Origin of the sequence: Bradyrhizobium sp. WSM1417 (assembly GCF_000515415.1) — a bacterium.
Classification (GTDB): domain Bacteria; phylum Pseudomonadota; class Alphaproteobacteria; order Rhizobiales; family Xanthobacteraceae; genus Bradyrhizobium.
Genome location: NZ_KI911783.1, coordinates 1,617,994 through 1,672,833 on the forward strand (window position 1 = coordinate 1,617,994; position 54,840 = coordinate 1,672,833).

Sequence of the window (54,840 nt, forward strand, 5' to 3'; positions counted from 1 at the left end):
TGGCGCTGCTCGCCGAGGCCTTCGATGCCGAGCGTGATGACGTCGCCGACATTGAGGAAGGTCGGCGGCTTCATGCCGAGGCCGACGCCGGGCGGGGTGCCCGTCGTGATGATGTCGCCGGGCAGCAGCGTCATGAACTGCGAGACATAGGAGATGCACTTGGCCATCGAGAAGATCATGGTCTTGGTCGAGCCGGTCTGGCGGCGCTGGCCGTTGACGTCGAGCCACATCGGCAGGTTCTGCACGTCCTTGATCTCGTCCTTGGTGGCGAGCCAGGGACCGAGCGGGCCGAACGTGTCGTGCGACTTGCCCTTGGTCCACTGACCCAGGCGCTCGATCTGGAAGGCGCGCTCGGAGACGTCGTTACAGACGCAGTAACCGGCGACGTGGTTGAGCGCGTCGGCTTCCGAGACGTATTTTGCACGCGTGCCGATGATCGCGGCGATCTCGACTTCCCAGTCGAGCTTGGTCGAGCCGCGCGGCTTCTCGACGGCGTCGTTCGGGCCGGACAGCGAGGTGTTGGCCTTCATGAAAATGATCGGCTCGCTCGGGATCTCCGCGCCGGTCTCCTTGGCGTGGTCGCTGTAGTTGAGGCCGATCGCGACGAATTTCGACATGCCGGTGACGGGGGCGCCGAACCGCGGCTTGCCGGAGACGGCGGGCAGCGAGGCGGGATCGAGCGCCGCCAGCTTCTTCAGGCTGTCGGGCGAATAGGCCTCGCCGGTCAGGTCCTTCACATGCGCCGACAGGTCCCGCAACTGGCCGGATTTGTCGATCAGGCCGGGCTTTTCCGCACCCCTCTCGCCATAACGAACAAGCTTCATTCTCGTTTCTCCCTGAATGGACCGATCGGTTGAACAGCTTCATGGAACAGGGCGACGGGAAATTCAACCGCTCAAAGAGAGCGCATTGCAGCCCCCTCGATTCGGGAGGTTCGTCCGGGGCACGAGACCTAGGCCAGTGCTTCGAACCTGAATGCGTCCCCGTCCCGCCTGATGTGCCCGGCCGAAAAATGCCCGCCGATCACCAGCGTCGGGGTGTCGGCAAACCGGCCGAACAATTCGCGCCGCGTCGCGGCAGATCGGCTCTGATCGGAATCCGCGGTCGAGGACCAGCCGAGATGCGCCATCTGGCAGGGATGATGGGCGACGTCGCCCGTCAGCAGTCCCTGCTCGCCGTCCGACCGGATCAGGATGCTCATATGCCCGGGGCTGTGGCCGGGGGTCGGAATCATGCTGATCTCGTCGCTGAGCCGGTGGTCGCTCGGGATCAACTCGGCCCGGCCGGCATCGACGATCGGCTTCACGGAATCGCCAAACACGGCGTGCTTGTCCGGCTCGGTGGAATGGTCGCGCCAATGCTCATACTCGGTCTTGCCGAAGACATAGCGCGCGTTGGGGAAGGTCGGCACCCATTGGCCGTCGACCCATTTCGTGTTCCAGCCGACATGGTCGACGTGAAGATGCGTGCACAGCACGGTATCGATGCTGTCAGGGGGAAAGCCCGCCGCAATCATCGTCTTCAGGAACGGCGTGGTGCGATTGTTCCAGGTCGGGACGTTGCGGCCCTGCTTGTCATTGCCAAGCCCGGTATCGACCACGATGCGGCGCGAAGGCGTCTCCACCACCAGCGAATGGATCGACATCTTCAGCCGGCCTTCTTCGGTGGCGAAATGCGGGATCAGCCAAGGCAGCTTCTGGATTTCTGCATTGCTCGCCAAGGGCAGAATGAAGCGGGTCGAGCCGACCGTCTCCAATTCCACGACTTTGGTGATGTTGACCCTGCCGACCTTCCACTGCATCCGGCGCATCCTCATGTTCTTGCTTTGGCGGGGAACATGCGCAGTTTCGCCGTCAGGCGCAATGGATCATCTGACGCGGTGCGGCGTTATCGCGGGAACCCAGGGAAAGACAAAGGGCCAGCCATGCCAGAGCTTGCGATTTCCGCGGAGAAGGTCGCCTTCATCATCGAAAAGGCGCGTGAATTCGACGTCAAGCAGGCGGATTCCGATCCGGATTCCGGCTCGAATGCGACGGATGACGATGCGGTCGACGTCCTCGAGGATGACGGCTCCGATCCGGTCGTCAACGAACTCGGAAGTTTCATCGTGGCCATGAACGAGGACGAGCAGATCGATCTCGTCGCGCTGACCTGGCTCGGCCGCGGCGACGGCACGATCGACGATTGGGACGATTTGCGCGCACGCGCGGTGGAGGCGCGCGCCGAGTATCGCAGTCCCCGGCGCGAGACGGCACACTATCTGCTCGGTGAGCCGATGCTGGGCGACCTGCTCGCCGACGGGCTCGACGAATTCGGCGTCGACTGGACCGACGGAAACCCTGTCGCCGATTCATCCAGTCCGAGCCAGCGGGACGAAGACGAGCCCACCAAGCAACAGCGGTGATCCTGGCCGATATCAGCGCGCGCAGTCAACGACCACGGTGCCGAGCTTGTCGCCTCTCTCGACCGCGACATGGGCCTGCGCCGTCTCCGACAGCGCAAACTGCGCCGCGACATTGTGGATTCGCGGCCCCGCTGCCAGCCATTTCGAGATGTCGGCCTGCGCCGCCGCCAGCAGCGCCGGAGGCAGCGCGAACAAGACGAGCGAGCGGAGCGTGATGCACTTTTCCATCAGCTCGCGCATTGGCACGGTCGGCGTCCGGTTGCCGTTCGTGGCGTAGACCGCGATGGTCGAATTCATGGCCATCAACTTCAGGGTCGTCGCAATGTTGCCGCCGAAATCGACATCGACCATGTGGTCGACCCCGCGTCCGCCGGTGAAGGCCATAACCTTGGCAACGACATCTTCGTCCCTGTAATTGACCACGAGATCGGCACCAGCTTGTCGCGCCTGCTCGCCTTTCATCGCCGAGCTGACGGTCGCGATCACCTGTGCGCCGCCCCATTTCGCGAGCTGCACGGCGTAATGCCCGACTGCACCCGCGCCGCCGGTGACCAGCACCGACTTGCCGACGACCGGTCCGTCCGCGAACAGCGAGCACCACGCCGTCATGGCGGGAATGCCCAGCGTCGCGCCTTCCGCAAAAGAGAGATTGTCCGGCAGCGGCGTCACCAGATGCTCGGCGAGCGCGATATGTTCGGCCGCGGTGCCAAAGGCGCGGCCGTTGCGCTGGCCGTTGAACAGCCAGACCCTGTCGCCGATCTTGAACCGCGTCGCGCCATCGCCGGTCTGGTCGATCAACCCCGCGCCATCGCTGTTCGGAATGACGCGCGAAAATTCCTTGGCGCCATAGCTGCCCCCGCGCCGGCCGACATCGGCCGGATTGACGCCGGAGGCTTCCAGGCGAACACGAACTTCGCCTGGGCCTGCGACCGGCGTCGTCATCTCACCATAGGTGAGGACGTCCGCCGCCGGTCCTGTCTCCTCGTACCAGACCGCCCTCACAGCGTTCCCGGGAAGGCACCGCCATCGAGCAGAAGGTTCTGACCGGTGATGAAGCCAGCTCTGCTGCCGCACAGGAAGGCGCAGGCGTAGCCGAACTCGTCGGGGTCGCCGAAGCGGCCCGCGGGATTGAGCTTGGCGCGCTCGGCCAGAACCTGGTCCGGCGTGATGCCGCGCTTCTCGGATTCCCCCTTCGCGGTGCTGCGCAGTCGGTCGGTCTCGAACGGGCCCGGCAGCAGGCCGTTGATGGTGACGTTGTTGATCACGGTCTTGCGCGACAGGCCGGCGATGAAGCCGGTGAGGCCGGCGCGCGCGCCGTTGGAGAGACCGAGGATGTCGATCGGCGCCTTCACCGCGGCCGAGGTGATGTTGACGATGCGGCCGAACTTGCGCGCCATCATGCCGTCCACGGTCGATTTGATCAGCTCGATCGGGGTCAGCATGTTGGCGTCGATCGCCTTGATCCAGTCGTCGCGGGTCCAGTTGCGGAAATCGCCGGGCGGAGGTCCGCCGGCATTGTTGATCAGGATATCGGGCTCGGGGCAGGCCTTCAGCACCGCCTCGCGGCCCGCCGGCGTCGTGATGTCGCCGACGATCGCGGTGACGGTCACATCAGGATAGGCCTTGCGGATGTCGTCGGCCGTCTTCTTCAGGGCCTCGGCGCCGCGCGCGGTCAGCGTGACGTGAACGCCGGCCTCGGCCAGCGAGATGGCGCAGGCGCGTCCGAGGCCTTTGCTGGATGCGCAGACGATGGCGCGGCGACCTTTGATCCCAAGATCCACTGTTTCACTCCCGTAATGTCATGCAGGTTTTTAAGAAGCCGCTAGTCTAGCCAACCTTGGCGCCGCTGATAAGGGATTGGCTCGCATCAAAATGCATGCGCGCTTGCCCGGCGATGCAAATGCGCCTCATCAGATGCGCCGCTCCTGCTTGAGGCGGTCGATCGCGGAGGCCGCCTCCGGCGGCAGCGACTTGAAGCCCATCCGGCCGGCCGTCGAGAACAGCGGCCGCAGATGCGAGCCGGCGAGGAACGGCGGCTGGCGGTTGGCCGGCACGATCTGGTCGAACACCAGCACCAGCGTCGTGGCGACGAGGCCGACCCTGATGGCGCCGAGCGCTGCGCCGCCGAGCCGGTCGCCGATGCCGGCCTGCCGTATCGTGTCGCTCAGCGCCAACCGGCCGAGATATCCAAACAGCATGCCGACCACCACGAAGATGCCGAAGAACCAGATCCAGTTCTGCAGCAGCGGCGCGTTCGGATTGCTCGCGACCTGCGGGACGATCAGCGGCATCAGCGCGACGGCGATGGGGGCGGCGAGGAGATAGGCCAGGATCGTCATGGCGCTGCCGAGCAGGCCGGTCCTGAAACCGAAACCGATCGCGATGGCGAACGCCGCATAGACGGCGAGATCGAAACTGTTCATGCGTGGGAGCCTGCCATGGAACGAGTGAACGCAGAACCGATCATTCCGGTTTCAGATCGTTAAAATCGTCTGTATTGATGGCCGCAAAGCTGAAGGATCGCCCGCAGGAAAGCGTCAAGGAAAGCGTCATGTCAGACCTGTTCGACGTCAGTCAGGAAACCGTCCTCGTCACCGGTGCAAGTCAGGGGCTGGGGCGGCAATTTGCCCGGGTGTTGGCGGCGCATGGCGCGGCCGTCGGGCTCGCGGCGCGGCAGACCGACAAGCTGAAGAGCCTGGAAGACGAGATCCGCGGCAAAGGCGGCCGTGCCGCCGCCGTCGCACTCGATGTCACCGACACCGCATCGATCGCCAGGGCGATCGATGCCGCGGAGGCCGCGCTCGGCCCGGTCACGGTGCTGATCAACAATGCCGGCATCGCGATCGAAAAGCTCGCGACCGAGCAGACCGAGGCCGATTGGGACGCGGTGATCGGCGCCAATCTCAAGGGCGCCTATTTCCTCGCGACCGAGATCGCGCGCCGCATGATCGCGCGCAAGCAGGAAGGCAACATCGTCAACATCGCCTCCGTGCTCGGCACCGGCGTGCTGAAGGCGTTGTCGCCCTACGCGATCTCCAAGGCCGGCATCATCCAGGCGACCAAAGCGATGGCGCTGGAGCTTGCGGGGCAGAATATCCGTGTCAACGCGCTGGCGCCCGGCTACATCGACACCGAGATGAACCACGCGTTCTGGTCGACGCCATCAGGCGAGCGCCTGACCAAGCGCATCCCGCAACGCCGCATCGGCGCCGAGTCCGATCTCGACGGCGCGATCCTGCTGCTGGCCTCGAAGGCCTCGCGGTACATGACGGGCAGCGTGGTGACGGTGGACGGCGGGTTCTTGTTGAATTGATTTTTCTTCACCTCGCCCCGCTTGCGGGGAGAGGTCGCGTCGCATCGAAGATGCGATGCGGGTGAGGGGGAGTCTCGGCATATTCGACTGCTTCCGTCCTCGCGGAGGCTCCCCCTCACCCCAACCCTCTCCCCGCAAGCGGGGAGAGGGAGAAGAGCTACCGCATCTCGCCCCGGATCATATCCGCTGCCTTCTCCCCGATCATGATGGTCGGTGCATTGGTGTTGCCCCCGATCAGCGTCGGCATGATCGAGGCGTCGACGACGCGCAGGCCTTCCATGCCGTGCACCTTCAGCGCCGGATCGACCACGGCCATCGCGTCCGTGCCCATCTTGCAGGTGCCGACGGGGTGATAGACGGTGTCGACACGCGCGCGCAGGATGGCGCGGATGTCGTCGTCCGTTCTCACGTCGGACGTGAACATGTCCTTCTTCTGCAACGCGCGCATCGCGGGCGTCTCCATCAGCCGTCGCGTGGTCTTGAAGCCCGCGACCATCGTCTCGAGATCCTCCGCCTCGCCCAGAAAATTCGGATCGATCATCGGCGCTGCCAGCGGATCGGCGCTTTTCAGCCAGACGCTGCCACGGCTCTTCGGCCGCAACAGGCAGACATGGCACGAGAAGCCCGCCTCCTTGTGCTTCTTGCGGCCGTGATCGTCGAGCATCGCGATGATGAAGTGCAGCTGGATGTCGGGCACATCGAGGTCGGCTCGGGTCTTCAGGAAGCCGCCACACTCGGCGAAATTGGTGGTCATCAGTCCGCGCCGGTCCCGGCGATATCGCTGGATGGCGCGGAGCAGGGATGGCAGCCGGCCGAGCGATGAGTGGACGAAGTGCGGGTAGTCGGAGGCGTAGACGAACACGAAATCCGGATGATCCTGCAGATTGCGTCCGACGCCCGGCAAATGACGCACGACGCCGATACCGTGCGCGGCAATCGCCTCGCCGTCGCCTATGCCCGACAGCATCAGCAATTGCGGTGACTGGAAGGCGCCGGCGGCGAGGATCACCTCGCGGCGGGCGCGCAGCCGCTTTGTCTGCTTGCCCTGGACATATTCGATGCCGACCGCGCGCCCGCCTTCGAACAGGATGCGCGTGGCATGCGCCTGCGTCTCGACACGCAGATTGGCGCGCTTGCCCATGTGCGGATTCACATAGGCGCGCGCCGCGCTCCAGCGCTCGCCATTGTGCTGCGTCACCTGATAGCTGCCGAGCCCTTCGTGGTCGTCTCCATTGAAGTCCTCGCGGATGCGGAACTGCGCCTCGCGGGCGGCCTGATGGAAGACGTCGTGGATCGGATTGTCCGCGCGCAGCCGGTTGACATGCAGCGGGCCGCCCTTGCCATGATACGCGCCGTCGAAATCGGCGTTGTTCTCCGAGCGCTTGAAATAGGGCAGCACGTCCGCATACGACCAGCCGGCATTGCCGAGCGAGGCCCAGTGGTCGTAGTCCCATTTGTTGCCGCGAATGTAGACCATGGCATTGATCGCCGAGGAGCCACCGAGCCCCTTGCCACGCGGTTGATAGCCGATACGGCCGTTCAATCCCTTCTGCGGCACGGTATCGAAGCCCCAGTTCGCGACCTTGTATGGCAAAGCGAGTCCGAACGGCGTGGTGATCCGCCAATTGTCGTTCCGTCCGCCGGCATCGAGCAGCGCCACGGATGTCCCCGCATCCTCCGACAGCCGCCCCGCCACCGCGCAGCCGCCGGAGCCCGCGCCCACGACGACGAAATCGAATGTGTCCGTCACTGATGTTCCCCCCTTGCATTCTTCTTCTCGTCATTGCGAGCGCAGCGAAGCAATCCAGACTGTCACCGCGGAGGGATTCTGGATTGCTTCGCTGCGCTCGCAATGACGGGTGTTGAAACCTACGACATGAACCGCATCATCTTCTCCAGGCGCGCGATCTTGCCGCCGTAGGGCGGATAGAGGTCGGCGAGGCGGTTGAATTTCGAACGATAGAACACCGGCTTCAGCTTGCTGAACGTGCGAAAGCCCCATTCGCCGTGATAGGTGCCGGTGCCGGATGCGCCGACGCCGCCCATCGGCTGGTTGATTTGCGCGAAGTGGAACAGACAGTCGTTGATGGTGACGCCGCCGGAGATTGTGCGCGCCAGCACCTCGTCGCGCGCAATGCGGTCCTTACCGAACCAGTACAGCGCCAGCGGCCGGTCGCGGGCGTTGACGAAGGCGATGGCGTCGGCCGGTTCGCGATAGCCGAGCACCGGCAGCACCGGTCCGAAAATCTCCTCCTGCATCACCGTCATCGCCTCGGTCGCGCCCACGATCAGCGTCGGCGGGAATTTGCGGTGCGCCTTCCAGTTCGGATCGTCCGCCTTCGCCGGCTGCAGGATCTTGGCGCCGTGACGTGCCGCATCCGCGACGAGATTTTCCAGCCGCGCATAATGCCGGTCGGAGATCACGGAGGTGTAGTCCTTGTTGGCGGGATCGGTGCCGAACATGCGCCGCATCTGCGCGCGCACTTTTTCGGCGAAGGCCTGCAACGCGCGCTCGGGCACCAGCACATAATCGGGCGCGATGCAGGTCTGCCCGGCATTGAGCAGCTTGCCGTAGGCGATGCGTTCGGCGGCCTCTTCGAGGTCGGCCGAGGCGTCGATGATAACAGGCGACTTGCCGCCGAGCTCGAGCGTGACCGGCGTCAGATTACGCCCCGCGGCCTCCGCCACCAGCCGCCCCACCCGGGTCGAGCCGGTGAACACCAGATGATCGAACGGCAGCGATGCGAAGGCCTTCGCGACCTCATCCTCGATGCCGGTGACGAGCACTTCCGCAGCGTCGAACCGCGCGGCGACCGTCTCCTTCAGCAGCGCTGAGAAATGGGCGACGTGTTCGCTCGGCTTGATGATGACACGGTTGCCGGCCGCGAGCGCACCGATCGCGGGCGCGAGCGTCAGCTGCAGCGGATAATTCCAGGGCGCGATGATGCCGACGACGCCGAGCGGCTGAGGCATCAGCCGGTTGCGCGCGGGCAGGAATTGCAGCGCCGTCGAAACGCGCTGCGGCGCCATCCAGCTCTTGAGGTGTTTCGTGGCATGACGGATCTCGGAGAACACCATCATGGTCTCGGCGACATTGGTCTCGACCGCGCAGCGGTGGCCGAAATCGGCCGAGATCGCCTGCCCGAAGCGCACCTCGTTGTCGGCGACGACGGCGCGCAGCCGCGCCAGCCGGTCGAGCCGCTCGGCAAGGCCAGGCGCCGGCTCGGCCCGCGACCGCGCGATCATGGCATGGAAGGCGTCTTCGAGGGCCCGAAGCGGGGCGCTCGGCGGGGGGCGGTCCGAGGGGCCGTCCAAGGGACGTTCCAAGGCGTGGTCCATGGCGTTCTCCCCTTTGAAGTGGCGTTTCCGCCTGGTTTTGTGGCCGCAAGCTGGCCCCTTGTGGAACTTCTGGCAAGGGCGGGCCAAACAGGCCGCAAATTCGTCCACCGCGCCGTCATAAAGTCGAAAAAAACGTCCCCGCAGCCCTTTCCAAAGGCAGCCCGGGTTGGTACATACCGCCCGCACCCAACGGGCATTGCCCGGGGTTGCCTTCCAAGGAAGCCTTCGGGACGGACGAAGCAAGCCACGCGAACAGCGCCGGCCCTTCATTCACCGTCCCCGGCACTTTCACGAAGGCAAAGCAACGGTTAACGCGGGGTGGAGCAGCCCGGTAGCTCGTCAGGCTCATAACCTGAAGGTCATAGGTTCAAATCCTATCCCCGCAACCAAGTTCGGACCTTACCGGTCCCGATCCGAAAATGGCCCGCATCGCGCGGGCCATTTTTGTTTTGGGGGAGCCGTGCGTGAGTGTCACGGGCTCCGACGAATCCCTCGCGGCTGCCTCAGGTGGGTGAGCGTTGCGCCGACAGCGCCGAACTCGGACGTGGCAGCCATTGCGATTTCGACAACCGCTATCGAGCGCACTGTCCCCGTAGTCGCCGGCAGGCGAGCGTCGTTTCGCTGGCACTGCCGAGGAAATCATGCCGCGCCTTGCTCGACGTCGCGCCGAGCATCTGTTGGTGGGGAGGCGTGGTCTCGTGATTCAGCGTCCTTCGAAAGCACGCACGAAAAAAGGCGGGCCGGCAAAGTGCCGGCCCGCGCCAGATCAAATGGTATTGCCGCCAGACGCGCCTTACTTTTCGGAGAGCTCCTGCCGGGCCTCGACTGAGGTATCCGCCTGTCGCGGCTTGGCTGCATGGGGGCAGACCATGGTCAGATTGAGCAATGTCGGCGCGTGATCCTCGCCATTGCCGTACTCCCAGACCAGACGAATCTCGTGTTGATCGGAATTGGCGTCGTCCTTCTGGTGTTGCCGGATGTCGGCCTTCATCGGAATCGGCGGTTCGGAGTTGAAGCACTTGCGGATGGATGCATCCAGCAGCGCGCATTTCGTCGGCGGCACCACGACACGTTCGTCATTCGAAAGCGGCGTGACGTTCGGCTGTGCGGCGAGCGCGAGACGCGCACGCCCCAGTGCCTTGAACCACACCTTGCCGCTGCCGTTCGGCCAAGTGTCAAGCGGCGACAGTATCGGCTGATACTGCCCGTATTCCATGGTCTCGATGTCGATTTGTTTCGATGCCTTGAGTCTGGCAACGCTTATCTTCATGTTTTCAAGAGGATAGTAATTGCCGTTCATCAGATCCTTGTAGTCCTGATTGTCGTAGACCATGCCCATGGATCACCCCTCATCTTGCCTGATAGCGCCGGGCACCGGTGCCGGCGGACACTCCATCGCGCGAGCGACAGTGTAGTCAGTGCTTGTGCCCTCTAGTTTGCGTTGTGAACGCTATCATTCCTCGAGATGTGACGTCAACGAAAGCAACCTATAGTGTTTCCTTGGGCGTGCCTTGCGCGCTTACTTGTCGGCAGCGCTCGCAAGATTCAGTTGCCCCTTAACGTCGGTCTTGCGCGGCCCCCAGCGCGTAAACGCAACTGCTGCGCAGGAGAGAACACCCAGCAACATCATTGAAGCGGCCGTGAGCGAGAAAAAGCTCTCGGCCGTTGCCGCCTGCGAGATCAGATACCAGCCGCCAAGCATGATGAAGAGCAGCCGTGCCGTCTGCGCCAGCACTGGGCCGAGCACGTTGCCGGCGCCCTGCGACGAGAAATACATCGCCGAGGCAAGCCCGACGAAGGCGTAGAACGGAGCGACGGTCCGAAGGAACTGCCGGCTGGCGGCGTGGGCTCCAGCGTCTTCGGTAAACAGGTTGATCCAGGGGTCCGGGAAGGTCGCGACCGCGCCCGCGAGCGCTCCAACCACGAAGAGCGCGACGAGGCCGGCCGTCCAGGAGATCCGGCGGGCGCGAGCGATGCGTCCTGCACCAATCGCAACGCCGATCATGGGCACCGACCCGATGCCGACGGAAAAGGCAATCGTCGCCAGGACATATTCGAGCCGCGCGCCAATGCCGGAAGCTGCAAGGATAGCGGTGCCGAAGACTGCCAGCATATGGGTGAAGATGAGACTAGTCAGCATCGACTGCAGCGGGGAGAAGCAGGCGACCGCGCCCACCTTGAGGATGTCCAGGAACATCCGCGATTGCAGGCGCAACCCGCGCACCTTGGGCACGATACGATCGCGGCCGGAAAAAAGGTACCAGCCCATCACCACAATATTGACCGAGCAGGCAATCAATGTGCCTGTTGCCACGCCCCGCATCCCGAATTGCGGTACCGGTCCAAAACCCAGGCCCAAGGTGCGGCCGAGGATGATTTGGATCACGGCGGAATTGACGATCATCAGCGACGGCAGTTTCATGTTGCCGGTGCCGCGCAGGATGCCGGCCATAATATTTACGAGCCAGATCAGGACTGCCCCGCCGAAGTAAACTTGGCTATAGGCAATCGCCTGCGCCAGTACGTTGTCGCGACCGCCCAACAATTCCAGGAGAGGGGGACCGCCGGCCAACATGCCTAGCATGAAGACCAAGCCGAAGAAGACGGCAATCAGAAGTGCGTGGGTGGCGAGGGTTGCAGCGCGGTCGCGGTCGCCTGCACCGAGCGCGCGGGCGATCGCTGACGAAACGCCGCTCCCCATTGCGGCGCCGGACATGCTCATGGTCAGCATGACGCAGGGGAACACCAGCGCCATAGCTGCCAGCGATTCGACCCCAAGCTGTCCGATGTAGGACGTCTCAGCGATGGCAACTAACGTTCCGGCCGAGAATGCGATTGCATTTGGCCAAGCGAGTGAGAGCAACGTATGGAGGATCGGTCCGTCGAGCAGCTTGTTCGCAGCTGATTGAGCGGGCGGCGACAACGGACCGGCTCCTATCATCTAGGCGGCGGGGGCGTCTGTATCGGCAGTATCCGTTCCCCGGGGACTAGAATGGTGTTCAGGATCTGTGCGGGCAGACCATCGTCAGATTGAGCAGCACCGGCTTGTCCGAGCCCTTCTTGTAGTCCCACTCCAGACGGATCTCGTGCCGGTGCGCGAAAGCGTCGCTGGCTTCGTGCGTGATGATCTTCGTCTTCATCGGGATCGGCGGCTCGGAGTTGAAGCATTTCCGCACGCAGGCATCGAGCAGATCGCATCGCGTCAGGGGAATGACGCCCGGCTCGTCTTTGGACAAGGGGATCGTGTTGGGCTGGGTGCTGAGGTCGACGCGAGCCCGGCCCTTTTCCTTATGCCAGTACGCCGCGCTCCCATCTGGCCATTTGTCTGCCGGCGTCAGGATCAGGTGATACTGCCCGTATTCTAGGGTCGGCAGGTGGATGTCCGGGGACGCCTTGAGGATGTCCACGCTCCGCTGCATGTTTTCCAGCGGGAAATAATTGTCGTTCATCAAATCTTTGAATGAAGCCCCGGTATAAGTTCTTGAGCCCATCGCCTTTTCCTTCAATATGTTCTTGGCTTCGCGAAAATACGTACAACTCCAGCGACGCCGGTCAGCTTGGCCAATCCTCGCGCCGTCGAATATGTGCCCCATCTTTGTTGGGATTTGCTTACGCTACCACTCAGGACTGTGTTTCGTCCAGATCGCCAACCCGCACCCGTGCCCCGCTAAGGGTGAGGGCGCGAGCGCGATTGCTAAGAGGCTTTCGACAGGTATTCTAATCGAGAGGTGCTTGCGGTTCTGGTCGACAGAATGGCCGCTGCCTTTGAGGCGCAGGAATGAATTGCTTCACGTGTCAGTCTGGGATCGGTCCGGACGATAGCTGGTGCTCCAAATGCGGGGCGGCGGTCCGCCAGCGCGTTGATCCCGACAGCGAACGAAGGTTTGTGACGATTCTGCGCGCTGACGTCGTCGACTCCACGGGTCTTGTTGCCGAGCTGGAGCCGGAGGCGGCGGTCTCGCGCCTCGAACCGGCACTTGCGGCGATGAGAGGCGCGGTGCGCCAGTTCGGCGGCATCGTCAGCAAGGAGTTGGGTGACGGCTTGGCCGCCGTCTTCGGCGCCCCGATCGCGGACGACAACCACGCCCCCCTGGCCTGCCACGCGGCCATCGAGCTGGTCCGGCGCGTCGGCAGTCTGGGCGATCCAGGACTGCAAGTCCGGGTCGGCCTCCACTCGGGTCATGTGGTGGCCTACATGGTCGCGAGCGAATTTTCCAAGGTCTACGAGATCGGCGGCGCCGCCCAGCATCTGGCCGCGCGGCTGGAGACGGCAGCCGAGGCGAACCAGATCTACGTGTCCGAAGCCTGCCAGAAGCTTGCGGACGGACATGTCCGCTTTGATTTTCTTGGGCGCAAGACTCTGCGCGGTTTCAACGAAGCTCTGCCGGTCTATCGGATCACTGGAGCGAGCGATCTTTCGAGCTGGCGGGTGCGACGCGCTCGTAGCGTCTCCCGGTTTGTCGACCGAACGACGGAGCGGGCGCTGCTATGGCGCGCTGCGGAGAAGGTTGCCACTAGCGGGCAGACTGTTCTGCTGATGGGGGATGCCGGCATTGGAAAGTCGCGGCTTGCGCACGAATTTGCGCAGGGCCTCAGGGCTGACGGCTGGCGGTTGCTCGATGTCGAATGCAGCCCAAATCTTCAGGGCGCGCCATTTAGCACCCTGAAGCGGCTGGTGCTTTCCCTCCTGGAGGCAGTCTCCAAGGACTCAGATCGCCTGGCAGACCCTCGAAAGCAATTGTCGGCCGTCCATCAGTTTGCAATCGACGCGGTGCTGGATTTGCCCATTTCCGATCCGCGTTGGAGCGAATTGGAGCCCTACGCCCGGGGGCGGGCGATTTCTGAGGCAAGCTGCGCAATCCTGGAAGGCGTAGCCCGTCACAAGGGCACCGTTCTTCTCATCGAGGATCTGCACTGGGTTGATCGAGCCAGCGACACAGTCATTGCCGCCATAGCGTCGCTAAAGGTGCCGAATCTGTTCGTTTTTCTCACGAGCAGGCCGAACGGAATGCCGGAATGGATCGCGCGTTGTCATGCAGAAGTGATCGCGATGCGGTCATTGGATGATGAGTCCGGATTGGCCATGTTGGCCGACATGCTCGGCACGTCCGTGACAAATGCAGGCTTGAAGGACCGGATCATCTCTCACACGGCCAACGTTCCGCTGTTCATCGAGGAGGTCTGCCGTGGTCTGAAGGATAACGGCACACTTCGCGGCCAGTGGGGTGATCTGGCCCTGGTGCGTCCCATAGAAGAGCTAGGTATTCCCACAAGTATCCAAGGCGTGATTGCAGCGCGACTCGATCGGGTGTCGAGGCAGGAGCGCCTGGTTTTGCAGGTCGCTGCCGCATTGGGGCCGCGATCGAGCGAAGCCGTGGTGCGGAGAGTCTCGGAATTGCCCGAAGACGCCCTGCGGGACAGCCTTGCAGCGCTCGATCGGGCCGAGCTGCTGGTCAGGATCGATAGCGACATCGCGGACTCGCTTGAGTTTCGACACGAGATGGTTCGCCAGGTGACCTATGAGTCGATGGTCGAAAAGGTCCGCGAGAGCGTACATGCGCGGGTTCTTGCGACATTCGAGAACGACGACATATTGAGAGATGATCCTGACGCCCTCTGTTACCACGCAATGCGTGCCAACGATTGGCCCAAGGCGTTCAACTACGGGAGAATCGCCGCACAGAAGTGTCTTTTGCGCTCGGCATATGCAGACGCGGTCGACTACTTCCGGACAGCGATGAGTTCGCTCGACAAGACGCCAATAACCAGTTCGAGGGAGACGAATGCCATTGATCTCCGGATGGAGGCGCGCATGGCGTTCATCTGGTCCGGTCGGGTTGCCGAGTGGGTCGATCTGGGAAAGGAAGCTGACCAACGGGCCAGCGAGATCAATGATGTCGGCAGAAGGGTTGCCGCCAAGACGGTCATGGCGGGTGGGCAGAACTTCTATGGGACACCTGCGGAGGCCGTTACCCTTGGCGAGGAGGTCGTTGGTCTTGCCGAAGAGTCCGGCAATCCGGGTTGGCGCAACCTTGCGCAATACAATCTCGGGCAGGCCTATTTTCTTGCCGGGCGCTATCGCGAGGCGGAGCAGACTATCGCACGAGCCCGTGCCCATCTGATGGGCCCGGACGCGAGTGCGCCGTTCGGCACGCCCCCGAAATACACCTTGCTCCTCTGCTGTATGATGAAGAGCTTCACACACACCGTGATGGGTGAGTTCGATGCCGCCGAGCAGCTCCAGCAACAGGCTGCCGCGATCGCGGAGGAGACCGGCCGCCCCTACGACCGCGTCGCCGCCGCCTATAGCGGCGGCTGGCTGATGCTCGGCCGCGGCGAGCCGGCGGCGGCCGCGGCCATTCTCGAGGACGGTTTTGTCCTGGCGCAGAAGCACGGCATCCGGCTGTTCGTGCCGGTGCTCGCCTGCCACCTCGGCATGGCCTATCTGGAGCAGGGGCTGTTCGACCGCGCGCGCGGCATGCTGACGGAAGCGCGTGAGGAGGCGAAGGCGGTCGGCTATACCTCGGCCGTGCTGCGCAGCTCGATCTACCTGGCGCTCGCCACCCACCGTCTCGGCGACGTCCAGGCGGCGCAGAACATGCTGCGCGAGGCGCGCAACACCGCGCGACAACAGGGGTTCTCTGGGCTGGAGGCAGAGGCCCTGTTCGGCGAGGCCGTGGTGACGCCGCCGTCGGATGCGGAGGCCAAGGCGGCCATCCTCGCCGCCCTGCGCGCGACCATCGCGATCGCCGCCGAGAGCGGCGCGCTGCCGCTGCGGCACAAAGCCGAAGCGATGCTCAACGAGATGCAGGCGACGGGTGACGAGCTCAGCTGACGGCAGCGGCGGCCGGGCCGCCGTCGCGGCCGAAATCTGCCCGACGCGTCAAATAAATTCAGCAGGCGTCGCAAGGAGTTAGCTACTGTGCATGGGGTTGTTTTTGCCCTTTTATCTTGAAGAGGCCCCCATGGTGCAGCGCGTAGGACGGCACGCTTGTGCGGCCCCGCTCCGATGACTATGCCCTTGCACGCGCAGCAAGGTCGGCTACCGTCGGCCCTGGCCACACGGCCAGGCGACTTTTGATTTCAATTTTTTAGCATCCGATTTTTCGGCGCCGCGACGGCGCGACGCCCACCGAACGAGGCGGGGCCATGATCACACGGGACCAGTCAGCGCTGCTCGCGCCGGTCGAGCGCGACCTGCGGCTCGATCTCTTCCGCGGCATCGGTCTGTGGATGATCTTCCTCGACCACATTCCGCACGACGTCGTGGCCTGGCTGACCTTGCGCAATTACGGCTTCAGCGACGCCGCCGAATTCTTCGTCTTCATCTCCGGTTATCTGGTCGGCTGGATCTACGGGCCGATCGTCGCCGGCGGCTGGTTTCTCGCCGCGCTGAAGCGGCTGTGGCGGCGCGCGGTCGAGATGTATGTCGCCCACATCATGCTGTTCCTGCTGTTCACGGCGCAGATCGCCCGCACCGCGCGCCGCTTCGACAATCCGATGTACGAGCACGAGTTCAACGTGTTCAATTTCCTGTCGCATCCGGACGAGCTGATCGGGCAGGCGATCCTCTTGAAGTACAAACCGGTCAATCTCGACGTGCTGCCGCTCTACATCACGCTGGTGTTCGCATCGCCTTTCATCGTGTGGTGCCTGGTGCGCCGGCCGAACCTGACGCTCGCCGCGTCCGCGGTGCTGTACTTGCTGGCGCGCTGGTTCGACTGGAACGTCGCCTCCTACCCGCCCGGCACGCACTGGTACTTCAACCCGTTCTGCTGGCAGCTGATGTTCGTGTTCGCGGCCTGGTGCGGCATCGGCCAGATCGACAAGATCGCGACATGGGTGCGGTCGAAGGCGGCGATGGCGCTGGCCGCGGCCTGGCTCGCCTTCGCACTGCTGATCGTGATGACCTGGCACGTCCCTGCGCTCGAAGCCATGATCCCGAAATGGATGATCAAGGCGATCTACCCGATCGACAAGACCGACCTCGACATACTGCGCTTCACGCATTTCCTGGCGCTGGCGATCTGGGTGACGCACCTCATCTCGCGCAAATGGCGGACCCTGCACGGGGCCTGGCTGCGCCCTGTGATCCTCTGCGGTCAGCATTCGCTGCCGATCTTCTGCCTCGGCGTCTTCCTGTCGTTCTCGGCGCACTGGATCCTGACGCAATACACCAAGGGCGTCTGGGAGCAGCTCGCGGTCTCCGTCGCCGGCATCGCCATCATGATCGCAGCCGCCTGGCTGCTCGACCGGGCCGAACGGGTGCCGAACCTGTTCGTGAAGGTGACGGAGGTCGAGGAGGCCGACACCGTCCTGGAAAGCGCGCCTGCGGGCAGGTCTGCCGTGGCGCCCGCGGGTCATTGAGGTTCGCCGGCCTGTATTTTTCGCGGAGAGGTCCAACGGAGAGGTTCATGTCCAGACTTGTGTTGACGATCGCCGCCGCCCTCCTGCTCCTGATCTCGGGTGCATCGGCGCAAGCACCCTCGCCGGAGGCGATGAGCGCGGCGCGCAAGCTCGTGGTCACCTTGAAGATCGCGGATCAGTATCGCGCGCTGTTGCCGCAGCTCCTGCTCAAACTGAGGCCCGTGGTCGCGCAGGACAGGCCGGAGATCGAGCGCGACTATGACGCGGTGACGGCACCCGGCTCAGAGATCTACACCCCGGCCCTTACCTCGATGATCGACCAGGTCGCCGCTCTCTATGCCCAGAGCTTCAGCATCGACGAGCTGCGCCAGATCAAGGCCTTCTATGTCCAGCCGGCCGGGAAGAAGCTTCTGGAGAAGTCGGATGCGCTGGCGCAGGCAAGCGCGCAGATCGGCCAGGACGTCAGCCAGAAGACGGCCGACGAGCTGAAGCTGCGCCTCATCGAAGCGTTGCGCCAGAAGGGGCACAAGCTTTGAGCTCAATTCTTGCGTAACGGCGCCGCGCTCGCTGGCTGATTTGACGCGGCCGGTTGCCCCGACTACGCTTTTGCAAGCCAAGAAGTGCGTGAATGGCGTGGCCTGACCTGTGCTCAGGGCGGCCCTTACGCAAAGAGAAAAATTCAGGGGAACGGAAATGACGTGCGACATCGCAGCGACCATCTCGAAGGCCCGCGAGCATTCCATCGGCGACCTCCTGCGCCGTGCGGCGGGCCGCGATCCGGGCAAGCTCGCGGTGAGCTGCGGCGATGTGAGCTGGACCTTTGCCGAGATGGACGCGATCTGCAATCGGCTCGGCCGCGGCCTGCTTGGCCTCGGCGTGAAGAAGGGTGACCGCGTAGCCGTGCTCTCGCGCAATTCGCACGCCTTTGCGGCGCTCCGGTTCGCATTGGCCCGGATCGGCGCGGTGCTGGTGCCGATCAACTTCATGCTCAATCCGGACGAGATAAACTTCATCCTGAAGAGCTCCGGCGCAAAGCTGCTCGCGGCCGGTCCTGATTTCGTCGAGCCGGCGCGCGCGGCCAGCGCCAGGGATTGCGCGGTCGAGAAGATGATCTGGCTGCCGGGTGAGGATCCCGCCACGGCGCCCGCGGGCCTCACCAGCTTCGACGATCTCCTCAGCCTCGATGGCTCGTACCTCGATGCCTCCGTCGACAGTCGCGATCTCGCGCAGATCGTCTACACCAGCGGCACGGAATCGCTGCCCAAGGGCGCGATGCTGACCCATGAAGCGGTGATGTGGCAGTATGTCAGCTGCATCATCGACGGCGGCATGAGCGTGGACGACAAATTCCTGCACGCGCTTCCGCTCTATCATTGCGCGCAGCTCGACGTGTTCCTAGGGCCGCAAATCTATCTCGGCGCCTCCGGCGTGATCACGGGCAAGCCGGCGGCCGACAACATTCTGTCGTTGATCCAGACGCACAGGATCACGTCGTTCTTCGCGCCGCCGACGATCTGGATCGCGATGCTGCGCTCGCCCAATTTCGACAAGACGGATTTGTCGACCTTGCAGAAGGGTTATTACGGCGCCTCGATCATGCCGGTGGAGGTGCTGCTCGAGCTCCAGCGCCGCCTGCCCGGTGTGAAGTTCTGGAATTTCTACGGCCAGACCGAGATCGCGCCCCTCGCAACCGTGCTGGGTCCTGCGGACCAGCTGCGCAAGGCCGGCTCCGCCGGCAAGCCCGTGCTCAATGTCGAGACCCGCGTGGTCAACACTTCTATGGAGGATGTGAAGGTCGGCGAAGTCGGCGAGATCGTGCACCGCTCGCCGCATCTGCTCTCCGGCTATTACAACGATCCGGTCAAGACGGCGGCGGCGTTCTCCGGCGGCTGGTTTCACTCCGGCGATCTCGCCACCGTCGATGAAGAGGGCCACATCACCGTGGTCGATCGCGTCAAGGACATGATCAAGACCGGTGGTGAAAACGTCGCGAGCCGCGAGGTCGAGGAGATGGTCTACCGCATCCCCGCAGTGTCCGAGGTTGCGGTGGTCGGCCTGCCCGATCCGCGCTGGATCGAGGCGGTGACTGCAATCGTCGTGGTCAAGAGCGGCGAGAAGCTCGACGAGGACACGGTCATCAAGCATTGCGCCGGCCAGATGGCGCATTTCAAGGTGCCCAAGCGCGTCATCTTCGTCGATGCCCTGCCCAAGAACCCGAGCGGCAAGCTGCTCAAGCGCGAGCTGCGCCAGCGCTTCGTCGGCGGCGAAACACTCGACAAGGCGATCCAGAAGAACTTTGGGACCTGACGCGGAGCGCCCGACCATGAAAGTCTGGCAAATCGCGCGGGACTGGTCGATCGAGGGAATGGAGCTCGCCGATCTACCCGAGCCCAAGCCCGGTCCGGGGCAGGTCGCGGTGCGCATGCGGGCGGCATCGCTGAATTATCGCGATCTGCTCACGGTGCAGGGCAAGGGCGGCGTCACGAGATTGCCGCTGATCCCGTTCTCCGATGGCGCCGGCGAGGTGATCGCCGCCGGCGACGGCGTTTCCCGCGTAGCAGTCGGGGACCGCGTCTGCCCGATGTTCTTCCAATCGTGGATCGACGGAGCGGTTTCAGCCGCGAGCCGGCGCTACGCGCTCGGTGGCACGCGTCCGGGCGTGTTGCAGGAAGTCATGTTGCTCGACGCGGAGGGTGTCAGCCGCCTTCCGTCGCATCTCTCTTTCCAGGAAGCGGCGACGCTGCCTTGCGCCGGTCTCACGGCGTGGCGCGCCCTGTTTGAGGAAGCCAAGATGCAGCCCGGCGACACCGTGCTAGTGCAGGGTACCGGCGGTGTGTCGATTTTTGCGCTGCAATTCGCAAAGCTCGCTGGCGCGAGCGTGATCGTGACCTCTTCGAGCGATGAGAAGCTCGAACGCGCTCGTGCGCTCGGCGCCGATCACACCATCAACTATCGCTCAATTCCTGAGTGGGGCAAGGCCGCGGCAGCGTGGACCGGTGGCGGCGTCGACCACGTCGTCGAGGTCGGCGGTAAGGATACGTTCTCGCAGTCACTGGAGGCGGCGCGGATCGGTGGTACCATTCTGGTGATTGGCGTGCTCTCCGGCTTCTCGCAGCAGATCGCGATTCCAAGCCTGTTCTCCAAGAATTTGCAAGTCATCGGCCTCTCTGTCGGCAGCCGCCGTATGTTCGAGGTATGACGGCAGCGATGAGCCGCAATGGCAAGAAGCCGGTGATCGACCGCAGTTTTGCCTTCGATGCCGTGCGCGACGCGTTGCGGTTGATGCAGCAAGGCGGCCATTTCGGCAAGATCGTGGTGGAGTTTGGTTGAGCGGAATTCGGCGAGAGCTGCAGCGCGCAACTCGCCCTACATCGTCATTGCGAGCGCAGCGAAGCAATCCAGAATCTTTCCGCAGAGACAGCCTGGATTGCTTCGTCGGTTCTCTCCTCGCAATGACGGCTGAGAAGGCGCGCCTCAATACTTCTTTACAGCCGCGCCGAACGCGAACCACAGCGCCATGGACGCGAGGCCAAAACCGCCGAGCAGCAGGAAGGTCGGGCCGTAGCCGATCCATTGCGCGATCCAGCCGCCCAGCGCGGGGCTGAGGCTCGCGCCGATGCCCTGCACGGTGATGACGGCACCCTGGCCGAGATTGATGCGGCCGGTGCCATTGAGCGAGCGCGCGACCATGCCTGGGACGGCAACCGTCTGGAGCCCGGTGCCGATGCCGTCGAGCACCTGCATCGGCACGACGCCCCACCATCCCGTGACGAAGAAGGCGAGCACGCCGCGGATGGGCAGGAACATGAAGGAGACGAGGATGATGGGCCAGTAGTTGCGCTTGCTCGCCGCCTTCATTGCGATCAGCGACGTGATGACCATGACGCCTTGCGCGATCACCACGGTGGTCGCGACGAAGCTCGGGCCGTTGGCCTGGCCTTCCGCGACCGCCGCCAGGCCGTAGAGCGGTACGATGGCGGCATTGCCGAGATGAAACAGCGCGAGCGCCAGTGCCAGCACCAGCAGCGCGCGGTGCTTGAGCAGCATCGTGAGCGCGTCCGGCGCGCTGTCCGGATCGTCCTCCTTGCTGCCGCGCGCGGCGCGATCGTCGATCGCCTTGGCCGGGATCATCATCACGCAGGCGATCGCGATGGCGCCGAACACAGCCGCCAGCACGAACACCGAGACATAGCCGAACTTGTAACCGAGATAGCCCGACAGCGCGGCGCCGACCATATTGCCGGCATGGTTGAACGCCTGGTTGCGGCCGTTGAGCGCGTTGAAGCCCTTCTGCTTGGCGATGCCGAGCGTGATGCCGGTGACCGCCGGCACGATCGCGGCGCTCGCCAGCGATTGTGCGACCTGCGAGAATGTCACCGCCCAGAAATTCTGCGAGATCAGGATGATCGCGGACGCGAGCACCACGCAAATACCGGGAATGACGACCCACATGCGCTTGTTGCGGCTGGCGTCGATGAAGCCTCCGATCGGCGTCGTGATCAGCATGCCCGCGACATTGCCGATCGTCATCGCGGTGCCGATCAACCCGCTCGCCCAGCCGCGCTCCTGAAGAAAAACGCCGACGAAAGGGCCGATGCCCGACTGCATGTCGGCCATGAAGAAGTTGAGAGCGAACAGGGGCCAGATACGAGACGAGGAGGGGGACCGCGATGTCATCGATACCAAAACGTGGTCTCAGCCGGGATACGGCGGGTGGGACATGATCCTTTCAGCCAATCGATCTGGCGCGGACGAGAGTTTAACGAGGGCTGATCGGGTTGGTTCCAGGTTTCGCCCGGTCGTTGGGGCTTGCGGTCACGGCCAGCAATTCCTTATTGACGTTGGATCGTCTCTGTCGGGAGTACGGCATGCCTCTCTGGACCTGCGAAACCTGCGGCGCGCAATTTCCGGGCGAAAATCCGCCAACGTCCTGTGAAATTTGCGAGGACGAACGGCAATACGTCGGGTGGAAGGGTCAGACTTTCCTCACGCGCGAGGCGCTCTCGGAACGCCACCGCCTGGTCTGGCGCGACGATCTCGGCCTGACCGGCCTCGCGCTCGAGCCAAGCTTTGCCATCGGACAGCGCGCGCTGTTGGTGCCGCTCGCGGACGGCTGGCTGATGTGGGATTGCGTACCGCTGGCGACGCCGGAGGCGATCGCGCATGTGCGGTCACTCGGCGGATTGAAGGCGATCGCGATCTCGCATCCGCATTACTATGGTGCACTCGCCGACTGGAGCGAGGCGTTCGGCCGGGTGCCGGTCTATCTGCACGCCGATGATCGCCAGTGGGTGACGCGTCCGCATGCGTCGATCGAGCACTGGACCGGCGACAGCCATCGTATCTCCGACGATGTGCTGCTGCTGCGCACCGGCGGTCATTTCGCCGGGGCCACCATGCTGCACCATGCGAGCGGTGCGGAGGGCAGGGGCGCGCTGCTCACCGGCGATATCGCGCAGGTGACGATGGATCGCCGCTTCGTCAGCTTCATGTACTCCTATCCGAACTACACGCCGCTCAATGCCGCTGCGGTGCGACGGATTGCGGCTGCCGTCGAGCCGCTGGCGTTCGATCGCATCTACGGCGCCTGGTGGGACCGCAACATCGCCGCAGGCGCCAAGGCCGCATTCACGGCGTCTGTCGCGCGATACATCGCGGCCATCGCCTGAGCCGGCTCGCGACTGGATTTATCTTGCTGGTCCATAATAAATGGACTATAAGTACAGTTATTAAGCGTGACGCGACGATGCGTCTGCGGGACCGGCATGATCGATGCATCGCCGTTTCCGCGGCGCGCTTGCCGCGTGAGCGGGAGTTCGGTCGATGACGGCAGGGCGGGACTACGAGATTTTCGAGGCCGGCGACGTCGCGCTCCGGTCCGCGATCGTCGTCCCCTCGCTCAAGCTCGCCTACAAGACCTACGGCACGCTCAGTCCGGACAAGGACAATGTGATTCTCTATCCGACCTCGTTCAGCGCGCAGCACACCGACACCGAGTGGCTGATCGGCACCGACGGGGTGCTCGACCCCACGCGCTACTTCATCGTGATCCCGAACCTGTTCGGTAACGGCCTGTCGTCCTCGCCTTCGAATACCGCCGCGCCATTCCCGATCGTGACCTATCACGATGCCATCGCGGTCCAGCACCGGCTGCTCACCGAACGGTTCGGTATCTCGAAGCTTGCCCTGGTCTATGGCTGGTCGATGGGCGGCATGCAGGCCTATCACTGGGCGGCGCAGCATCCCGATATGGTCGAGCGGGCGGCGGTCGTCTGCGGCAGTGCCCGCTGCGCGCCCTATAATCATGTCTTCCTGGAAAGCGTGAAGGCCGCGCTGACCGCCGATCCCGCCTTCCGCGACGGCCGCTTCGTCGAAAAGCCCGTCGCAGGCTATCGCGCCATGGGGCGCGTCTACGCGGGTTGGGCGATGTCGCACGGTTTCTATCGCGACGAGATCTGGCGCGAAGCAGGCTTCACCTCGCTGGACGACTATCTCGTCCGTGCATGGGACGCGGCGTTTGCCCGGCGCGATGCCAACGATCTCTTGGCTCAGATCGGGATGTGGCAGAACGGCGATATCAGTCGCTGCGCCACATTCAACGGCGATTTCAATCGCGCGCTCGGTGCGATCACGGCCCACATGCTGCTGATGCCCGGTGCGACCGACCGCTATTTCGATGTCCGCGACAACGAGGACGAACTCGGCCGGCTGGTCAATGCACGCTCTGCGGTGCTGCATCCGATCCCGTCGCTGCACGGCCATCGCGCCGGCAACCCCGTCAACAATTTGCGCGATCGGGCCTTCATCAAGGCCGAGATCGCAGAGCTCCTCGGCAAGTAGGGCAGGCATCCGATCATGAGCGACGCAACCGTTTCAGAGTCCGGCCATCGGCTGAAGCCGCTGGCGCCGGCGATGCTGCGCGAACTCTCGGTGCGGTCCAACCTCAAGGGCGCCGTGCAGAGCCTCGGTCATTACGGCGTGATCCTGCTGGTCGGCGCGCTGATCTGGACGGTCGCCGCACGCCATGGCGTGCTCTGGGCGCTGCCGCTGATGGCGGTGCAGGGCTATCTCGTCGCCTTCCTGTTCATGGCCGTGCATGAGACCGCGCACAAGACTGCGTTCAAAAGTCGCGGACTCAACCTCGTGGTCGGCTATCTCTCGGGCTTCATCATCGGATTGCCTTACGAATATTATTGCCTGTTCCACTGGGACCATCACCGCTACACCCAGGATCCGGACAAGGACCCCGAACTGATCGTCGGCGTGAAGCCGACATCGGACACGCAGCTCGCGATCGCCTATAGCGGCCTGCTTCAGGTCGCCGGACGCCTGCGGCTGATGCTCGGCCATGCCGTCACCGGCGAGGTCGTCGTGCCCTGGATTCCCGAGAACAGGCGCGCGATCATCGTCACCGAGGCGCGCGCCTATGCCGCGCTTTATGCGCTGCTGCTCGTGTTGTCCTTGTGGTTCTCGTCTGCGCTGCTGCTCTGGGTCTGGATCGTGCCGCTGATCGTCGGGCAGTTCTTCCTGCGGCCCTATCTCTACGCCGAGCACACCGGCTGCGAGCGCACCCGCAGCGCATTCCAGAACACCCGCACCACCTACACCGGCGCAATCGTCAAATGGATTGCGTGGAACATGCCTTACCATGTCGAGCACCACGCTTATCCCACGATCCCATTCCACGCGCTGCCGAAGCTGAACGGGATCGTCGATGGCGAGATCGTCCATCGCGGCCGCGGCTACATCAGGACGACACGCGAGACCTGGGCCTGGTTTCGCCGACATAGACAGACCGGCTAGCCTTAGAAATTTGACGCGCAAAGGCCCCGATCGCGGTGCGATCGGGGCTTTGTCGTGAATGCGGGATATCAGTAGATCCCGTACGCGCAGACGTTCACGACGCGGACGCGCAGGCCGTGGCGGGTCTGGACGACGCGCTCCTGATAGCAATTGTTGACGCCGCTGTTGACGTAGACGCCGCCAAAGGCCCAGCCGGGACCCCAGTGATGGTGGAAGCCGTGGGCCGACGCGGCGGTGGGGGCGAGAGCGGCAACGCCGAGCGAGCCGGCGGCGATCAGACCAAGTGCAAACTTACGAAACATCTTCATTCTCCGGTATGGCGCAGGGGCCGTTGTTGTGTCCCTGCATCTCGGTCGAGCCGAAACGCGGATGCGTTCATGCTGGATGAGGAGAATCGTGTTTCAGGCGTGTTTCGTCGGTCGCGGCGGATTGCGCCGCCGTCCTGTTTTCTGCGCCGCGCGATAGCGCACAGCCATCGCCTCTGTCAGCTCGGCCATCTTCTCGCGCAGATCGGCCGGTTCCAGCACTTCGGCCTCGGGCCCGAGCCGCAACAATTCGGCGGCGGCATGCCATGACGTCTTGCCGGTCGGCACTCTGGCAATGCGCCAGCCGTCCGCATCCGCGGTCTCTTCGAGTTGCGTACGCGCCCTGACGTAAGGCTGGCTCAGTGCATCGAGCAGTTTCACGCCGAAGGGCGACAGCCTAACGATCGCGACATTGGGATGCATCTCGGCCTCGAGACGCAGCGTTGCGTCCCGCCAATAGGCGGCGAGATCGAAACCGGCGGGCCGCTCACAGCGATCGTCAAGCGCCGTGCAGTCGAGCACGCGCGCGACGCGATAGGTCCGTACGCTTCCGTCGACCAGACCTGCGAGATACCAGCTGCCACCTTTCAGCACGAGACCGAGCGGCGCGACGCGGCGCTGCTTCTCGGCGCGCCAGCTCTGGTAGCGAATCTTGATCAGTGTCCCGCGCAAAGTCGCCGCGGCGATGGTGCGCAAATGCCTTGGTTCTTCCGCTTCGCCGAACCAGCCCGGCGCGTCGAGGTGAAAACGCTCCTGCATCCGTCCGGCGTCTTCGCGCAAATTGGCGGGCAGGGCGGCCATCAGCTTGTTCTGTGCGGCGATCATCGCCGCATCCAGCCCGAACGCCGCCGCCGGGCCCGGCAATCCCGCCAGGAACAGCGCTTCCGCCTCGCTTTGCGACAGACCGTTCAGCCGCACGCGATAGCCGTCGAGCAGGCGATAGCCGCCCTCCGCACCGCGGTCGGCATAGACGGGGACGCCGGACGCCGCGAGCGCGTCGACGTCGCGGTAGATCGTGCGCACCGAGACTTCGCAGGCCTCCGCGAGTTCAGGTGCGGTGACCTGCCCCTTGGCCTGGAGAGTGGTGAGGATCGACAGCATCCGGCTCGCGCGCATGATCCCTTAAACCATACCTGACACAGGATGTCAGGTATGGTCCGCTATAACGCCATCGCCAGCCGGCCAAATGGAGACCTGCCATGACCGATCCGAACCGCATCACGCTGTATTATTCGCCGCAAAGCCGCGCCACCGGCACGCGGGTGCTGCTGGAGGAACTGGGGGCGCCCTATGATCTTCATGTCCTCAACATGAAGGCCGGCGAGCAGCGCCAGCCGGCCTACCTCGCCATCAACCCGCTCGGCAAGGTGCCGGCGATCCACCACAGCGGGCAGCTTGTGACCGAGCAGGTCGCGATCACCATCTACCTCGCCGATTTGTTTCCGCAGGCCGGGCTGGCGCCCGCGCTGAACGATCCGCTGCGCGGCCCCTATCTGCGCTGGATCGCCTATTACGGCGCCTCGTTCGAGCCGGCCCTGATCGACAAGTTCATGCAGCGCGAGCCGGCACCGATCACGCAATCGCCTTATGCCGACTATGACACCATGCTCGGCGCGCTCGAGGCGCAGCTGTCGAAGGGACCGTATCTGCTCGGCGAGCGTATGACGGCCGCGGATGTGCTGTGGGGCGTCGCGTTCAGCTGGACCATGATGTTCGGTATTGTGCCGAAAAAGGACGTGTTCGTCCGCTATGCCGAACGCATGACTTCGCGGCCGGCGTTCCAGCGCATCAACGCGGCGGATGCTGAGATGGCGGCGCAGCATGCTGCGGCGCTTCAGGGCTGAGTGATCCAAGGTTGAAGATGACGAAGCCGATGCACACGACCAACTGCTTCAACACCTTCATCCAGGTTGCTGAAGATTGTCCTGCGCGCACAGGCGAAGAGCCGCCGCTGCGCGCGGGAAAGCCGACGGTGGCGTGCCTGCAATACGGGATGATCGCCAAGGCGCCTTACAAATACACGTCCGACGACGTGATCTTCACAACGTCTGCGCCAGGACGCGAACTCGCCGTGAAGGCGACGGAAACGGAGAAGCAGGCGGCCCGTGAAGCGTTCTTCTCCCGAGGGCAGGCGTGCATGAGGGCGTCGAGCCTGGGCAAGCGCTTCGGCTGGGGCGTTCATGCCGATAGCAAGGGCCGGATCGCGCTCTATCCCATCGAGAGCAAACGCTACCAGGCGCTTGCCCGCGATCCCAAGCTTACGCAGGTGAGGGCGATGCGGTCGAAGCGGGCGTGATCAGAATTTTGGCGGCCGCTTCTCCGCGAACGCCTTGATGCCTTCCTTGATCTCGTCGCCGCGCATGCTGTCGCGGTGACGCTGGTCGGCGGCTTGCTGGTCGAGTTCGCCGCGGGCGAATTCGTTGATGGCGCGCTTCATGCCGCGCATTGCCTGCGGCGCGTTGCCGGCGAGGATGTTGGCGAGCCTGTCGACCTCCTCGTCCAGAAACTCGACCGCCACCATATCGGTGAGATAGCCGATCCGCAGCATCTCCGGCGCGCTGATCTTCTGCGCGGTCAGGAACAGCTTCTTCGCATTGTCGACGCCGAGCCGCGTCACATAGCGTTTGATGCCGCTGCTGTAGTAATGCAGGCCGAGCCGGGCCGCGGGCATGAACATCTCCGCGGTGTCGACGCCGATGCGGAAATCGCAAGCGAGCGCGAGGTCGGTCGCGCCGCCATAGACGCCGCCGTTGAGGCGGCAGATCGTGGGCACGCCGAGATCCTCCAGCCGGTTGACGACTACCTCAAAGGCGGAGCCCGCGCTCTGCTGCTCGTTCGCACTGACCGCGCGCTCGGCAACCGAGTTGAGATCATAGCCCGCGGAGAAGGCGCGCCCCGTGCCGGTCAACACCAGCACGCGGATAGCAGGATCAGCCTCGACCCGGTCGAACAGTTTGACCAGCTCGCCGAGATCCTCGGCCTGGAGCCGGTTGAGGTGTTTGGGACGATTGAGGCGGATGGTGGCACGTGCACCAACGAGTTCGAGCACCGGGCCAGTGGCCGCGTCGGTGATATCCGACATTCTTGTCTCCATTATTTGCTTGTCGGCATTTATTTGTTTTCGAGCGTGCGCCGCTTCGCCTCGGCATCGATGGTTTCGGCAAGATCGGGATGCCGCGCCATCAGCACGCGGAAGTCGACAAGGTCGAGCACGAGAAGCCGCGACACCTTGGTGGTCGAGACATTGGCGCCGCGCAAATTGTTGCCGAGCAAGGCCATCTCGCCGAAGAAGGCGCCATCGCCGAGCTGCACCTTCTTGCCGGGCAGGTCGACCTCGACCTCGCCGGCGGCGATGAAATACATGCAGTCGCCCTGTGTACCCTTGCGGATGATCATGGTGCGGGCCGGCAGCTCCATGGTTCGCAGCATGTGGGTGACGTCGGCGATGGCGGCCGGTCCAAGTGCTGCAAAGAACGGCACCTTGCTGACGGATTCCCAAGTCTTGAGGAAATTGTCGCGCCGGGTCTCCGCGGCAAAGCCGGTCGCCAGAATACCGGTCCAGAGGCCGAACACACCGAGGCCGGAGATCATCACCAGCGCCGCCACCATGCGGCCCAGCGGCGTCACCGGCACGACGTCGCCATAACCCGTCGTCGTCAGGGTTGCCACGGCCCACCACAGCGCGGCCGGGACGCTGCCGAAGGTCTGCGGCTGCACGTCCCGCTCCAGGAAATATTCGGCGACCGAGGCCAGGAAGACCACCATCAGGAAGATCACGAGCACGCTGAGCAGCGGCCCCGATTCGAGCACCAGCACGCGGCGGAGCTGCCGCAGGCCGGGAATGCCCGGTACCACCTTCAGCACCCAGAGCACGCTGAGCAGCCACGCCGTCCTGGGCTCGATCCCGAGAATCAGCGCGGCTGGCACCGCCAACGCACCGACCGCGTCGACCAGCCCGGCGGAGGAGGACATGTAGAGTGCGAGGCGCCCCTGTCGCGCCATATGGCGTAGCCGGACCACCCATTCGAACACGAAGTAGACGAGGCAGGTCCAAAGCAGGGCATCGACCCAGCGATGTGCCGCCTCATAGGCCGGGTTGACCGTCAGCAGCACCATGGCGAGCACGCCGACGGCGACGGCCACATAGGCCGCCCTGGTCATGTTGCGGCCGGCCGTGGCGGCCGCGAACTGGGCCAGAGCGGAGATCAGCGGCTTGGACATGCGGGAAGGCGGCTCGGTTGGTCGTTGCGGTCCCCGGCTGGAACCTCGGTGCCAAAGTGCCTGCCCGGGTCGAGGCCGTCAACGACGGGCGCGGCCGCGGACCACGTGCCGCTACTTGAAATGCGGCGGTTCGTCGTAGCCGCGACGGCTGCTGAAGAACAGCAGCACCATCAAGCCGATGCCGACAAGAACGGAAAACCCGGCCCCCAGCGCCAGCGCCACATAGCCTTCCGTCGGAATCGGCTCGCCTTCGACCGCCATCGCGGAATAAGCGAAATAGCCAACCGCGGCCAACATTCCCAGCAGGAAGATGATGAGGAGTGCACGCATGGCGCGGTCTCCGGTTGATCCGAGAACAAACGGTTGTGGACGGGGACGGTTCCCGGACGAGGGTCCCCCGGTCGTTCGCGGACGTGCCGGCAAGGCGTCGCCGCAGATCCTCAAATCGATAGGTCAGGCACTCTGAGCTGTCTTCACCACCACGACATTGCTCTCGTCGTGGTGGGGAGGGGCCGCATCCTGAGCGGCCTTCTCGCCCTCGCCCGCATGGCGCTTGAGGTAGTCGCGGCGCATGCCGATCTCGTCGCGGACGAATTCGTAGCCGAGCTTGAAGGTGTCGAGCCCGTCGGTACTGATCGTGCCGTCGCGCAAGCCGATGACGGCGCCGCGCAAGATGCCTTCCAGCTCGTCCTGGAGACATTCGAGCTGGTCGAGCGAATGCGCGTGTTCGATCCGCTCGCCGATATCGAGAATGGCGGTGGAGAGCTCGCTGGCCTTTTCCGGCGCGATCCGGGTGATCTTGGCGTAGATCGCGGCGAAGATCGAACCGATGACGCTGAGCGCGGCAGCGCCCAGATACATCAGGTCGCTGTACTTATCCATGAACGACTTGGTGTCGTCGTTGATGTAGTCGGCCGCCCCTTGATGCGCCATCACAAAGGCGTCCTTCTCGACGGAGGCGGGTTCGATTCTGCTGGCAAAGCCGCTGTCGAGCCCGAGCGCGGACTTGTTCTCGTAGACGGTGCGCGCGAGCTCCCCGGCCGCCGTCGGCGACATCCGGGACTGGGCGACCAGCAACCATTCGAGCCCGATCGTGTCGAGATCGTCGTCGGGAATTTCCGGTGATGCGGACAATGTGCCCGCCGTCAGTGTCTCACTGGAAATGCCGGGGATCCTGCGCGCCAGCGCCTTCGCCTCGTCAATTGCGTTCAGTGTGAAGCCGCCGCGCTTGGCGACCTGCTCATACGCCTTGTCCCGCACTGCCCGGGAGGCGTGGACGATGGCGACGACCGCGCCAAAGCCGCTTGTCGGTGCGAACAGCTTGTCGAGCGTTGTGCCCTGCGGCGCCATCTGGATCTTCGCCGCATCCGCGCCGTCGGGAATGTCGAGGATGCCGCGGACAAAGGCGAGCGAGGATTCGTTGTCGGCGAGGACGGCGACCTTCTTCTTCTTCAGCTCGGCCAGCGACTTGATCTTCTTGTTTCCGGGCCCGAGCAGCAGCACGAGATCGTGCTCGAGGATCGCGAGCGTGCGCGCCCGCAGCGGCACCTTGGCGTCGGTGCGCAGCACCGCGAGATCCGCCTGCTTGCGATCGAACTGGGCGATCGCCTTGGCGTTGTCGGGGTTGTTGACGATCTTGATCCGGAAGCGCGAGGCGTTGCTCTTCAGGACGGCGGCGAGCTTGGCTGCGAACAGCGCTTCGTCGCTATTGGGAGCGCCGACCGCAAAGGTCAGCGTCTCCGAATTGTGCACCAGCATGCGGCCGCCCCAGACCGTGGCAAGCGACAACAGCAGGGTCAGCACGACGTAGAGGAAGACCTGCTGCTGGTTGGTCTTGATCACCTTGGGTCGCCGGGGCGGTGGCTCGATCGGCGATGAGGTCGGGCCCTCAGTACTCATGGCAGCACTCTGGCCTTATGCTTCCGGTGGCGGGCGGCTCGCGGATGCGATCGCCGCGGTCGCCCTGCAATTCGTAAACGTCTGAAAAAAGAACGATATTCTCTGCCGGCAATGATAGCGCGCAGGCCGCGGAATGCAAATTCCGAGCCGAAGGTAACCTTACTCACCCGCGGCGATTGGTCAGCCTATCACCGGTTAGCCACAGTTGGCGATTTTCCGGTTCCCCCGGCTGCATTCCGTCCCGGGAGATGCCATAAATCGCAGGTCCCGGCGATTTGACCGGTCCAGGAAGAGATTGCGCTGAACGCTCCAATTCTTCTTGTCACGTCAACGAGGGCGCCTTGTCGTTTCCACCCCTGTCATCGGCGGTTCCGGTCGAAGCCCTCATTGGTTGGATGTTGCTGCTGACGTTCAAGCACATCATCGCCGATTTCGTCCTCCAGACCGCGTGGATGGCGCACGGCAAGGACCAGAAGCACGGCTGGGCCCTGCCGCTCCTGGTGCACTGCCTGGTTCACCTTGCGGTTGCGCTGCCCCTGATCCTGATCGTGGCGCCAAAATTCTGGTTTGTGGCGTTGATCGACTTCGTGATCCACATCACGATCGACCGCGCCAAGGGGCTCGTCTCGGCCAATTTCGGTGTCGATCTTGCGCATCCCTGGTTCTGGACCCTGATCGGTGTCGACCAGGCCCTGCACCATCTGACCGGCTTCGGCCTCTCCATCTTCATGGCGGCGAACTGAGCGCTGGCGGTCTCGGCGTAGCTAGTCGTCCATCGGCATCCACAAGAGGTCGTCATGCCGGACAAGCCCGGCCATGACGCTGTGGAGGCATTTCCAGCCCATTGATTCGCGGCCCACGCGCAAGGACCCCGGGTGACTACCGGGCAGCGTGGTTAACCTTTCATTAGAGAATTGCACTGCATCTTCCCAGACGAGGGAGAACCGCAATGTTTTCAAGCCGCGATACCTTTGAAGGCGATTCGTGCCCGGTCCGCGACGAACTCCTTGGCGAGATGTACCGCGCCAGCGAGAGTGGCCTGCCGAGGCTGGTTGAAAGTGTTTCCCCTGACGCGCGCGCCAGGCTGGCGCTGTTCTGCTATCGCCGCAGCCATCTGCATTCGCTGGCGGTCGCGATCGCAGGCAGCTGCAATGAGCGCGACCTGATCGAGAACGGCGGCCGTGTTGGTTCGACGCTCTACGCGCTTGCGCGCGAAGGCGCGGCGAAATCCTCGCCGTCGCTGTCCGGTGGGCGCAAGCCGATCACGCTGTCGACCAAGCCGCTCTCGGTGCTCGCGCCGCTGGACGACGAGATCGACGACGAGATCAGCGAAGCCGTCCCGGCCTAAACGCTCGCGATCATTGGCAGCCCGAATTTCCGTCGCGCCATCGCGCATTCGGCGTCGCCCGGCATGCACGTGCGGCACACGTCCGGCCGCACTGCGTAGATGCCGCACGCGGTCGCTTGTCCGATCTCTCCCTGCAACGCCGAACAGCGATCGCCTTCGCAGCGCATGCCGGATTGACGCGCGTTGACGAGCGCTTCGGGAATCGCGGCAAGCTCCTCGTCGCTCTCGATCGAGAAGCGCGGCCAGTTCGCCGAATAGCCGCAGCAGGCGCCGCAACTCTGGCAACAGCTCGACAGGTCGATCGGGGCGTTCTCGTCCATCGTCACGTATCCTTCACGTATCCTTGGGCGGGCCCCAGACCAGGCTCTGCCGCCATTTTGCGCGCAGCACGTCGCGCCTTTCCGGATATCTCTCGTCGGGATAGCTCGCATCCACGACGCGGTCGGTGCGGAAGCTGCGGAAGTCGCCGCGCAGTTCGCACCAGGCCGCGAGCAGGCGCACGGCTTCGAGATACCCGATCGAAATCGGCCAGATCATGCGCTCGCTGGCGCGGCCCTGCTCGTCGCGATAGCGCAGCATGATCTTCTTGCCTTCGTGGATCTGGGTGCGCGTGCGCGCCATGTCCAGGCGGTCCGGCTCCCTGTTCCAGCTCGGCCGGGCCCGGCTTGCCGGCTCCAGCACGAAGGGACGCAGGCGCTCGGGGACAGTGTCGGCGATCTTGGCCATCAGGTCTTCAGCCGCACGCGCCAGCGCGGGATCGGCATGGCCGGCGACCCATTGCGCGCCCAGCACCGCCGCCTCGATCTCGTCGGGTGTCAGCATCAAAGGCGGCAGGTCAAATCCCTTTTCCAGGATGTAGCCCATGCCGGCTTCACCGCGGATCGGCACGCGCTGGCCGATCAGCGTGGCGATGTCGCGATAGATCGTGCGCTTCGAGGTCTCGAGCTCGGCCGCGATGGCGTCCGCCGTCAGCGGCTTACGCGTACGCCTCAGCACCTGGATGATTTGAAACAGCCGGTCGGCGCGTCTCATGACGGGTCTCTTGTCGGTGGGTTTTCAGATGGTGGCGCGCGGCTGCTGACAGGATGTTGGCAGCAGGGGAGTTCTATACCGGGTCAACACGTCGACTGAAGAGGATTTGTCCATGATCATTCCAACTCATTTCGGCCCGGCCGCTGCGCTGTGGCGGACCCAGCCTCTACAGGTCCAGCCTTTGCAAGTCCTGCGCTTGCAAGCCCGAGCTTGGTACGCATGGGCGTTCGGCCGCCTCGTATCCCTTGATCTCATGGTCGTCGACCTCCGCCTTGCGCTCGCGACAATGGTGGCTCGCTTCCTGGTCCAGGCCGGGGACGCGCTGGTCCGTCATGTCATGGCCCGCGCCTGGCGAGGGGCCCGCTTCGCAGAAGATATCACGGCTGCTGCCACCATGGTGGCAGCAGCCCGCGGTTAAGTTCCCTCAACTCTTTCGGTGGTTTCAGGAGAGCCTTCATGATCACGCTTTACGGCTTTGGCACCGGCTTCGGCCTGCCGGAAATCAGCCCCTTCGTCACCAAGACGGAGGTGCAGCTCAAGATGGCGGGATTGCCCTATCGGAAGGAGCGGGCGATGCCGCCCGCCTCTCCCAAGGGGCAGCTTCCTTTCATCGACGATGGCGGCGAGGCGGTGGCTGATTCCACGTTCATCCGCGCCCATATCGAGCGCCGCTACGGCTTCGATTTCGACGCCGGGCTGTCTCTTGCCGAGCGCGCACAGGCTTGGGCATTCGAGCGCATGATCGAGCATCACGTTTATTTTGCGCTGGTCGGGGCGCGCTGGGTCGACCCCGTCAACTTCGCCAAGGGGCCTGCGCATTTCTTCGACGGCGCGCCGGAGCACAATCGCGAGAAGTTGCGCGAGGACGCGCAATTCCGTGTCGCCGAGAACTATTTGCTCTCCGGGCTCGGACGGCACGCGCCCGATGACGACGTCGATCTCGCCGTGCGCTCGCTGTTTGCGCTCTCGGTGCAGCTCGGTGACAAGTCCTATCTGATGGGCAACAAGCCCTGCGGCGTGGATGCCACCGCCTTCGGTGCACTCGCCGGGATCCTGACGCCGTTCTTCGAATCCGCCCTGCGCCGTCGCGCCGAAGGATTTCCGAACCTCACCGCCTATGTCGATCGGATGATGGACACTTACTATCCGGAGTTCGCCTGGACCCCGCTGCGGCAGGCGGCTTGACGACAGCGCGACCGCAGACTCGGTGCACCTCTCCCGCTTGCGGGAGAGGTCGACACGCTCGCAGAGCGTGGCGGGTGAGGGCTATCTCCTCTGGGGGGCTTTGCCCGTAGACCTCAGACAATCCCAATGCGGAGGCACCCTCACCCCAACCCTCTCCCGCAAGCGGGAGAGGGGGCCACACGGAGGTGCGGCTCGCTCATACAGCCAAAACAAAAGAGCCGGCCCATCGGGCCGGCTCTCGTCGTCTCAATCCTGCCGCTGCGTCTACTTCACCAGCGAGTACTTGCCGTTCTTCACCGTGAGCAAGATGCGCGAGCGCTCGTCGAGGCCGTAGCGGTCCTTCTCGGTGAAATTGTAGACACCCTGGCTCGCCGCAAGCTCCTTCTCCGACAGCAGCGCCTGGCGGATCGCTTCGCGGAATTCCGGCGTGCCGGGCTTGGCCGTCTTCAATGCAGCCGGGATGATGCGCTTGAGAATCTCGAACGCATCGTAAGAGTGACCGGCGAATTGGCTGCGGCTGTTCGGGCCGTACTTGGCTTCATAGGCCGAGTTGAGCGCGAGGCCCGGCTTCTTGGTCGCGGCCTCGTCCGGCTGATCTTCGGGGTCCATCACCGGGCCCGAAGCCATCAGTACGCCTTCCGCCGCTTTGCCGGCGATGCGGATGAAATCCATGCTGGCGGCACCATGGGTCTGGTAGATCAGGCCCTGATAGCCACGCTCGCGCAGCTCGGTCTGCGGCAGCGCGGCGGCGGTGCCGGAAGCGCCGACCAGAATGGCGTCGGGATTCGCAGCCACGAGCTTCAGCACCTGTCCGGTCACAGACGTGTCGGGTCGAGCGAAGCGCTCCTCGTCGGCGATGGTTATGCCCATCGGCACAGCCTGCGCTTTCAAATCGTTGAACCAGAGGTCGCCATAGGAGTCGGAATAGCCGATATAGCCGACGGTCTTCACGCCCTTGGCCTTCATGTGGTCGTACAGCACCTTGCCGACGATCGGGATCGGCTGCGGCATCGCCACCGACCACTTCATGCGCTCCGGCGTGATCGGGAACGGCGCCAGGCCGAAATGCGGAATGCCGGCTTCGTTGGCGACGTTCGACACCGCGATGGTCGGCGGCGTCAGCGCCGAGCCCATGATGATATCGGCCTTGGATTCGGTCACGAAGCGGCGGGCGTTGGTGGTTGCGGTGGTGGGATCGCCACCGTCGTCGAGCACGATCACCTTCAGCGGCACGCCGCCGATCTCCTTCGGCACGAACTCCAGCGCATTGCGCTCAGGAATGCCCAGCGCTGCGCCCGGGCCGGTCGTGGTGGTGGTGATGCCGATGGTGACCTCGGCGGTCTGTGCCAGCGCGGGCACGGTCGGCAGCGCAAGCGCGGCCGCGGTGACGGCGGCGGTCAGGTAAAAGCGTTTCATCTATTCCTCCCTTTATGTGTTTCTTTGAAAGCAGAAATCGGGGGGTAATTCAGCCCCCTCTTTTGGTGACGTGGCGATTTAGCTCCGGGCCTCGCTCCCGGTGAATTTGGCTACCATTTCCGCGGGAAACGGTGCCGATTTCAGTTTGTCGGGGTTAACGGGGTCGCGCCCGACCAGGACACGGGTCTCGAAACCCTCGATCGCCAGCGCCTCGCCCTTGAAGACGCTGTGCTTCACCTCGAAACTCGAGCGCTTGATGCTCTCGATCTTGGTTTCGATGGTGATCCAGTCGCCATAAGTCGAGGGGATGTAGAACTTGGCGCGCGTATCGACCATGGGAATGCCGACCAGACCGTATTTCTTGACCAGGTCCTGCTTGGAGAAGCCGGCAACTTCGAACAGGGTCGACGTCGAATCGTCGAACATCGCGAAATAGCGCGGATAATAGACGATGTTGGCGGGGTCGCAGTCACCCCACTGGATCTGGACGTCGCGCCGGTTGACGAACATATGCCGCGTCCTATTTCGGCGCCATGCGCAGCGAGCCGTCGAGGCGGACCACTTCGCCGTTCAGGTACGAATTCTCGACCATGTGCAGGGCGAGCGCTGCGAACTCGTCGGCGTGGCCGAGCCGGCGCGGGAACGGGATCGCGGCGGCGAGCGAGTCCTGGGCTTCCTGCGGCAGGTTGGCGAGCAGCGGCGTGAGGAACAGGCCGGGCGCGATCGTCAGCACGCGGACGCCGAACTGCGCCAGCTCGCGCGCGATCGGCAGCGTCATGCCGACGATGCCGCCCTTGGAGGCCGAATAGGCCGATTGCCCGATCTGGCCGTCATAGGCGGCAACGGACGCCGTGTTGATGATGACGCCGCGCTCACCGGTGGCCTGCGGCTCGAGCTTGGACATCTCGTTTGCGGCAAGGCGGAGCATGTTGAAGGTGCCGATCAGGTTGACCTTGATCACCTTGTCGAAATCGGCGAGCGCCATCGGGCCGTCGCGGCCGACGACGCGCTTGGCCACGCCGATGCCGGCGCAATTGACCAGCACGCGCGCGGGTCCATGGGACTTGGTCGCTTGGGCGATCGCAGCCTCAGCGGAAGCCGCATCGGAGACGTCGCAAGCCACAGCCACGCCCTTGATCTCGGCGGCGACAGTTTCGGCGAGCTTGGCGTTGAGGTCGCACACCGCGACCCTGGCGCCCTGCGCCGCCAGCTTTCGCGCGGTCGCCGCGCCCAGTCCCGATGCGCCGCCGGTGACGATGACTGCCTGATCCTTCAACAACATGGCGTTCTCCCTGTAACGATGTTTTCTTATCCGACCGATATCACACGGTCCGATGGATTGGCAGCGTAGAGCTCCTCGATCAGCAGGCTGCGATGTTCGAGCACCGCGCGCTGGTTGATCGAGCCCTTGTCGGTGACCTCGCCCTTGTCGATCGAGAGCGGCGTGTCCATGAGGATCGCGCGCGTGATCCGCGTGGAGGAGCCGGTGGCCGCGCCGAGAAAGCGGGTCAGCCGTTCGCGAAATGCCTCGCGCACCAGCCGGTCGCGGGTCGCGACGACGAGATCGTCGGTCGGCAGCGTCGGGTTGATCAGCCGGCAGCCGTCGAGATCGAGCACGACGAGTGCGGAGACCTCGTCGCGGTTGATGCCGGCGATGACGACGTCGCGCACCAGCGGTGCGCAGGCCGCAACGAAGCGCGCGCGCAACGGCCCGACGCTGACCCACGTGCCGCTGCCGAGCTTGAAATCCTCACCGATGCGGCCGTCGAAATCGAAGCCGGCATTGAGATCGTCGGGATCGACGGGCTTGAGCGCATCGCCGAGCTTGTAGAAGCCTTCTTCGTCGAACGAATTTGCGGTGATGTCGGGCTGGCGCCAATAGCCGGGCATCACGTTCGGCCCCTTGCAACGAACTTCCATCTTGCCGTTGTTCGGCACCAGCTTGGCGTCGTTGCCGGATACGGGAAGCCCGACATGGCCGGAGCGGCTGGTGCGCGGGTTGACCGACATGAAGAACGGCGCGGTCTCGGTTGCACCGAGGCCGGTCAGCATCGGTACGCGGTAGCCTTTTTCCTTCACTGCGAGCTCGTCGAGGCTGTTCCAGACGAACGGCGACAGGGCAGCGCCCGAGAAGAACATTGCGTGCAGCCGGTCGAAGAATTTTGCGCGCAGGCCCTGGTCGTCGCGCAGATAAGGCAGCAGCGACTCGTAGCCCTTGGGGACGTTGAAATAGACCGTCGGCGATATCTCCTGGAGATTGCGCACGGTCTCCTCGATGCCTCCAGGCACCGGCTTGCCGGCGTCGAGATACATCGAGCCGCCATTGTAGAGCGTCAACCCGATATTGTGGTTGCCGCCAAAAGTGTGATTCCAGGGCAGCCAGTCGATGATGACCGGCGGCTCGTCCTTGAGGAAGGCGAGCGTCTCGCGCAGCATCACCTGGTTGGCGCAGATCATGCGCTGGGTGTTGATGACCGCCTTGGGGTTGCCGGTCGAGCCCGAGGTCAGCAGGAATTTCGCGATGGTGTCGGGGCCGATCTTGCCGTGGACCTCGTCCAGATCGCCGCGGATCGGCGTCGCCATGAGGTCGGCGAGCAAGGTCACGTCGCGGCCCGGCACGCCGCCGTAGGACGCGGCGATCTCGGTGCCGAGCGAGACGTTGGCCGCGAGCGCATCGGCGAACTTGTCGGCGTCCTCAGCGAAGACGAGGCCGGGCGTCAGCAGCTTCATCAAGTAGGAGAGCTTGCCGTAATCCTTCGATACCAGCGAATAGGCCGGCGACACCGGGCAGAACGGAATGCCGGCATAGAACGCGCCGAACGCCAGCAATGCATGGTCGATCGAATTGCCGGAGAGGATGACGACCGGCCGCTCCGCCGACAACCCGCGCGCGATGAGCCCTGAGGCGATGTGCCGGCTCGCGGCGAGCAGCTCGGCGTAGCTGATCTTGCGCCAGAAGCGGCCGCCTTCGCGCTCGGCCATGAAGACGCGATCGGGCGTCGTATTCGCCCAGTGATGCAGGCGGTCAGTGATGCGGGCCGGATAGTCTCCGAGCGGCTGTTTGGGCCGCAGGTAAATCGTGCCGTCGTCGCGCCGCTCGATTTTCACGACGGGATCGCCGAACGAAATGGGCCGCAGCGGGGAAGTGCTCGCGCCGCGCTCCATGCTGGAAGAGGACGACGGCTGCGCGCTCATGATTTCGGCTTCACCTTTGCGGTCTTGTGTTCGAGGAACTCGCGGATCCTGCGTTTTGCCTCTTTGTCGCTCTGCGCCACCGTTGCCATCAGCGATTCCATCAACAGGCCGGTCTGCGGATTGGCCTCCGCGATCATCGGGAGCGCCTGGAGCACGGCGAAATTCGTCAGCGGCGCGTTGGAGGCGACCTTGGCCGCAAGCTCCATCGCCTTGCCGAGGCCATTGCCGGCTTCCGTGACATATTGCGCAAAGCCGTAGGAGGTGCCTTCGGTCGCGGAATAGACGCGGCCGGTCAGCATCATGTCCATCATTCTGGCAACGCCGATCAGCCGCGGCAGGCGCACCGAACCGCCGCCACCGACGAAAATGCCGCGCTGCCCTTCCGGCAGCGCGAAATAGGTCGAGGGTTCGGCGACGCGGATATGCGCCGCACAGGCAAGCTCCAGCCCCCCGCCGATCACGGCGCCCCTGAGCGCCGCGATCACGGGCACCCGGCTGTACTGGATGCGGTCGAACACCCGGTGCCACATCTGGGAATGGAGAAGGCCGCCGGTGGCGTCATGGTCGGTCAATTCAGAGAGGTCGAGACCGCTGGAGAAATGGTCGCCGATGCCGTGGATGACGACCGCGCCGATATCCTCGGGCAGGGACGCAAAACACTCGCCGATTTCCAGGATGATGCCGTCGTTGAGCGCATTGCGCTTGGCCGGCCGATTGAGGCCGACGGTCAAAACCCGGTTTGCCCGCTCGATCTTCAAAAGCCCGGAGGCGCCCGCGTCAGCGGTCTCGGCGTTTCCCTGTGTCATTTGCGTCCTTGTCAGAATAGTTATGTTGTATAACGAATTCAGGGGGAGTCAACAAGGGAAGTCCCGCCGTTGCGCTTCGAAGCCTCCTTCGAAACGGGAAAACGTCAGTCAATTGGGCGCCGGATTCGGCGCAATACGTGGAGCGCCTCAGGCTGCGTCGGTCATCAGCTTCTTCGCGGCCTGAGCAAGCAGGCCCGATCGCGTGTAGCCGTGGGCCTCGGCGTATTTGTCAATTTGCTCCAGGACATCACCCGGCAAGGTGACATTGACGCGCACGACCTTCGGCAGATCGTCCTTCATCGAGACCAGAATGGCGACGCCCAAGCGGTTCTCGGGCTTCGACATGATAGCTTCGAGTGAGGAAGGCTCCGGAATCGGTTCGCCGTCCTCCGCCATCCCCTCGAGGTGAAACGCCAGCGCTTCCTCGGCCATGTCGCGCGCCTCGTCGAGCGTGGTTCCTGCGGTCACGAGGCCCGGCAGATCGGGAAACGACACACCGAAATCGCTGTCGGCGTCCTTATGGATAAGACCAATGTAATGACGCATGGCGCTTACCTCAGCTTCAGGCCGGATTGTTTTTCAATACTCTTCAGCGTTCCGAGAGGGACGTCCCGCTTCGGATGAGGGACCGTGACGCGGCCCTGCTTCGCAGGGTGCTTGAACTGGACGTGGCTGCCCTTCTGAGCCACTTGGATCCAGCCATCTCTTTGAAGGACCGAGATAATTTCTCGGCTATTCATGATGTGTATTTATACACATTTTGTCGGAGCCCGTCAATGAACTCACATCACCTGGTGCACGTCGATCACCACGCGATCCGCATGCCGCGCTGCTGAACCGACAAAAATGTGCTCCATCAGCCAGCGATACTTTTCATGCCCGGTCTCGAACTTCGGCACGGTGCGGAAATAGATCAGTTTGGGATCCACCGGCTCGCCGCGCTTGAGCTTTTGCAACAGCTCGACCGGGCCGAAGCGCATGCCCTTGTTCTCGACATAGACAATTGCGCCGTCGTCGGTCTCGAAGGCGTATTTGGCCTCGAGATCAATCAGCTCATTCGGGCGGATGGTCTGGAAGTCGGCGCCGAACGGCAGCACCTTGCCGGTGATCGCACCCGTCACCTCGCCGCCGATGATCGGGATGATGCGGCGAATGCCGATGCCGGTCTCGCCGGCGGTGACGACGTCGCCGATGCGTGCGGTGACGGTGAAGACGTATCTGGTTTCCAGCGCCGGCGTGGTCATCGCTTCACCTCCTTAATGCGCCATCATCCGCGTCGGCAGCCATGTCGCCAGCAGCGGGAAGGCAATCAGGATCACCAGGCGCACGAGGTCTGTTGCAACGAACGGGATCACGCCCCTGAAGATCGTGGAGAAGGAGACGTCCTTCACCACGCTTTTGATGACAAAGACGTTCATGCCCACCGGTGGATGGATCAGGCCGAGCTCGACCGTCATGACGATGATGACGCCGAACCAGATCGGGTCGAAACCGAGATGCATGATCACGGGGAAGATGATCGGCACGGTGAGAATGATCATCGCCATGGCGTCCATCAGGCAGCCGAGCACGAGATACATCACCATGATCAGCGCCAGCACGCCGTAGGGGCCGAGGCCGAGGCCGGTGAGGAATTCCGTGACCTTCTGCGGGGTCTGCGTCACCGTGAGGAAATAGCCGAAGATCAGTGCGCCGATCAGCACGGTGAACACGGCGGCCGCCGTGCGCGTCGCCTGCAGCAGCGAGGCCAGAATCTTCTCGCGGTCGAGCCGGCCGGTCGCCACGCCGATGATGAAGGCGCCGGCAGCGCCGACGCCGCCGGCTTCCGTCGGCGTGAAGCGCGGCAAATAGGGCAGGCCGTAGAGGCCGCCGATCACGAACACGAACAGCAGCACCGGCGCCCAGATGTCCTTCAGGCCGGCGAAGCGCTCGCGCCATGGCAGCACCTTGCCTTTGGGCAGGAAGTCGGGCCGGAAATAGCCGATCAGGAAGATCGTGATCATGTACATGGTCATCGCCAGGATGCCCGGGATGATGCCGGCGATGAACAGCTTGCCGATGTCCTGCTCGGTGATGATGCCGTAGACTGCGAGCACCGTGGAGGGCGGCAGCATCGCACCCAGCGTGCCACCGGCCGCGATCACGCCGGTGGCAAACGATTGCGGATAGCCGAAGCGGCGCATCTCGGGGTAAGCGACCGCGGAGAAAGTCGCTGCGGTCGCGACCGAGGAGCCGCAGATCGCGGCAAAGCCGCCGCAGGCGCCGACGGTAGCGATGCCGAGTCCGCCGCGCAAATGGCCGACAAAGCCGTTGGCGGCGCGGAACAGCTCGCGGCTCATGCCGGAATTGCTGACGAAGGAGCCCATCAGCAAGAACATCGGAATGACGCCGAAGGTGTAGTCGGTCACCGTGCGCATCGAGGTCTGGCCGACCAGCTTCAGCGCCGGCGTGGCGCCGACGAGATAGGAGAAGCCGGAGACGCCGACGAGGCCCATGGCCATGCCGACCGGCACGCGCAGCAGCATCAGGGCGAACAGGGAAACGAAGCCGATAACGGCGACGGCATCGGTGCTCATGATTACTCCGTCGCCTTCAGCTTGGGGTCGTGCATTTCTTCGGGATGGAAGATCAACCGGTAGGTGCGGATCGCGATCAGCAGCACGGCCGAGACGTCGCCGATCCAGGCGATCGCGAAGAACGGCCAGGTCGGCATGTGCATGTCGAAGGTCTGGACGTTGTCGTTGTAGGTGCCGCGAACCTTGTCGAACAGCGTCCAGGTCTGCACCGTTACGACGAACAGCAGCACCAGCGTCGCGAACACGTCGATCCAGCGCTGGTAGCGCGGTCCGACATTGCCCCAGACCAGATCGACAGTGATGTGGGTGCCGCGATAGGAGGTCGCGGCGATGCCCCAGAAGATGAGGATGCCGAGCAGCATGCGGCCGATGTCGAAGCTGTCGGGGATCGCATAGTTCAGCGTGTTGCGCAGCAGCACCGACAGGAAGATGTCGAGCGCGACAATGCCGACGAAGGCCGCTGCGATCCATTCGATCGAATCGATAACGCGATCCATCCAGCTGCGCTTCATGGGAGCTTCCTGCTCGAGATGAGTGCGAGTTGCATCAACAGCGATGCTGCGCTCCCTCTCCCGCTTGCGGGGGAGGGCTGGGGTGGGGGTGTCGCCGCAATGAACGGACCCCGAGTGGAGAGAGCCCCCACCCGGCGCTTCGCGCCGACCTCCCCCGCAAGCGGCAGAGGTGCAGCGAGTCTGCGGCTCCGATTCAGCGTCACTCCGCCAGCGCGTTGTACTTCTTCAGCGAGGCCTTCAGCTCGCCAAGCGCCGCGTCCGGATCCGCGCCGGCCTTCTTCGCGCCGTCACTCCAGGTCTTCACCAGCGGCTCGGCGGCCTTCTTCCAGGCGGCGGTCTGCTCGGGCGTCAGCTTGTAGACCTCGTGACTGGTCTCCGCCTTGACCTTGTCGATGCCGGCATCCTCGAACTTGCCCCAGTGCTCGCCGACCACACCGGCCATCTCGACCGTGCAATTCTTGTCGATCGCGGCCTTCTGCTTGTCGGACATTGCGTTGTACTTGTCCTTGTTCATGACGAACACGAAGGTCGTGGTGTAGAGCGGCGCCTCCATGTCGTATTTGGTCACCTTGTCGATGCCGAACAGCACGAGGGAGCCCCAGGGGAAGGTGACGCCGTCGGCGACGCCGCGCTCGATGATGTCGCGCACTTCGGGCGCGGAGGACTGCACATTGGTGCCGCCGAGCGAGGTGACGAAATTCGCCATGGTGGCATGGGCGGGGCGGATCTTCAGGCCCTTCACGTCCTCCGGCATCACGATCTTCTTGGTGCGGGAGTGGAAGGAGGAGGGCGAGTGGACGAAGGCGAGGCAGTATTTGACGTCCTTCATCTCCTTCTCGGCGTATTTGCGGTACCAGGCGTCGAGCCCCATCGAGCCGCCCTTGGCGTCCGAGATCAGGAATGGCAATTCGCCGGCGCCGATGATCGGGAAGCGCCCGGGCTGATAGCCGGGATTGACATAGGTGACATCGGCGATGCCGTCGCGCGCCATGTCGTAATGGTCGAAGGCCTTGCCCATCTGCTGGGCCGGGAACACCTTGCCCTTGATGGTGCCGCCGGAATCCTTCTCGACCGCGGCGGCCCAGTCCTCGAGCGATTTCTGCAGCGGATGCGAGGCCGGCACCCAGTGCGAGATCTTCAAATCGAAGGTCTTGTCCTGCGCGAACGCAGGGCTCACGCTTGCTGCCAGCAGCAACGCCAGACAGGCTTTCCTCATCACGCGTCTCTCCCTCTTTTGACGGCGGGCTTCGATGGCCCGGTCTCGTTAATTAACATGTTATCTAATTGTCCGGCGCGTTCAAGCCGGAACTGGCGCGACGTGCCGCCGCGCACTCCCTTTGCCCAACCGTTATATGATATAATTATCGTGCGCGGACGGCTGCGACAAGCGAGCCGCGACGAAAGCCTATAGGATCGGGAGGAGCAAGTATTGCGGACAAAAGTCGCAATCATCGGGGCAGGGCCGGCGGGATTGTTGCTCGGGCAACTGCTGCACCGTTATGGCATCGACAATGTCACTCTGGAGCGGCAGAGCCCGGACTATGTGCTCGGCCGCATCCGTGCAGGTCTCCTGGAGGAGGGGACCGTCGCGTTGCTCGACCAGATCGGCGCCGGCGCGCGGGCGCATGCCGAAGGTCTGGTGCATGAAGGGATCGAACTCGCCTTCTCGGGGCGCCGGCACCGCATCGACATGAAGGCTTCGACCGGCAAGACGGTCATGATCTACGGCCAGACCGAGGTCACGCTCGACCTGATGAATGCACGCGCGGCCGCCGGTCTCACCTCGGTCTACGAGGCCAGGGATGTGCAGCCGCATGATTTCGACGGCGGTCACCCGCGCGTAACCTACGTGAAGGATGGCGTCACCCACACCATCGATTGCGATTTCATCGCCGGCTGCGACGGCTTTCACGGCGTCAGCCGCGCCAGCGTTCCGGCTTCGGCGATCGAGGAGTTCGAGCGCATCTACCCGTTCGGCTGGCTCGGCATCCTCTCCGAGACGCCACCGGTCAGCCACGAGCTGATCTATTCCAACCACGCCCGCGGCTTTGCGCTGTGCACCATGCGCTCGGCCAGACGCAGCCGTTACTATGTGCAGTGCGCGCTCGACGACCATGTCGACCAATGGCCCGACGACCGCTTCTGGGACGAGCTCAGGCGCCGGCTCGATCAGGACGCCGCCGACAGCCTGATCACGGGCCCCTCGATCGAGAAGAGCATTGCGCCGCTGCGGAGCTTCGTCGCCGAGCCGATGCGCTTCGGCAGGATGTTCCTGTGCGGCGATGCCGCCCACATCGTGCCACCGACCGGCGCCAAGGGGCTGAACCTGGCGGCCAGCGACGCGCATTATCTGTCGAGTGCGTTCCGCGAGTTCTACGACGAAAAATCCAGCGCCGGCATTGATGCCTATTCGGCGAAGGCGCTGGCGCGGGTCTGGAAAGCTGTGCGCTTCTCCTGGTGGATGACCTCGATGCTGCACAAATTCCCGGACACCGGCACGATTGGTGCGCGCATCCAGCTCGCCGAGCTCGACTACGTCACGCAGTCGCAGGCTGCGATGACGTCGCTGTCGGAGAATTATGTCGGGTTGCCGTTTTAGGACGGTGCCGGTACCGCATCCCCCCCGTCATTGCGAGCGTAGCGAAGCAATCCAGTGTCTCCGAGGAGGCAGTCTGGATTGCTTCGTCGCTACGCTCCTCGCAATGACAGCGGGGAGCCCATTTCAAACACCCGCGCAAATGTCGTTTAAAACTTTGTAGGTGGTGCATCCGTCACGTCCGCCGCTTCTAATGGCGGCAGCCACCAGCGCGAGACAGACATGACCAGCACCGACATTCCCGCCGGCTTCGAGCCGCACTTTCGCAAAGCGCCGCTCACTGATCCCTGGGAGCCGCTTTACTCCAGGAAGACCGACAACGGCGTCACCGTGGGATTGCGGCTGGCAACACCGCACACCAACGCGCGCGGGCTGATCCATGGCGGCCTGATCGCGGCGCTGGCCGATGCCGCCATGGGCTATAGCTGCGCGCAGGCGACGGGCTGGATCACCTCGTTGGTCACGATCTCGCTGTCGGTCGACTATGTCGGCGCCGGCGAGATCGGCCAATGGCTCGCGGTCGAGGGCGAGGCGATCAAGACCGGCAGCACGATCTGCTTCGCGCAGTGCCTCGCGAAGGCCGACGACGCCGTGATCGCGCGTGCCAGCGGCACCTTTCGCGTCGTGCCGAAGAAGGGGTGAGGGCGTCACCCAAGTTTCCACTCCGCGGTCTCCACCACGAGATCGACGAAAGCGCGCACCTTGGCGGAGAGCAGGCGCGAGGTCGGGTAGACGATGTGGATCGGCAGCGCCGGCTGCTCGTAGTTCGCCAATACGATCTTGAGCCGCCCGCGCCGCAAGCCTTCGGCGGCCTGATAGGCCAGCACCCGGGTCACGCCGCCGCCGGCCTCGGCATATTGCAGGGCGGCGTCGGCGCTATTGCTGGCGAAGCGTGGATTCGGCGCCACCTCGATGTCGCGGCCGTCCTGTACGAAGCGCCAGTTCGCGGATGGACCGAAGGCGATGGTCTCGTGTGCAAGCAGTGCCTCCGGCGTCTTCGGCTCGCCATGGCGCTTGAGATAGCCAGGTGTCGCCACCACGATCCGCCGCATCTCGCCGACCTGGCGCGCGACGAGCGAGGAGTCGGCGAGATGGCCGATCCGCACCGCGACGTCGACGGCATCTTCCACGAGGTTGACGAGGTTGTCCGACAGACGCAATTCGCAGGCGACCTCGGGATAGCGCTTGAGGTAGGCGATCATGACAGGCCCGACATGGAGCCGGCCGAAGCCGACCGGCGCCGACACCACCAGCCGCCCGCTTGGCCGATTGCGCTCCTCCCGAGCCGAGCCGTCGGCCTCCTCGACATCGGCGAGGATGCGACGCGCACGCTCGAGATAGCGCGTGCCGACGTCGGTCAGGGTTACTTGGCGGGTGGTCCGCTGCAACAGCCGCGCGCCGAGATGCTCCTCCAGCGCCGCGATCAGCCGCGTCACCGCCGAGGGCGACAGCCGCAGCTTGCGCGCCGCCGGCGCGAAGCCGCGCAGGTCGGCGACGGTGACGAAGACATGCATGGCTTCGAGGCGGTCCATGGCATTATTGCATATAACGCAATGATGAAGTGTCAAGTGGCCTGATTGTTTTAGCCGGCGGGAGGTCCATCTTAGATCGCGAAGACGCAAGGGCGCGCCGGGATTTCAGGAGATGGTCCGATGACGGCAACTCACACCTACGCCAGCGACGTGGCATTCACGCCGGCGGTGAAGTCGATCCAGACCCGAAAGGGATCACGCGAAGGCTATGCCCATGCCGAGCAGCGCGGCTGGCGCACCGAGGTCGATGAGAACCTCGCGGCGTTCCTGGCCGACACCAACAGCTTTTATCTCGCGACTGCCTCGGCCGACGGCCAGCCCTACATCCAGCATCGCGGCGGCCCGAAGGGCTTTTTGAAGGTGCTGGACAAGCAGACGCTGGCTTTCGCGGACTATGCCGGCAATCGGCAATACATCACGCAGGGAAACCTGTCCGAAAATCCAAAGGCCTACATCTTCGTGATGGACTACGCCCATCGCCGTCGAGTGAAGATCTGGGGCGAAGCGCGGGTGGTCGAGGACGACGAGGCGCTGACGACATCGCTGATGCCGAAAAGCTATCGCGCCCGGCCGGAGCAGGTGATCCTGTTCAAGATCGAAGCGTGGGACACGAACTGTCCGCAGCACATCCCGCAGAAGTTCGACGCGACGGATGTGGCAGCGGCGCTGGCGGCAAGGGATGCGAGGATTGCGGAGCTGGAGGCGGAGGTGGCGGCGCTGAAGGGGGAGGCGAACTCACCAACCAACGAAAGCTAGAGCGGCTTGCGCGGTGCACCCTCTCCCCTTGCGGGAGAGGGTGGCTCGTCGCGGAGCGACGAGACGGGTGAGGGGTTTCTCTCCGCATGGTCCCACGTCGTCATTCGCGGAGAGAACCCCTCATCCGGCGCTTCGCGCCACCTTCTCCCGCAAGGGGAGAAGGGAAGAGGCGGTCGCTGCGAACTTACAACACACTCGCGCCTTCGTGCTGGAAGCCGAGATAGCTGGCGGCGACGCGCTCGTTTGCCGCGATGTCGCTGGCCTTGCCGCTGAGCACGAACTCGCCGAGCTCCATGACATAGGCCTGATCCGCGATCTTGAGCGCGGCCTGGGCGTTCTGCTCGACCAGCAGCACGGAGACGCCGGCGGAGCGCAGTTCGGTGACGATGCGGAAAATGTCGGCGACGATGATCGGGGCAAGGCCGAGGCTCGGCTCGTCCAGCATCAGGAGCTTGGGCTCGCCCATCAGTGCGCGGCCCATTGCGAGCATCTGCTGCTCGCCGCCGGAGAGCGTGCCGGCGAGCTGCTTGCGCCGCTCCTTGAGCCGCGGAAACAGCGTGTAGACCCGCTCCATCGAGGCTTTCGCCTTGCTTCTCTCGATGCGGAAGGCCCCCAACTCGAGATTGTCCTCGACATTCATGGTCACGAACAATTCGCGGTGCTCGGGAACGAGGCCAAGCCCCATGGCGACGCGGTCCTCGATGTCGAGCCGCGACAGGTCCTGACCTGCGAATGAAACGCGCCCCTTCAGTGGCAAGATGCCAATGATGGCGGACAGCAGCGTGGTCTTGCCGGCGCCGTTGGCGCCGACGATGGTGACGATCTGGTTTTGGCCGACTTCGAGCGAAACCGAACGCACGGCCTCGACCTTGCCATAGGCGACATGGGCATCAGTGACGGACAACAGCGCGCTCATGCCGCCACTCCGAGATAGGCCTTGATCACTTCGGGATTGGTCTTGATCGTGGCCGGCGTTCCTTCCGCGATCTTGGTGCCGAAATCGAGCACCACGATGCGGTCGGCGAGGTTCATGACGAAGCCCATGTCGTGCTCGACGAGCAAGACGCTCATGCCGCCGTCGCGCAGCTCCCGCAGCAGGCTCGCGAGCTGCTGCTTCTCCATGTGGCGCAGGCCGGCGGCCGGCTCGTCGAGCAGCAGCAGCATCGGATCGACGCACAACGCACGGGCGATCTCGACGATCCGTTGCTGTCCCAGCGAGAGCGAGCCTGCGAGCTGATGCATCTGCTCGCCCAGTCCGACGCGCTCGATCTGGCGGGCGGCTTCGGCGAGCAGCTTTGCCTCATCAGCGCGGTCGAGCCGCAGCATTGAGGAGATCGGCCCCGAATGGCCGCGCAGATGGGCGCCGATCGCGACATTCTCCAGCACGGTCATGTCAGGCACCAGCTTGACGTGCTGGAAGGTGCGGGAGATGCCGAGCTTGACGATCTCCTGCGGCGGCGCCCTGTCCACCTTGTTGCCGAGCACGGAGATCGAGCCCGAGCTGGCCGACAGCACGCCGGTGATCAGGTTGAAGGTGGTGCTCTTGCCTGCGCCGTTCGGGCCGATCAGCGCGACGATCTCGCGGGCCTGAACGTCGAAGGAGACGTTGTTCACCGCGACCACGCCGCCGAATTGCTTCCGCGCCTTCTCGACCTGGAGCAGGACGCTGGATTGGCCGGGCGAGCGGGTGCGCTGCTCCAGTTTCAGCGAAGTGTCCGGCTTCTTGCCACTGGTACGCTGGGGCAGGAACGACATCAGCCAGGGCCAGACGCCGCCGGGTGCGAGCTGGAGCAGCGCCACCAGCATGATGCCGAACACGATGGTCTCGACCTGGCCGGAGCCGGGCAGGATCAGCGGCAGGTAACTCTGCAGCACTTCCTTCAGGACCACGACGAGCGCCGCACCGAGGACGCCGCCCCAGACATAGCCGGCGCCGCCGACCACGGCGATGAAGAGATATTCGATGCCGGCCTGCGCGCCGAACGGTGTCGGATTCACCGCACGTTGAAGATGGGCGTAGAGCCAGCCGGAGAGACCGGCGAGCACGGCGGCATGGATGAACACCAGCATTTTTGCGCGCGGCGTGTGCACGCCGAACGCCTCGGCCGCGACATGGCCGCGCCGGAGCGCGCGGATGGCGCGGCCGGTGCGAGAGTCCAGCAGGTTCATCGTGAGCAGCGCCGAGAGGATCACGGCAACCCAGATCGCGTAGTAGATCGAGCCGGGCGAGAGCATTTTGAACGAGCCGATCGACAGCGGCGGGATCGCCGAGATGCCGTCGTTTCGTCCCAGAAATTCCAGCTTGCTGAAGAGATAGAACAAGCCGAGTCCCCAGGCGAGCGTGCCGAGCGGCAGATAATGGCCGGAGAGACGGACGGTGACGAGACCGAGCAGCACCGCCAATAATCCGCTGACCAGCAGCGACAGCGGCAGTGTCAGCCAGGGCGACATGCCGTAGGTCGTCGACAGCACCGCGGTGGTGTAGGCGCCGAAGCCGACGAAGGCCGCCTGTCCGAACGAGGTCAGGCCGCCGACACCGGTCAGCAGCACGAGGCCCATCGCGACCAGGGCGGTGAGGCCGACATTGTCCAGCAGCACGATCCAGAACGGGGGCATGCCCGGAACGAACGGGATCGCCGCCATGATCAGTGCGAAGATGAGGATAGGGAGCCGGCTCTGCATCTTGGCGTCAGTCCTTTTCTTCCTCGACCGCAGGCGCCGCGAGCGAGCGCAGCAGCAGCACGGGAATCAAGAGCATGAAAACGATCACCTCCTTGTAGTTGGAGGCATAGAAGGACGAGAACGCCTCGACGATGCCGACGACCAGCGCCGCGACCGCGGTGAGGGGATAGCTGACAAGCCCGCCGATGATGGCGGCGACAAAGCCCTTCAGGCCGATCAGGAAGCCCGAGTCGTAATACAGCGTCGTGATCGGCACGATCATGATGCCCGACAGTGCGCCGATGACGGACGCCAGCAGGAAGGCGATCTGCCCGGATAGCGTGGTGCGGATGCCGACGAGCCGGGCACCCAGCCGGTTCACGGCGGTCGCGCGCAGCGCCTTGCCGTAGAGCGTCAGCCCGAAGAACAGCCACAGCCCGACGATGAAGGCGATGGTGATGCCGTAGACCGTGATGCTCTGGCCGGTGAAGCGCAGCGCGCCGGTGGTGAAAGATCCGGACAGCACGGCAGGTCCGCGCTGGCCTTCGGCGCCGAAGAACAAAAGGCCCAAACCCTGAAGCGCGAGGTGGACGCCCACCGAGGCGATCAGCAGCACCAGCACCGAGGTGTGCGCCAGCGGCTGGAATGCGATGCGGTAGAGAAACAGGCCGATCATCGCCACGATCACCAGCGACAGCGCGATGCACAGCGCAACCGGCGGTTTCTGGGCGGCATAGTAGACGGTCAGCGCCAGCACGATGGCCGGCAGCACGATATTGGTGAGGGCGCTGCGCAGCACCAGGCGCCCGTGCAGCGCCTTGCGCGCCGCGAACAGGTCGAACGCGAAGGCGCCGATGCCGAGGGCGAGCGCGAGTTTCGCCGTGCCCGGCATCTGGCCCGCGGCCAGCGAGGCGTAGGTCAGCGCGCCATAGGTGACGAATTCGCCTTGTGGAATGAGGATGACGCGGGTGACGGCGAACACCAGCACCAGCGCCAGGCCGAGCAGCGCATAAATCGCGCCATTGGTGATGCCGTCCTGCAGCAGGAACAGCATGATGGTGGTATTCAAGACCGGACGCTCCCCCTCAAAGATTCAGGACCGGTCCCCTGATTGTGGTGGACGGTCCGCTCACAGCCATTGAACAGCGCTGACGATATTTGATATGGTCCATAACAATTATCAAATATAACATCAAGGGTGGCGAACGATCCTCCCGAACTTAACGGGATTGCGAGCATGAGGCGATGACCGTTTCCAAAAGCGCTGAAAAGTCCTCTGAAAAACCCGCCGAGACCGCCAAGAGCCGCAAGGACGCGGCCGAGGGGCCTGGCGAAGCCCTCCAGCTCGGCGAGCTCTCGGAGCAGCTCGGCTATGTCCTGAAGCGGGCACAGCTCAAGGTGTTCGAGAACTTCCTGCGCTGCGTGGCCTCGCTCCAGCTCACGCCGGCGCAGTTCTCCGTGCTGCTGCTGGTCGAGAAAAACCCCGGCCGTAACCAGACCGAGATTGCCTCCACCCTCGGCATCCTGCGCCCGAACTTCGTGGCGATGCTCGACAATCTCGAGAGCCGCGACCTTTGTGCGCGGATCCGCTCCACCAACGACCGCCGCTCGCACATCCTCGTGCTGACCGACAAGGGCAAGGCCGTGCTGGCCCGCGCCAAGAAGCTCGTCGCCACCAAGCACGAGGCCCGGCTGAACGAGGTGCTCGGGCCGTCCAACCGCGAAGCCCTGCTCGGGATGCTGTCGAAGATCGCCAACGAGTTTTGACGGTTGCTTGCCCCGGCGACCGGGAATCAAAACGGAATCGCGGGCGCGTTGGCGGTTACGCCGCAGCGAACCGGTCGGGCATGGCAGGTGTTTTCGCGGACAGGAAGCGGCGCTCGATTTCCAGGGCGGGCAAGGGCGGGCTGAACAGATAGCCCTGCATTTCCGTGCAGCCCTCCGCTGCGATCCGGTCCCGTTGCTCCTCGGTCTCCACGCCCTCCGCCGTCGTGGTCATGCCCATCCCTCGGGCCAACGCGGCCACCGCTCGCACGATGCTGAGGGATGCGGCATTGTTTTCCACGCCGCTGACGAAGGAGCGGTCGATCTTGATCTTGTCGAAGGGGAAGCATTGCAGATAGGTCAGTGACGAATAGCCGGTGCCGAAATCGTCCATGGCGACCTTGATGCCCAGCGCGCGGAGCTGGTGCAGCGTCGTCAGCGTCCCGTTCCTGTCCTGCAGCAAAACGCTTTCCGTGATTTCGATCTCCAGCCGCCGCGGATCGAGGCCGGAGGCCGCCAGTGCGCCGACGATCACCTCGGTCAGGCCAGGCTGACGGAATTGCACCGCCGAGATATTGACGGCGACGTGCAGATGGTCCGGCCACCGGCTTGCAGTGGCACAGGCCTGCCGGATCACCCATTCGCCGATCGGCACGATCAGGCCGATCTCTTCCGCAAGCGGGATAAAGCTGTTCGGCGCGACCAGTCCGCGCCCCGGATGTCGCCAGCGGATCAAGGCTTCGAAGCCGCTGATCTCGCCGCCGTCGGTCTTCACGACCGGCTGGTAGTGCAGTTCGAACTCGCCGGCGGCAAGGCCGTTGCGCAGGTCTTGCTCCAGCGCGCGACGGCTTTGCGCCGCTTCGCCCATGGCCGGTTCGAAGAAGCAGTGCATGCCGCGGCCGTCGCTTTTGGCGCGATACAGTGCCAGATCGGCATTGTGCAGGAGTTGTTCGGGCGTCGAGCCGTCGCCGGGCGCAATCGCGATTCCGATGCTCGCGCCCACAATAGCCTGGTGTCCGTCGAGCCCGAACGGGGCACTCAGCCTGCTGACCGCATCGCGCGCCAGCAGGTCCGCTTCGCTCGAATCGGAAATCGGCGACTGGAGGATGACGAATTCGTCGCCACCCATGCGCGCGATCGTATCGCTGTCGCGCGCGAGCTGCTTGAGGCGGCGGCTGACATCCTGCAGCAGGATGTCGCCGGCCTGGTGGCCCAGGGTGTCGTTGACGGCCTTGAACTTGTCGAGATCGATGTGGTGGATCGCGAACATCCCGCCCTGTTCGAGCGCCTGCTTGAGGCGCTGACCGAGCAGGGCGCGATTGGCGAGGTCCGTCAGCGCGTCGTGGTGCGCCATATGCGCGATCTGCAATTCCGCCTTGCGCTGCTCGGTGATGTCTTCGTGGGTCGCGACCCATCCGAGATCGGGCATCGGCCGGTGCCTGATCTTGAAGGTTCGCCCGTTCCGCATCTCGACGATGCTGTCCATGGCCTCGGCCGACGTGGCGACATCGGTCCGCCATGTGGCGTATTCCTCGCGCGTCATGGCCGGCACGCTGCCGGCTTCGAAGCGCAGGTCGAGGATCTCCTGGAGCGGCGTGCCCGGACGAACGCGGTCGGGCGGCAGGCCGTACATTTCGATATAGTGCATGTTGCAGACCAGCAGCCGATGGTCGGCGCTGAAGAAGCAAAGTCCCTGCGACATGTTGTTGATCGCGATGTCGAACTGAAAATTGCGTTCGTGCAGCCGCCGACTGAGTTCTTCGCGCTCGGTAATGTCCTCGTGGGTCGCCATGCCGCCGCCGTCGGGCAG

The 54,840-nt window shown here is 64.1% G+C and carries 56 protein-coding genes and 1 tRNA gene (2 of these 57 cut by a window edge); 22 read left to right on the forward strand and 35 right to left on the reverse strand.

The genetic code is table 11. The annotated features are described in order from the left end of the window. A protein-coding gene (locus BRA1417_RS0107780; RefSeq protein WP_027515356.1) for a fumarylacetoacetate hydrolase family protein crosses the window boundary here: on the reverse strand, positions 1-824 show its 5' portion. 19 nt of this gene lie to the left of the window's left edge; 824 of the gene's 843 nt are visible here — the first part of the coding sequence; its start codon is at positions 822-824; its stop codon lies beyond the left edge, outside the window. Between the two features lie 128 nt (positions 825-952). Continuing rightward, positions 953-1,801, reverse strand: a complete 849-nt coding sequence (locus tag BRA1417_RS0107785; protein ID WP_027515357.1) for an MBL fold metallo-hydrolase — start codon at positions 1,799-1,801, stop codon at positions 953-955. Positions 1,802-1,924: 123 nt separating this feature from the next. On the opposite strand from BRA1417_RS0107785, the gene BRA1417_RS0107790 reads away from it, so the two are divergent. Beyond that, complete coding sequence (locus BRA1417_RS0107790; RefSeq protein WP_027515358.1) at positions 1,925-2,404, forward strand: DUF3775 domain-containing protein; 480 nt, start codon at positions 1,925-1,927, stop codon at positions 2,402-2,404. Between the two features lie 12 nt (positions 2,405-2,416). Here the strand turns inward: BRA1417_RS0107790 and BRA1417_RS0107795 are convergent, their stop codons facing one another. From BRA1417_RS0107795 to BRA1417_RS0107805, 3 genes are all read right to left on the reverse strand, one after another. Beyond that, positions 2,417-3,406, reverse strand: a complete 990-nt coding sequence (locus BRA1417_RS0107795; protein WP_027515359.1) for an NADPH:quinone reductase — start codon at positions 3,404-3,406, stop codon at positions 2,417-2,419. Beyond that, positions 3,403-4,185, reverse strand: coding sequence for an SDR family oxidoreductase (locus BRA1417_RS0107800; protein WP_027515360.1), 783 nt, complete (start codon positions 4,183-4,185; stop codon positions 3,403-3,405). The genes BRA1417_RS0107795 and BRA1417_RS0107800 overlap by 4 nt, the downstream gene beginning before the upstream one ends. 129 nt (positions 4,186-4,314) lie before the next feature. Continuing rightward, positions 4,315-4,827 (reverse strand): CvpA family protein, encoded by a 513-nt coding sequence (locus BRA1417_RS0107805; RefSeq protein ID WP_027515361.1) that lies wholly within the window; start codon positions 4,825-4,827, stop codon positions 4,315-4,317. A 128-nt stretch (positions 4,828-4,955) separates the two neighbouring features. On the opposite strand from BRA1417_RS0107805, the gene BRA1417_RS0107810 reads away from it, so the two are divergent. Then, positions 4,956-5,717, forward strand: a complete 762-nt coding sequence (locus BRA1417_RS0107810; protein ID WP_027515362.1) for an SDR family oxidoreductase — start codon at positions 4,956-4,958, stop codon at positions 5,715-5,717. Positions 5,718-5,874: 157 nt separating this feature from the next. Here the strand turns inward: BRA1417_RS0107810 and BRA1417_RS0107815 are convergent, their stop codons facing one another. Continuing rightward, a complete protein-coding gene (locus tag BRA1417_RS0107815; RefSeq protein ID WP_027515363.1) occupies positions 5,875-7,467 on the reverse strand; it encodes a GMC family oxidoreductase in 1,593 nt (530 codons plus the stop codon). A 119-nt stretch (positions 7,468-7,586) separates the two neighbouring features. Beyond that, complete coding sequence (locus BRA1417_RS0107820; RefSeq protein ID WP_027515364.1) at positions 7,587-9,056, reverse strand: coniferyl aldehyde dehydrogenase; 1,470 nt, start codon at positions 9,054-9,056, stop codon at positions 7,587-7,589. A gap of 312 nt (positions 9,057-9,368) precedes the next feature. Here BRA1417_RS0107820 and BRA1417_RS0107825 point away from each other — a divergent pair. Further along, positions 9,369-9,445: transfer RNA gene (locus tag BRA1417_RS0107825), tRNA-Met, on the forward strand. A 404-nt stretch (positions 9,446-9,849) separates the two neighbouring features. Here the strand turns inward: BRA1417_RS0107825 and BRA1417_RS39580 are convergent. From BRA1417_RS39580 to BRA1417_RS0107840, 3 genes are all read right to left on the reverse strand, one after another. Then, positions 9,850-10,395, reverse strand: a complete 546-nt coding sequence (locus BRA1417_RS39580) for a hypothetical protein (RefSeq protein ID WP_051448283.1) — start codon at positions 10,393-10,395, stop codon at positions 9,850-9,852. A gap of 180 nt (positions 10,396-10,575) precedes the next feature. Then, on the reverse strand, positions 10,576-11,997 hold the full coding sequence (locus BRA1417_RS0107835) for an MATE family efflux transporter (RefSeq protein WP_027515365.1): 1,422 nt from the start codon (positions 11,995-11,997) through the stop codon (positions 10,576-10,578). A gap of 58 nt (positions 11,998-12,055) precedes the next feature. Then, positions 12,056-12,547 carry a hypothetical protein gene (locus tag BRA1417_RS0107840; RefSeq protein WP_027515366.1) on the reverse strand — a complete coding sequence of 164 codons (492 nt, stop codon included), beginning with the start codon at positions 12,545-12,547 and terminating at the stop codon, positions 12,056-12,058. Positions 12,548-12,834: 287 nt separating this feature from the next. Here BRA1417_RS0107840 and BRA1417_RS0107845 point away from each other — a divergent pair, with 287 nt between their 5' ends. The 6 genes from BRA1417_RS0107845 (at position 12,835) to BRA1417_RS46120 (ending at position 20,753) form a co-directional block, all read left to right on the forward strand. Then, the gene (locus tag BRA1417_RS0107845; RefSeq protein ID WP_027515367.1) at positions 12,835-15,891 is read left to right on the forward strand and encodes an AAA family ATPase; all 3,057 of its coding nucleotides are present in this window, start codon (positions 12,835-12,837) and stop codon (positions 15,889-15,891) included. A gap of 314 nt (positions 15,892-16,205) precedes the next feature. Further along, entirely contained in the window at positions 16,206-17,423 is a 1,218-nt protein-coding gene (locus BRA1417_RS0107850; RefSeq protein WP_027515368.1) for an OpgC domain-containing protein, read from the forward strand. A 47-nt stretch (positions 17,424-17,470) separates the two neighbouring features. Beyond that, positions 17,471-17,959 carry a DUF2059 domain-containing protein gene (locus BRA1417_RS0107855; protein WP_027515369.1) on the forward strand — a complete coding sequence of 163 codons (489 nt, stop codon included), beginning with the start codon at positions 17,471-17,473 and terminating at the stop codon, positions 17,957-17,959. 157 nt (positions 17,960-18,116) lie between these two features. Then, a complete protein-coding gene (locus BRA1417_RS0107860) occupies positions 18,117-19,730 on the forward strand; it encodes an acyl-CoA synthetase (protein WP_027515370.1) in 1,614 nt (537 codons plus the stop codon). Between the two features lie 16 nt (positions 19,731-19,746). Further along, a complete protein-coding gene (locus tag BRA1417_RS39585; protein WP_371259977.1) occupies positions 19,747-20,622 on the forward strand; it encodes an NAD(P)-dependent alcohol dehydrogenase in 876 nt (291 codons plus the stop codon). An 8-nt stretch (positions 20,623-20,630) separates the two neighbouring features. Further along, positions 20,631-20,753, forward strand: a complete 123-nt coding sequence (locus BRA1417_RS46120; protein WP_371259978.1) for a zinc-binding dehydrogenase — start codon at positions 20,631-20,633, stop codon at positions 20,751-20,753. Between the two features lie 144 nt (positions 20,754-20,897). Here the strand turns inward: BRA1417_RS46120 and BRA1417_RS0107870 are convergent, their stop codons facing one another. Beyond that, complete coding sequence (locus tag BRA1417_RS0107870) at positions 20,898-22,100, reverse strand: MFS transporter (protein ID WP_027515371.1); 1,203 nt, start codon at positions 22,098-22,100, stop codon at positions 20,898-20,900. 191 nt (positions 22,101-22,291) lie between these two features. Between BRA1417_RS0107870 and BRA1417_RS0107875 the strand changes: the two genes are divergently transcribed. From BRA1417_RS0107875 to BRA1417_RS0107885, 3 genes are all read left to right on the forward strand, one after another. Further along, complete coding sequence (locus BRA1417_RS0107875; RefSeq protein ID WP_027515372.1) at positions 22,292-23,092, forward strand: MBL fold metallo-hydrolase; 801 nt, start codon at positions 22,292-22,294, stop codon at positions 23,090-23,092. 154 nt (positions 23,093-23,246) lie between these two features. Next, a complete protein-coding gene (locus BRA1417_RS0107880) occupies positions 23,247-24,263 on the forward strand; it encodes an alpha/beta fold hydrolase (protein ID WP_027515373.1) in 1,017 nt (338 codons plus the stop codon). Between the two features lie 15 nt (positions 24,264-24,278). Beyond that, positions 24,279-25,226 carry a fatty acid desaturase gene (locus BRA1417_RS0107885; protein WP_027515374.1) on the forward strand — a complete coding sequence of 316 codons (948 nt, stop codon included), beginning with the start codon at positions 24,279-24,281 and terminating at the stop codon, positions 25,224-25,226. Between the two features lie 68 nt (positions 25,227-25,294). Here BRA1417_RS0107885 and BRA1417_RS0107890 read toward each other — a convergent pair whose 3' ends face one another. Both BRA1417_RS0107890 and BRA1417_RS0107895 read right to left on the reverse strand, forming a co-directional pair. Then, complete coding sequence (locus BRA1417_RS0107890) at positions 25,295-25,528, reverse strand: hypothetical protein (RefSeq protein WP_027515375.1); 234 nt, start codon at positions 25,526-25,528, stop codon at positions 25,295-25,297. Between the two features lie 99 nt (positions 25,529-25,627). Continuing rightward, positions 25,628-26,647 carry a YafY family protein gene (locus tag BRA1417_RS0107895; protein WP_027515376.1) on the reverse strand — a complete coding sequence of 340 codons (1,020 nt, stop codon included), beginning with the start codon at positions 26,645-26,647 and terminating at the stop codon, positions 25,628-25,630. Positions 26,648-26,730: 83 nt separating this feature from the next. On the opposite strand from BRA1417_RS0107895, the gene BRA1417_RS0107900 reads away from it, so the two are divergent. Then, on the forward strand, positions 26,731-27,375 hold the full coding sequence (locus BRA1417_RS0107900) for a glutathione S-transferase family protein (RefSeq protein ID WP_027515377.1): 645 nt from the start codon (positions 26,731-26,733) through the stop codon (positions 27,373-27,375). Between the two features lie 17 nt (positions 27,376-27,392). Continuing rightward, positions 27,393-27,827: a DUF6157 family protein gene (locus tag BRA1417_RS0107905; protein ID WP_027515378.1), complete on the forward strand. Its 435-nt coding sequence runs from the start codon at positions 27,393-27,395 to the stop codon at positions 27,825-27,827. Here the strand turns inward: BRA1417_RS0107905 and BRA1417_RS0107910 are convergent, their stop codons facing one another. From BRA1417_RS0107910 to BRA1417_RS0107925, 4 genes are all read right to left on the reverse strand, one after another. Further along, positions 27,828-28,613, reverse strand: a complete 786-nt coding sequence (locus BRA1417_RS0107910; RefSeq protein ID WP_027515379.1) for an enoyl-CoA hydratase/isomerase family protein — start codon at positions 28,611-28,613, stop codon at positions 27,828-27,830. A gap of 29 nt (positions 28,614-28,642) precedes the next feature. Then, complete coding sequence (locus BRA1417_RS0107915; protein WP_027515380.1) at positions 28,643-29,752, reverse strand: cyclic nucleotide-gated ion channel; 1,110 nt, start codon at positions 29,750-29,752, stop codon at positions 28,643-28,645. Between the two features lie 111 nt (positions 29,753-29,863). Beyond that, positions 29,864-30,082, reverse strand: coding sequence for a hypothetical protein (locus BRA1417_RS0107920; RefSeq protein WP_007605264.1), 219 nt, complete (start codon positions 30,080-30,082; stop codon positions 29,864-29,866). Positions 30,083-30,205: 123 nt separating this feature from the next. Continuing rightward, positions 30,206-31,651 (reverse strand): TAXI family TRAP transporter solute-binding subunit, encoded by a 1,446-nt coding sequence (locus BRA1417_RS0107925; RefSeq protein ID WP_027515381.1) that lies wholly within the window; start codon positions 31,649-31,651, stop codon positions 30,206-30,208. A 395-nt stretch (positions 31,652-32,046) separates the two neighbouring features. On the opposite strand from BRA1417_RS0107925, the gene BRA1417_RS0107935 reads away from it, so the two are divergent. Together BRA1417_RS0107935 and BRA1417_RS0107945 are read left to right on the forward strand one after the other, a co-directional pair. Further along, complete coding sequence (locus BRA1417_RS0107935) at positions 32,047-32,394, forward strand: DUF3307 domain-containing protein (protein WP_018458457.1); 348 nt, start codon at positions 32,047-32,049, stop codon at positions 32,392-32,394. Positions 32,395-32,600: 206 nt separating this feature from the next. Then, a complete protein-coding gene (locus tag BRA1417_RS0107945) occupies positions 32,601-32,999 on the forward strand; it encodes a hypothetical protein (RefSeq protein WP_007599645.1) in 399 nt (132 codons plus the stop codon). On the opposite strand, the gene BRA1417_RS0107950 is transcribed toward BRA1417_RS0107945, so the two are convergent. Both BRA1417_RS0107950 and BRA1417_RS0107955 read right to left on the reverse strand, forming a co-directional pair. Beyond that, positions 32,996-33,319: a YkgJ family cysteine cluster protein gene (locus BRA1417_RS0107950; RefSeq protein ID WP_027515383.1), complete on the reverse strand. Its 324-nt coding sequence runs from the start codon at positions 33,317-33,319 to the stop codon at positions 32,996-32,998. The two genes, BRA1417_RS0107945 and BRA1417_RS0107950, sit on opposite strands and share 4 nt — an antisense overlap. Before the next feature lie 13 nt (positions 33,320-33,332). After that, positions 33,333-34,031 (reverse strand): YafY family protein, encoded by a 699-nt coding sequence (locus BRA1417_RS0107955; protein WP_007599649.1) that lies wholly within the window; start codon positions 34,029-34,031, stop codon positions 33,333-33,335. 112 nt (positions 34,032-34,143) lie between these two features. On the opposite strand from BRA1417_RS0107955, the gene BRA1417_RS0107960 reads away from it, so the two are divergent. Together BRA1417_RS0107960 and BRA1417_RS0107965 are read left to right on the forward strand one after the other, a co-directional pair. Continuing rightward, positions 34,144-34,449 (forward strand): hypothetical protein, encoded by a 306-nt coding sequence (locus BRA1417_RS0107960; protein ID WP_027515384.1) that lies wholly within the window; start codon positions 34,144-34,146, stop codon positions 34,447-34,449. Between the two features lie 38 nt (positions 34,450-34,487). Beyond that, positions 34,488-35,216, forward strand: a complete 729-nt coding sequence (locus BRA1417_RS0107965; protein WP_027515385.1) for a glutathione S-transferase family protein — start codon at positions 34,488-34,490, stop codon at positions 35,214-35,216. Between the two features lie 264 nt (positions 35,217-35,480). Here BRA1417_RS0107965 and BRA1417_RS0107970 read toward each other — a convergent pair whose 3' ends face one another. The 11 genes from BRA1417_RS0107970 to BRA1417_RS0108020 form a co-directional block, all read right to left on the reverse strand. After that, on the reverse strand, positions 35,481-36,632 hold the full coding sequence (locus tag BRA1417_RS0107970; protein ID WP_027515386.1) for an ABC transporter substrate-binding protein: 1,152 nt from the start codon (positions 36,630-36,632) through the stop codon (positions 35,481-35,483). A gap of 78 nt (positions 36,633-36,710) precedes the next feature. Continuing rightward, positions 36,711-37,142, reverse strand: coding sequence for a thioesterase family protein (locus BRA1417_RS0107975; protein ID WP_018458463.1), 432 nt, complete (start codon positions 37,140-37,142; stop codon positions 36,711-36,713). A 10-nt stretch (positions 37,143-37,152) separates the two neighbouring features. Further along, positions 37,153-37,914, reverse strand: a complete 762-nt coding sequence (locus BRA1417_RS0107980) for an SDR family NAD(P)-dependent oxidoreductase (protein WP_018458464.1) — start codon at positions 37,912-37,914, stop codon at positions 37,153-37,155. A 26-nt stretch (positions 37,915-37,940) separates the two neighbouring features. Beyond that, a complete protein-coding gene (locus BRA1417_RS0107985; RefSeq protein WP_027515387.1) occupies positions 37,941-39,827 on the reverse strand; it encodes a feruloyl-CoA synthase in 1,887 nt (628 codons plus the stop codon). Next, entirely contained in the window at positions 39,824-40,633 is an 810-nt protein-coding gene (locus BRA1417_RS0107990) for a crotonase/enoyl-CoA hydratase family protein (RefSeq protein WP_027515388.1), read from the reverse strand. The genes BRA1417_RS0107985 and BRA1417_RS0107990 overlap by 4 nt, the downstream gene beginning before the upstream one ends. A gap of 147 nt (positions 40,634-40,780) precedes the next feature. Next, positions 40,781-41,179, reverse strand: a complete 399-nt coding sequence (locus tag BRA1417_RS0107995; protein WP_027515389.1) for a type II toxin-antitoxin system HicB family antitoxin — start codon at positions 41,177-41,179, stop codon at positions 40,781-40,783. A gap of 5 nt (positions 41,180-41,184) precedes the next feature. Next, positions 41,185-41,373: a type II toxin-antitoxin system HicA family toxin gene (locus BRA1417_RS0108000; RefSeq protein ID WP_027515390.1), complete on the reverse strand. Its 189-nt coding sequence runs from the start codon at positions 41,371-41,373 to the stop codon at positions 41,185-41,187. A gap of 42 nt (positions 41,374-41,415) precedes the next feature. Continuing rightward, the gene (locus BRA1417_RS0108005) at positions 41,416-41,877 is read right to left on the reverse strand and encodes a DUF3237 domain-containing protein (RefSeq protein ID WP_027515391.1); all 462 of its coding nucleotides are present in this window, start codon (positions 41,875-41,877) and stop codon (positions 41,416-41,418) included. Between the two features lie 12 nt (positions 41,878-41,889). Continuing rightward, positions 41,890-43,209, reverse strand: coding sequence for a TRAP transporter large permease (locus tag BRA1417_RS0108010; RefSeq protein ID WP_027515392.1), 1,320 nt, complete (start codon positions 43,207-43,209; stop codon positions 41,890-41,892). A 2-nt stretch (positions 43,210-43,211) separates the two neighbouring features. After that, complete coding sequence (locus BRA1417_RS0108015) at positions 43,212-43,721, reverse strand: TRAP transporter small permease (RefSeq protein WP_007599673.1); 510 nt, start codon at positions 43,719-43,721, stop codon at positions 43,212-43,214. 199 nt (positions 43,722-43,920) lie between these two features. Next, positions 43,921-44,937, reverse strand: coding sequence for a TRAP transporter substrate-binding protein (locus BRA1417_RS0108020; RefSeq protein WP_027515393.1), 1,017 nt, complete (start codon positions 44,935-44,937; stop codon positions 43,921-43,923). Between the two features lie 213 nt (positions 44,938-45,150). Between BRA1417_RS0108020 and pobA the strand changes: the two genes are divergently transcribed. Further along, the gene (gene pobA / locus BRA1417_RS0108025; RefSeq protein ID WP_027515394.1) at positions 45,151-46,320 is read left to right on the forward strand and encodes a 4-hydroxybenzoate 3-monooxygenase; all 1,170 of its coding nucleotides are present in this window, start codon (positions 45,151-45,153) and stop codon (positions 46,318-46,320) included. A gap of 219 nt (positions 46,321-46,539) precedes the next feature. Further along, positions 46,540-46,959, forward strand: coding sequence for a PaaI family thioesterase (locus tag BRA1417_RS0108030; protein WP_027515395.1), 420 nt, complete (start codon positions 46,540-46,542; stop codon positions 46,957-46,959). Positions 46,960-46,964: 5 nt separating this feature from the next. On the opposite strand, the gene BRA1417_RS0108035 is transcribed toward BRA1417_RS0108030, so the two are convergent. Beyond that, on the reverse strand, positions 46,965-47,849 hold the full coding sequence (locus BRA1417_RS0108035; RefSeq protein ID WP_027515396.1) for a LysR family transcriptional regulator: 885 nt from the start codon (positions 47,847-47,849) through the stop codon (positions 46,965-46,967). Between the two features lie 120 nt (positions 47,850-47,969). On the opposite strand from BRA1417_RS0108035, the gene BRA1417_RS0108040 reads away from it, so the two are divergent. Then, positions 47,970-48,605 carry a pyridoxamine 5'-phosphate oxidase family protein gene (locus tag BRA1417_RS0108040; RefSeq protein ID WP_027515397.1) on the forward strand — a complete coding sequence of 212 codons (636 nt, stop codon included), beginning with the start codon at positions 47,970-47,972 and terminating at the stop codon, positions 48,603-48,605. A 184-nt stretch (positions 48,606-48,789) separates the two neighbouring features. Here the strand turns inward: BRA1417_RS0108040 and BRA1417_RS0108045 are convergent, their stop codons facing one another. Genes BRA1417_RS0108045 through BRA1417_RS0108055 form a run of 3 tightly spaced genes read right to left on the reverse strand, consistent with a single transcriptional unit; the run spans position 48,790 to position 52,335 of the window. Further along, positions 48,790-49,521, reverse strand: a complete 732-nt coding sequence (locus BRA1417_RS0108045) for an ABC transporter ATP-binding protein (protein WP_027515398.1) — start codon at positions 49,519-49,521, stop codon at positions 48,790-48,792. Further along, positions 49,518-51,287, reverse strand: coding sequence for an ATP-binding cassette domain-containing protein (locus BRA1417_RS0108050; RefSeq protein WP_051448284.1), 1,770 nt, complete (start codon positions 51,285-51,287; stop codon positions 49,518-49,520). The genes BRA1417_RS0108045 and BRA1417_RS0108050 overlap by 4 nt, the downstream gene beginning before the upstream one ends. A gap of 7 nt (positions 51,288-51,294) precedes the next feature. Then, positions 51,295-52,335, reverse strand: a complete 1,041-nt coding sequence (locus BRA1417_RS0108055; RefSeq protein WP_027515400.1) for a branched-chain amino acid ABC transporter permease — start codon at positions 52,333-52,335, stop codon at positions 51,295-51,297. 176 nt (positions 52,336-52,511) lie between these two features. Between BRA1417_RS0108055 and BRA1417_RS0108060 the strand changes: the two genes are divergently transcribed. Further along, positions 52,512-53,033, forward strand: a complete 522-nt coding sequence (locus tag BRA1417_RS0108060; RefSeq protein WP_027515401.1) for a MarR family winged helix-turn-helix transcriptional regulator — start codon at positions 52,512-52,514, stop codon at positions 53,031-53,033. A 55-nt stretch (positions 53,034-53,088) separates the two neighbouring features. Here BRA1417_RS0108060 and BRA1417_RS0108065 read toward each other — a convergent pair whose 3' ends face one another. Beyond that, positions 53,089-54,840, reverse strand: the 3' portion of a protein-coding gene (locus BRA1417_RS0108065) for a bifunctional diguanylate cyclase/phosphodiesterase (RefSeq protein WP_027515402.1). It continues 345 nt past the right edge of the window; 1,752 of the gene's 2,097 nt are visible here — the last part of the coding sequence; the start codon falls outside the window, past its right edge — the gene reads right to left on this strand; the stop codon is at positions 53,089-53,091.

What these genes read in the sequence shown, in the direction of transcription:
- BRA1417_RS0107785 (WP_027515357.1), bottom strand. Translation starts at nt 1,801, where the DNA reads ATGCAGTGGAAGGTCGGCAGGGTCAACATCACCAAAGTCGTGGAATTG.
- BRA1417_RS0107790 (WP_027515358.1), top strand. Translation starts at nt 1,925, where the DNA reads ATGCCAGAGCTTGCGATTTCCGCGGAGAAGGTCGCCTTCATCATCGAA.
- BRA1417_RS0107805 (WP_027515361.1), bottom strand. Translation starts at nt 4,827, where the DNA reads ATGAACAGTTTCGATCTCGCCGTCTATGCGGCGTTCGCCATCGCGATC.
- BRA1417_RS0107810 (WP_027515362.1), top strand. Translation starts at nt 4,956, where the DNA reads ATGTCAGACCTGTTCGACGTCAGTCAGGAAACCGTCCTCGTCACCGGT.
- BRA1417_RS0107820 (WP_027515364.1), bottom strand. Translation starts at nt 9,056, where the DNA reads ATGGACCACGCCTTGGAACGTCCCTTGGACGGCCCCTCGGACCGCCCC.
- BRA1417_RS39580 (WP_051448283.1), bottom strand. Translation starts at nt 10,395, where the DNA reads ATGGGCATGGTCTACGACAATCAGGACTACAAGGATCTGATGAACGGC.
- BRA1417_RS0107835 (WP_027515365.1), bottom strand. Translation starts at nt 11,997, where the DNA reads ATGATAGGAGCCGGTCCGTTGTCGCCGCCCGCTCAATCAGCTGCGAAC.
- BRA1417_RS0107840 (WP_027515366.1), bottom strand. Translation starts at nt 12,547, where the DNA reads ATGGGCTCAAGAACTTATACCGGGGCTTCATTCAAAGATTTGATGAAC.
- BRA1417_RS0107845 (WP_027515367.1), top strand. Translation starts at nt 12,835, where the DNA reads ATGAATTGCTTCACGTGTCAGTCTGGGATCGGTCCGGACGATAGCTGG.
- BRA1417_RS0107850 (WP_027515368.1), top strand. Translation starts at nt 16,206, where the DNA reads ATGATCACACGGGACCAGTCAGCGCTGCTCGCGCCGGTCGAGCGCGAC.
- BRA1417_RS0107855 (WP_027515369.1), top strand. Translation starts at nt 17,471, where the DNA reads ATGTCCAGACTTGTGTTGACGATCGCCGCCGCCCTCCTGCTCCTGATC.
- BRA1417_RS0107860 (WP_027515370.1), top strand. Translation starts at nt 18,117, where the DNA reads ATGACGTGCGACATCGCAGCGACCATCTCGAAGGCCCGCGAGCATTCC.
- BRA1417_RS39585 (WP_371259977.1), top strand. Translation starts at nt 19,747, where the DNA reads ATGAAAGTCTGGCAAATCGCGCGGGACTGGTCGATCGAGGGAATGGAG.
- BRA1417_RS46120 (WP_371259978.1), top strand. Translation starts at nt 20,631, where the DNA reads ATGAGCCGCAATGGCAAGAAGCCGGTGATCGACCGCAGTTTTGCCTTC.
- BRA1417_RS0107870 (WP_027515371.1), bottom strand. Translation starts at nt 22,100, where the DNA reads ATGACATCGCGGTCCCCCTCCTCGTCTCGTATCTGGCCCCTGTTCGCT.
- BRA1417_RS0107875 (WP_027515372.1), top strand. Translation starts at nt 22,292, where the DNA reads ATGCCTCTCTGGACCTGCGAAACCTGCGGCGCGCAATTTCCGGGCGAA.
- BRA1417_RS0107880 (WP_027515373.1), top strand. Translation starts at nt 23,247, where the DNA reads ATGACGGCAGGGCGGGACTACGAGATTTTCGAGGCCGGCGACGTCGCG.
- BRA1417_RS0107885 (WP_027515374.1), top strand. Translation starts at nt 24,279, where the DNA reads ATGAGCGACGCAACCGTTTCAGAGTCCGGCCATCGGCTGAAGCCGCTG.
- BRA1417_RS0107890 (WP_027515375.1), bottom strand. Translation starts at nt 25,528, where the DNA reads ATGTTTCGTAAGTTTGCACTTGGTCTGATCGCCGCCGGCTCGCTCGGC.
- BRA1417_RS0107895 (WP_027515376.1), bottom strand. Translation starts at nt 26,647, where the DNA reads ATGCGCGCGAGCCGGATGCTGTCGATCCTCACCACTCTCCAGGCCAAG.
- BRA1417_RS0107900 (WP_027515377.1), top strand. Translation starts at nt 26,731, where the DNA reads ATGACCGATCCGAACCGCATCACGCTGTATTATTCGCCGCAAAGCCGC.
- BRA1417_RS0107905 (WP_027515378.1), top strand. Translation starts at nt 27,393, where the DNA reads ATGACGAAGCCGATGCACACGACCAACTGCTTCAACACCTTCATCCAG.
- BRA1417_RS0107910 (WP_027515379.1), bottom strand. Translation starts at nt 28,613, where the DNA reads ATGTCGGATATCACCGACGCGGCCACTGGCCCGGTGCTCGAACTCGTT.
- BRA1417_RS0107915 (WP_027515380.1), bottom strand. Translation starts at nt 29,752, where the DNA reads ATGTCCAAGCCGCTGATCTCCGCTCTGGCCCAGTTCGCGGCCGCCACG.
- BRA1417_RS0107920 (WP_007605264.1), bottom strand. Translation starts at nt 30,082, where the DNA reads ATGCGTGCACTCCTCATCATCTTCCTGCTGGGAATGTTGGCCGCGGTT.
- BRA1417_RS0107925 (WP_027515381.1), bottom strand. Translation starts at nt 31,651, where the DNA reads ATGAGTACTGAGGGCCCGACCTCATCGCCGATCGAGCCACCGCCCCGG.
- BRA1417_RS0107935 (WP_018458457.1), top strand. Translation starts at nt 32,047, where the DNA reads ATGTTGCTGCTGACGTTCAAGCACATCATCGCCGATTTCGTCCTCCAG.
- BRA1417_RS0107945 (WP_007599645.1), top strand. Translation starts at nt 32,601, where the DNA reads ATGTTTTCAAGCCGCGATACCTTTGAAGGCGATTCGTGCCCGGTCCGC.
- BRA1417_RS0107950 (WP_027515383.1), bottom strand. Translation starts at nt 33,319, where the DNA reads ATGGACGAGAACGCCCCGATCGACCTGTCGAGCTGTTGCCAGAGTTGC.
- BRA1417_RS0107955 (WP_007599649.1), bottom strand. Translation starts at nt 34,031, where the DNA reads ATGAGACGCGCCGACCGGCTGTTTCAAATCATCCAGGTGCTGAGGCGT.
- BRA1417_RS0107960 (WP_027515384.1), top strand. Translation starts at nt 34,144, where the DNA reads ATGATCATTCCAACTCATTTCGGCCCGGCCGCTGCGCTGTGGCGGACC.
- BRA1417_RS0107965 (WP_027515385.1), top strand. Translation starts at nt 34,488, where the DNA reads ATGATCACGCTTTACGGCTTTGGCACCGGCTTCGGCCTGCCGGAAATC.
- BRA1417_RS0107970 (WP_027515386.1), bottom strand. Translation starts at nt 36,632, where the DNA reads ATGAAACGCTTTTACCTGACCGCCGCCGTCACCGCGGCCGCGCTTGCG.
- BRA1417_RS0107975 (WP_018458463.1), bottom strand. Translation starts at nt 37,142, where the DNA reads ATGTTCGTCAACCGGCGCGACGTCCAGATCCAGTGGGGTGACTGCGAC.
- BRA1417_RS0107980 (WP_018458464.1), bottom strand. Translation starts at nt 37,914, where the DNA reads ATGTTGTTGAAGGATCAGGCAGTCATCGTCACCGGCGGCGCATCGGGA.
- BRA1417_RS0107985 (WP_027515387.1), bottom strand. Translation starts at nt 39,827, where the DNA reads ATGAGCGCGCAGCCGTCGTCCTCTTCCAGCATGGAGCGCGGCGCGAGC.
- BRA1417_RS0107990 (WP_027515388.1), bottom strand. Translation starts at nt 40,633, where the DNA reads ATGACACAGGGAAACGCCGAGACCGCTGACGCGGGCGCCTCCGGGCTT.
- BRA1417_RS0107995 (WP_027515389.1), bottom strand. Translation starts at nt 41,179, where the DNA reads ATGCGTCATTACATTGGTCTTATCCATAAGGACGCCGACAGCGATTTC.
- BRA1417_RS0108000 (WP_027515390.1), bottom strand. Translation starts at nt 41,373, where the DNA reads ATGAATAGCCGAGAAATTATCTCGGTCCTTCAAAGAGATGGCTGGATC.
- BRA1417_RS0108005 (WP_027515391.1), bottom strand. Translation starts at nt 41,877, where the DNA reads ATGACCACGCCGGCGCTGGAAACCAGATACGTCTTCACCGTCACCGCA.
- BRA1417_RS0108010 (WP_027515392.1), bottom strand. Translation starts at nt 43,209, where the DNA reads ATGAGCACCGATGCCGTCGCCGTTATCGGCTTCGTTTCCCTGTTCGCC.
- BRA1417_RS0108015 (WP_007599673.1), bottom strand. Translation starts at nt 43,721, where the DNA reads ATGAAGCGCAGCTGGATGGATCGCGTTATCGATTCGATCGAATGGATC.
- BRA1417_RS0108020 (WP_027515393.1), bottom strand. Translation starts at nt 44,937, where the DNA reads ATGAGGAAAGCCTGTCTGGCGTTGCTGCTGGCAGCAAGCGTGAGCCCT.
- BRA1417_RS0108030 (WP_027515395.1), top strand. Translation starts at nt 46,540, where the DNA reads ATGACCAGCACCGACATTCCCGCCGGCTTCGAGCCGCACTTTCGCAAA.
- BRA1417_RS0108035 (WP_027515396.1), bottom strand. Translation starts at nt 47,849, where the DNA reads ATGGACCGCCTCGAAGCCATGCATGTCTTCGTCACCGTCGCCGACCTG.
- BRA1417_RS0108040 (WP_027515397.1), top strand. Translation starts at nt 47,970, where the DNA reads ATGACGGCAACTCACACCTACGCCAGCGACGTGGCATTCACGCCGGCG.
- BRA1417_RS0108045 (WP_027515398.1), bottom strand. Translation starts at nt 49,521, where the DNA reads ATGAGCGCGCTGTTGTCCGTCACTGATGCCCATGTCGCCTATGGCAAG.
- BRA1417_RS0108050 (WP_051448284.1), bottom strand. Translation starts at nt 51,287, where the DNA reads ATGCAGAGCCGGCTCCCTATCCTCATCTTCGCACTGATCATGGCGGCG.
- BRA1417_RS0108060 (WP_027515401.1), top strand. Translation starts at nt 52,512, where the DNA reads ATGACCGTTTCCAAAAGCGCTGAAAAGTCCTCTGAAAAACCCGCCGAG.